At 52.2% G+C, this 57,155-nt stretch carries 57 protein-coding genes (2 of these 57 cut by a window edge); 48 read left to right on the plus strand and 9 right to left on the minus strand.

Annotation, left to right across the window (positions count from 1 at the left end; translation table 11 throughout):
• From ACFSX3_RS11835 to ACFSX3_RS11865, 7 genes are all read left to right on the plus strand, one after another.
• Positions 1–656: the 3' portion of an SDR family oxidoreductase gene (locus ACFSX3_RS11835; RefSeq protein ID WP_209986084.1), read on the plus strand. Its footprint begins 154 nt before the window's first position; only the last 656 of its 810 coding nucleotides appear in the window; the start codon falls outside the window, past its left edge; the stop codon is at positions 654–656.
• A gap of 27 nt (positions 657–683) precedes the next feature.
• Positions 684–1,028, plus strand: a complete 345-nt coding sequence (locus ACFSX3_RS11840) for a DUF1801 domain-containing protein (RefSeq protein WP_209986086.1) — start codon at positions 684–686, stop codon at positions 1,026–1,028.
• 177 nt (positions 1,029–1,205) lie between these two features.
• The gene (locus tag ACFSX3_RS11845) at positions 1,206–1,973 is read left to right on the plus strand and encodes a DUF2087 domain-containing protein (protein ID WP_209986089.1); all 768 of its coding nucleotides are present in this window, start codon (positions 1,206–1,208) and stop codon (positions 1,971–1,973) included.
• A gap of 25 nt (positions 1,974–1,998) precedes the next feature.
• Positions 1,999–2,379 (plus strand): GIY-YIG nuclease family protein, encoded by a 381-nt coding sequence (locus ACFSX3_RS11850; protein WP_209986092.1) that lies wholly within the window; start codon positions 1,999–2,001, stop codon positions 2,377–2,379.
• A 19-nt stretch (positions 2,380–2,398) separates the two neighbouring features.
• Positions 2,399–2,797 (plus strand): DnaJ family domain-containing protein, encoded by a 399-nt coding sequence (locus tag ACFSX3_RS11855; RefSeq protein WP_209986095.1) that lies wholly within the window; start codon positions 2,399–2,401, stop codon positions 2,795–2,797.
• Between the two features lie 240 nt (positions 2,798–3,037).
• A complete protein-coding gene (gene hrpB / locus ACFSX3_RS11860; RefSeq protein WP_209986097.1) occupies positions 3,038–5,539 on the plus strand; it encodes an ATP-dependent helicase HrpB in 2,502 nt (833 codons plus the stop codon).
• Positions 5,540–5,646: 107 nt separating this feature from the next.
• On the plus strand, positions 5,647–6,243 hold the full coding sequence (locus ACFSX3_RS11865) for a general stress protein (protein WP_209986099.1): 597 nt from the start codon (positions 5,647–5,649) through the stop codon (positions 6,241–6,243).
• 479 nt (positions 6,244–6,722) lie between these two features.
• On the opposite strand, the gene ACFSX3_RS11870 is transcribed toward ACFSX3_RS11865, so the two are convergent.
• Positions 6,723–7,241, minus strand: a complete 519-nt coding sequence (locus ACFSX3_RS11870) for a GNAT family N-acetyltransferase (RefSeq protein ID WP_209986102.1) — start codon at positions 7,239–7,241, stop codon at positions 6,723–6,725.
• Positions 7,242–7,282: 41 nt separating this feature from the next.
• Entirely contained in the window at positions 7,283–7,735 is a 453-nt protein-coding gene (locus tag ACFSX3_RS11875; protein ID WP_209986104.1) for a MarR family winged helix-turn-helix transcriptional regulator, read from the minus strand.
• An 899-nt stretch (positions 7,736–8,634) separates the two neighbouring features.
• On the opposite strand from ACFSX3_RS11875, the gene ACFSX3_RS11880 reads away from it, so the two are divergent.
• Positions 8,635–8,994 (plus strand): helix-turn-helix transcriptional regulator, encoded by a 360-nt coding sequence (locus ACFSX3_RS11880; protein ID WP_209986106.1) that lies wholly within the window; start codon positions 8,635–8,637, stop codon positions 8,992–8,994.
• A gap of 106 nt (positions 8,995–9,100) precedes the next feature.
• On the opposite strand, the gene ACFSX3_RS11885 is transcribed toward ACFSX3_RS11880, so the two are convergent.
• Entirely contained in the window at positions 9,101–9,664 is a 564-nt protein-coding gene (locus ACFSX3_RS11885) for a TraR/DksA C4-type zinc finger protein (protein WP_209986108.1), read from the minus strand.
• 189 nt (positions 9,665–9,853) lie between these two features.
• Between ACFSX3_RS11885 and ACFSX3_RS11890 the strand changes: the two genes are divergently transcribed.
• The 10 genes from ACFSX3_RS11890 to ACFSX3_RS11935 all read left to right on the plus strand — a co-directional run bounded on the left by ACFSX3_RS11890 (position 9,854) and on the right by ACFSX3_RS11935 (position 21,348).
• On the plus strand, positions 9,854–10,249 hold the full coding sequence (locus ACFSX3_RS11890) for a DivIVA domain-containing protein (protein ID WP_209986111.1): 396 nt from the start codon (positions 9,854–9,856) through the stop codon (positions 10,247–10,249).
• A 69-nt stretch (positions 10,250–10,318) separates the two neighbouring features.
• Positions 10,319–13,057 carry a CHASE3 domain-containing protein gene (locus ACFSX3_RS11895; RefSeq protein ID WP_209986114.1) on the plus strand — a complete coding sequence of 913 codons (2,739 nt, stop codon included), beginning with the start codon at positions 10,319–10,321 and terminating at the stop codon, positions 13,055–13,057.
• A 186-nt stretch (positions 13,058–13,243) separates the two neighbouring features.
• The gene (locus tag ACFSX3_RS11900) at positions 13,244–14,110 is read left to right on the plus strand and encodes a PRD domain-containing protein (protein WP_036728836.1); all 867 of its coding nucleotides are present in this window, start codon (positions 13,244–13,246) and stop codon (positions 14,108–14,110) included.
• Between the two features lie 21 nt (positions 14,111–14,131).
• Positions 14,132–14,647 carry a PTS sugar transporter subunit IIA gene (locus tag ACFSX3_RS11905; RefSeq protein ID WP_209986117.1) on the plus strand — a complete coding sequence of 172 codons (516 nt, stop codon included), beginning with the start codon at positions 14,132–14,134 and terminating at the stop codon, positions 14,645–14,647.
• Positions 14,648–14,690: 43 nt separating this feature from the next.
• A complete protein-coding gene (locus tag ACFSX3_RS11910; protein WP_209986119.1) occupies positions 14,691–16,145 on the plus strand; it encodes a PTS transporter subunit EIIC in 1,455 nt (484 codons plus the stop codon).
• Between the two features lie 156 nt (positions 16,146–16,301).
• On the plus strand, positions 16,302–17,582 hold the full coding sequence (locus ACFSX3_RS11915) for a stalk domain-containing protein (protein WP_209986122.1): 1,281 nt from the start codon (positions 16,302–16,304) through the stop codon (positions 17,580–17,582).
• A 232-nt stretch (positions 17,583–17,814) separates the two neighbouring features.
• Positions 17,815–18,330: a sigma-70 family RNA polymerase sigma factor gene (locus tag ACFSX3_RS11920; protein ID WP_036728818.1), complete on the plus strand. Its 516-nt coding sequence runs from the start codon at positions 17,815–17,817 to the stop codon at positions 18,328–18,330.
• A gap of 23 nt (positions 18,331–18,353) precedes the next feature.
• Positions 18,354–19,481, plus strand: coding sequence for a hypothetical protein (locus ACFSX3_RS11925; RefSeq protein WP_209986125.1), 1,128 nt, complete (start codon positions 18,354–18,356; stop codon positions 19,479–19,481).
• Positions 19,478–20,470, plus strand: a complete 993-nt coding sequence (locus ACFSX3_RS11930; protein ID WP_209986128.1) for an ABC transporter ATP-binding protein — start codon at positions 19,478–19,480, stop codon at positions 20,468–20,470. Before ACFSX3_RS11925 ends, ACFSX3_RS11930 begins: the two co-directional genes overlap by 4 nt.
• Positions 20,467–21,348, plus strand: coding sequence for an ABC transporter permease subunit (locus ACFSX3_RS11935; RefSeq protein ID WP_209986131.1), 882 nt, complete (start codon positions 20,467–20,469; stop codon positions 21,346–21,348). Before ACFSX3_RS11930 ends, ACFSX3_RS11935 begins: the two co-directional genes overlap by 4 nt.
• A 103-nt stretch (positions 21,349–21,451) precedes the next feature.
• Here the strand turns inward: ACFSX3_RS11935 and ACFSX3_RS11940 are convergent, their stop codons facing one another.
• Positions 21,452–21,778, minus strand: a complete 327-nt coding sequence (locus ACFSX3_RS11940; protein ID WP_209986135.1) for a winged helix-turn-helix transcriptional regulator — start codon at positions 21,776–21,778, stop codon at positions 21,452–21,454.
• A 188-nt stretch (positions 21,779–21,966) separates the two neighbouring features.
• On the opposite strand from ACFSX3_RS11940, the gene ACFSX3_RS11945 reads away from it, so the two are divergent.
• From ACFSX3_RS11945 to ACFSX3_RS11980, 8 genes are all read left to right on the plus strand, one after another.
• Entirely contained in the window at positions 21,967–22,749 is a 783-nt protein-coding gene (locus ACFSX3_RS11945) for a GTP cyclohydrolase II (protein WP_209986140.1), read from the plus strand.
• Positions 22,750–22,824: 75 nt separating this feature from the next.
• Positions 22,825–23,880: an ABC transporter ATP-binding protein gene (locus ACFSX3_RS11950; RefSeq protein WP_209986143.1), complete on the plus strand. Its 1,056-nt coding sequence runs from the start codon at positions 22,825–22,827 to the stop codon at positions 23,878–23,880.
• A 70-nt stretch (positions 23,881–23,950) separates the two neighbouring features.
• Positions 23,951–24,745 (plus strand): ABC transporter permease, encoded by a 795-nt coding sequence (locus tag ACFSX3_RS11955; RefSeq protein WP_209986419.1) that lies wholly within the window; start codon positions 23,951–23,953, stop codon positions 24,743–24,745.
• 7 nt (positions 24,746–24,752) lie between these two features.
• Positions 24,753–25,538, plus strand: coding sequence for an ABC transporter permease (locus tag ACFSX3_RS11960; protein WP_209986147.1), 786 nt, complete (start codon positions 24,753–24,755; stop codon positions 25,536–25,538).
• Between the two features lie 235 nt (positions 25,539–25,773).
• Complete coding sequence (locus ACFSX3_RS11965) at positions 25,774–26,763, plus strand: ROK family protein (protein WP_209986150.1); 990 nt, start codon at positions 25,774–25,776, stop codon at positions 26,761–26,763.
• Positions 26,764–27,060: 297 nt separating this feature from the next.
• The gene (locus ACFSX3_RS11970) at positions 27,061–27,993 is read left to right on the plus strand and encodes an NAD-dependent epimerase/dehydratase family protein (RefSeq protein WP_209986153.1); all 933 of its coding nucleotides are present in this window, start codon (positions 27,061–27,063) and stop codon (positions 27,991–27,993) included.
• A gap of 114 nt (positions 27,994–28,107) precedes the next feature.
• On the plus strand, positions 28,108–28,638 hold the full coding sequence (locus ACFSX3_RS11975) for a hypothetical protein (protein ID WP_209986154.1): 531 nt from the start codon (positions 28,108–28,110) through the stop codon (positions 28,636–28,638).
• Positions 28,639–28,686: 48 nt separating this feature from the next.
• Entirely contained in the window at positions 28,687–29,028 is a 342-nt protein-coding gene (locus tag ACFSX3_RS11980) for a DUF6054 family protein (protein ID WP_209986157.1), read from the plus strand.
• Positions 29,029–29,153: 125 nt separating this feature from the next.
• Here ACFSX3_RS11980 and ACFSX3_RS11985 read toward each other — a convergent pair whose 3' ends face one another.
• Positions 29,154–29,597 carry a DUF4395 domain-containing protein gene (locus ACFSX3_RS11985; RefSeq protein ID WP_209986160.1) on the minus strand — a complete coding sequence of 148 codons (444 nt, stop codon included), beginning with the start codon at positions 29,595–29,597 and terminating at the stop codon, positions 29,154–29,156.
• A gap of 208 nt (positions 29,598–29,805) precedes the next feature.
• On the opposite strand from ACFSX3_RS11985, the gene ACFSX3_RS11990 reads away from it, so the two are divergent.
• The 8 genes from ACFSX3_RS11990 (at position 29,806) to ACFSX3_RS12025 (ending at position 37,820) form a co-directional block, all read left to right on the plus strand.
• Positions 29,806–30,375 (plus strand): TetR/AcrR family transcriptional regulator, encoded by a 570-nt coding sequence (locus ACFSX3_RS11990; protein WP_209986164.1) that lies wholly within the window; start codon positions 29,806–29,808, stop codon positions 30,373–30,375.
• A 67-nt stretch (positions 30,376–30,442) separates the two neighbouring features.
• The gene (locus ACFSX3_RS11995; protein ID WP_209986421.1) at positions 30,443–31,897 is read left to right on the plus strand and encodes a DHA2 family efflux MFS transporter permease subunit; all 1,455 of its coding nucleotides are present in this window, start codon (positions 30,443–30,445) and stop codon (positions 31,895–31,897) included.
• 184 nt (positions 31,898–32,081) lie between these two features.
• Positions 32,082–32,414 (plus strand): PadR family transcriptional regulator, encoded by a 333-nt coding sequence (locus ACFSX3_RS12000; protein WP_209986167.1) that lies wholly within the window; start codon positions 32,082–32,084, stop codon positions 32,412–32,414.
• 68 nt (positions 32,415–32,482) lie between these two features.
• Positions 32,483–33,739, plus strand: a complete 1,257-nt coding sequence (locus ACFSX3_RS12005; protein WP_379312893.1) for an FtsW/RodA/SpoVE family cell cycle protein — start codon at positions 32,483–32,485, stop codon at positions 33,737–33,739.
• A gap of 70 nt (positions 33,740–33,809) precedes the next feature.
• Entirely contained in the window at positions 33,810–34,589 is a 780-nt protein-coding gene (locus ACFSX3_RS12010; protein ID WP_209986173.1) for a M15 family metallopeptidase, read from the plus strand.
• A 99-nt stretch (positions 34,590–34,688) separates the two neighbouring features.
• Positions 34,689–35,465, plus strand: a complete 777-nt coding sequence (locus ACFSX3_RS12015) for a stalk domain-containing protein (RefSeq protein ID WP_209986176.1) — start codon at positions 34,689–34,691, stop codon at positions 35,463–35,465.
• A 195-nt stretch (positions 35,466–35,660) separates the two neighbouring features.
• Entirely contained in the window at positions 35,661–36,290 is a 630-nt protein-coding gene (locus ACFSX3_RS12020; RefSeq protein WP_379256645.1) for a TetR/AcrR family transcriptional regulator, read from the plus strand.
• 42 nt (positions 36,291–36,332) lie between these two features.
• The gene (locus ACFSX3_RS12025; RefSeq protein ID WP_209986182.1) at positions 36,333–37,820 is read left to right on the plus strand and encodes a DHA2 family efflux MFS transporter permease subunit; all 1,488 of its coding nucleotides are present in this window, start codon (positions 36,333–36,335) and stop codon (positions 37,818–37,820) included.
• A gap of 198 nt (positions 37,821–38,018) precedes the next feature.
• Here the strand turns inward: ACFSX3_RS12025 and ACFSX3_RS12030 are convergent, their stop codons facing one another.
• Positions 38,019–38,918, minus strand: coding sequence for a DMT family transporter (locus tag ACFSX3_RS12030; protein ID WP_209986185.1), 900 nt, complete (start codon positions 38,916–38,918; stop codon positions 38,019–38,021).
• Between the two features lie 120 nt (positions 38,919–39,038).
• Here ACFSX3_RS12030 and ACFSX3_RS12035 point away from each other — a divergent pair, with 120 nt between their 5' ends.
• The gene (locus ACFSX3_RS12035) at positions 39,039–39,920 is read left to right on the plus strand and encodes a LysR family transcriptional regulator (protein ID WP_209986188.1); all 882 of its coding nucleotides are present in this window, start codon (positions 39,039–39,041) and stop codon (positions 39,918–39,920) included.
• A 418-nt stretch (positions 39,921–40,338) separates the two neighbouring features.
• Here the strand turns inward: ACFSX3_RS12035 and ACFSX3_RS12040 are convergent, their stop codons facing one another.
• Positions 40,339–41,652, minus strand: coding sequence for a transcriptional regulator (locus tag ACFSX3_RS12040; RefSeq protein ID WP_209986191.1), 1,314 nt, complete (start codon positions 41,650–41,652; stop codon positions 40,339–40,341).
• A 235-nt stretch (positions 41,653–41,887) separates the two neighbouring features.
• Between ACFSX3_RS12040 and ACFSX3_RS12045 the strand changes: the two genes are divergently transcribed.
• The 5 genes from ACFSX3_RS12045 (at position 41,888) to ACFSX3_RS12065 (ending at position 47,377) form a co-directional block, all read left to right on the plus strand.
• Positions 41,888–43,105 carry a M20 metallopeptidase family protein gene (locus ACFSX3_RS12045; RefSeq protein ID WP_209986194.1) on the plus strand — a complete coding sequence of 406 codons (1,218 nt, stop codon included), beginning with the start codon at positions 41,888–41,890 and terminating at the stop codon, positions 43,103–43,105.
• A gap of 29 nt (positions 43,106–43,134) precedes the next feature.
• Positions 43,135–43,974 (plus strand): enoyl-CoA hydratase/isomerase family protein, encoded by an 840-nt coding sequence (locus ACFSX3_RS12050; protein ID WP_209986197.1) that lies wholly within the window; start codon positions 43,135–43,137, stop codon positions 43,972–43,974.
• On the plus strand, positions 43,964–44,800 hold the full coding sequence (locus ACFSX3_RS12055) for an enoyl-CoA hydratase/isomerase family protein (RefSeq protein WP_209986200.1): 837 nt from the start codon (positions 43,964–43,966) through the stop codon (positions 44,798–44,800). The genes ACFSX3_RS12050 and ACFSX3_RS12055 overlap by 11 nt, the downstream gene beginning before the upstream one ends.
• 17 nt (positions 44,801–44,817) lie before the next feature.
• Positions 44,818–46,026, plus strand: coding sequence for an L-serine ammonia-lyase, iron-sulfur-dependent, subunit alpha (locus ACFSX3_RS12060; protein ID WP_209986203.1), 1,209 nt, complete (start codon positions 44,818–44,820; stop codon positions 46,024–46,026).
• A 190-nt stretch (positions 46,027–46,216) separates the two neighbouring features.
• On the plus strand, positions 46,217–47,377 hold the full coding sequence (locus ACFSX3_RS12065; protein ID WP_209986206.1) for a Gfo/Idh/MocA family protein: 1,161 nt from the start codon (positions 46,217–46,219) through the stop codon (positions 47,375–47,377).
• 311 nt (positions 47,378–47,688) lie between these two features.
• On the opposite strand, the gene ACFSX3_RS12070 is transcribed toward ACFSX3_RS12065, so the two are convergent.
• Positions 47,689–48,582 (minus strand): helix-turn-helix transcriptional regulator, encoded by an 894-nt coding sequence (locus ACFSX3_RS12070; RefSeq protein ID WP_209986209.1) that lies wholly within the window; start codon positions 48,580–48,582, stop codon positions 47,689–47,691.
• Between the two features lie 124 nt (positions 48,583–48,706).
• Here ACFSX3_RS12070 and ACFSX3_RS12075 point away from each other — a divergent pair, with 124 nt between their 5' ends.
• From ACFSX3_RS12075 to ACFSX3_RS12085, 3 genes are all read left to right on the plus strand, one after another.
• Positions 48,707–49,594, plus strand: coding sequence for a sugar phosphate isomerase/epimerase family protein (locus ACFSX3_RS12075; RefSeq protein WP_209986214.1), 888 nt, complete (start codon positions 48,707–48,709; stop codon positions 49,592–49,594).
• A gap of 15 nt (positions 49,595–49,609) precedes the next feature.
• Positions 49,610–50,680, plus strand: a complete 1,071-nt coding sequence (locus ACFSX3_RS12080; RefSeq protein ID WP_209986217.1) for a Gfo/Idh/MocA family protein — start codon at positions 49,610–49,612, stop codon at positions 50,678–50,680.
• A gap of 356 nt (positions 50,681–51,036) precedes the next feature.
• Positions 51,037–51,588, plus strand: a complete 552-nt coding sequence (locus ACFSX3_RS12085) for a class I SAM-dependent methyltransferase (RefSeq protein WP_209986219.1) — start codon at positions 51,037–51,039, stop codon at positions 51,586–51,588.
• 92 nt (positions 51,589–51,680) lie between these two features.
• On the opposite strand, the gene ACFSX3_RS12090 is transcribed toward ACFSX3_RS12085, so the two are convergent.
• Complete coding sequence (locus tag ACFSX3_RS12090) at positions 51,681–51,887, minus strand: DUF1657 domain-containing protein (protein ID WP_209986222.1); 207 nt, start codon at positions 51,885–51,887, stop codon at positions 51,681–51,683.
• 219 nt (positions 51,888–52,106) lie between these two features.
• Here ACFSX3_RS12090 and ACFSX3_RS12095 point away from each other — a divergent pair, with 219 nt between their 5' ends.
• The 5 genes from ACFSX3_RS12095 to ACFSX3_RS12115 form a co-directional block, all read left to right on the plus strand.
• Positions 52,107–52,967: a DUF421 domain-containing protein gene (locus tag ACFSX3_RS12095; RefSeq protein WP_209986225.1), complete on the plus strand. Its 861-nt coding sequence runs from the start codon at positions 52,107–52,109 to the stop codon at positions 52,965–52,967.
• A gap of 112 nt (positions 52,968–53,079) precedes the next feature.
• Positions 53,080–54,057: an aldo/keto reductase gene (locus ACFSX3_RS12100; RefSeq protein ID WP_209986228.1), complete on the plus strand. Its 978-nt coding sequence runs from the start codon at positions 53,080–53,082 to the stop codon at positions 54,055–54,057.
• Positions 54,058–54,431: 374 nt separating this feature from the next.
• Positions 54,432–55,409, plus strand: coding sequence for an AAA family ATPase (locus ACFSX3_RS12105; RefSeq protein ID WP_209986231.1), 978 nt, complete (start codon positions 54,432–54,434; stop codon positions 55,407–55,409).
• 3 nt (positions 55,410–55,412) lie between these two features.
• Complete coding sequence (locus ACFSX3_RS12110) at positions 55,413–56,501, plus strand: DUF58 domain-containing protein (RefSeq protein WP_209986234.1); 1,089 nt, start codon at positions 55,413–55,415, stop codon at positions 56,499–56,501.
• Positions 56,498–57,155: the 5' end (the start) of a hypothetical protein gene (locus ACFSX3_RS12115; protein WP_209986237.1), read on the plus strand. It continues 674 nt past the right edge of the window; the window shows 658 of its 1,332 coding nt (coding positions 1–658); its start codon is at positions 56,498–56,500; its stop codon lies off the right edge, out of view. The genes ACFSX3_RS12110 and ACFSX3_RS12115 overlap by 4 nt, the downstream gene beginning before the upstream one ends.

Consider the following 57,155-nt stretch of genomic DNA (forward strand, 5'->3'; position numbering starts at 1 on the left):
TCCTGGAACAGAAGCTGAACAAGCTCCGCAAGGACTGTGCATTAGCAATTGATGTGGATACTTCGGATGCCGGCCGGATGGAGGAAGCGGTGCGCAGAACCGTGGAGCATTTCGGAGGTCTGGACATTGTGTTCGCCAATGCAGGGATTAACGGAGTGGTCGGGCCGATTGAGGAGCTGAGCGTAAATGATTGGGAGAAGACCCTGTCGGTCAACCTCACAGGTACCTTCCTGACGCTGAAATACAGCATTCCTCACCTGAAGGAGAAGGGCAAAGGCAGCATTATTATTACCAGCTCAATCAACGGCAACAGCAGATTTACCAGCTTCGGCTGGTCACCATATAGTACTACTAAGGCCGGGCAGGTTGCTTTTGCCAAGATGGCTGCACTAGAACTGGCCAAGTTCAAAATTCGTGTCAATGTCATTTGTCCGGGAGCCATCGCCACGAATATCGACGAGAGCACGGAGTGGAACGAGGATGTGGAGTCGATTGTTATTCCAATTGAATTCCCTGAAGGAGCGCAGCCGCTTGCAGACGGACCGGGCAAACCGGAGAATGTAGCCGATCTGGTCGCCTTCCTGGCCTCGGATGAATCTATTCATATTACAGGCTCGCAGATTGTGATTGACGGTGCGGAGTCTTTGTTGTCTTAGGTATATCCTTAAGGAAAAGGTGATTTCATGAATCCAGAAGTGACTGATTACATTGCTCAGATCAAGCTGCCCTGGCAATCGGAGATATGCTCCAAGCTGCGTGAGATCATTCATGGGGCAATCCCGGAGGTAGCGGAACGAATTCAGTATGGCAAACCGCATTTTCTCAAAAACGGGAAATATGCCGCTGTCCTCTCTACCGCCAAAGGCTGGGTGAGCTTCTCCATCTTCAACGCAGCAGCGCTGGAAGTGCCTGAAGGCCAATTCGAAGCGGGGAGTGGGGATCGCCTCACAACCAAGCTGACGGAGGGCAAGGCTGTGGATTATGAACTGCTGTCTTCCTTGCTGAAGCAGGCTTCTGCTGCATTATAAGAACTGACAAATAGCGATCCTCCGGGATATAGAGACACTGCCATGATTGGCGGTGTTTTTCTGTATGCGACAAACAGTCTAATTAGATAGTTGTAAAATAACAAACGAAATGATAATATGTCTATATAAAAGTGAACAAAGGGTGTGGTGGTCCAGTTGGCAGGAGAGAATGAGGCAGTGCAGATATCGGAGAAATTCTGGAATGCTTCCATTGCAGAATTGAAGCAGGGCTATAATGTGGAGACGGAAGCGCGTAAGGAAAGGTATCATTGTCTGGTCTGCGGGATGCCCTTCGAGAAGGGTTTAATCTATAAGGATGGCGAGCAGTATTACGAAGCGGAGAAGTTCGCAGCTCTGCATGTGGACCGGATTCATGGCGGGATGTTCAACTGGCTGCTGACGCTGGACAAGAAGCTGAGCGGGTTAACCGAATTGCAAAAGGGGCTGCTCCAGGCTTTCCGCCAAAGTCTTAGCGATGCAGAGGCGGCCAAGGAGCTGGGAATCGGCAGCACCTCCACGGTGCGCAACCACCGGTTCACGCTTCGCGAGAAGGTGAAGCAGGCCAAGCTGTTTTTGGCGGTCATGGAGCTGGTTGAGGAGAAGCCGGGAGCTTCATCGCCTTTTGTGAGTATTCCGCGTACGGCTGTGATGGTCGATGAACGGTTTGCGATTACCGAGCAGGAGAACGCCGAGATTCTAGGCGCCTATTTCAAACAAGGGCCGGACGGCCCGTTGTCAGAGTTCCCTAAGCGGCAGAAGCGTAAGGCGGCTATTCTGCGCCATCTGATTCAGCGGTTCGAAACGGGACGCAAATATAGCGAGAAAGAGATTAATGCTGTGCTGGAAGCGGCTTATCCCGATTATGTGACGCTGCGGCGTTACCTGATTGATTACGGGCTGCTGGACCGCGAGGATGACGGCAGCAGATACTGGGTGAAATTATAACGGAGAGAAGAAGGGGAGAGAAGAAATGACGGATAAAGCCAGACGCAAGGAACTGGGATATAATTACGCGCATTCGCACAGGCCGATGGGGGTCTACAGAATTGTAAATACCGGCAATGAGAAAATGTATATTGGCAGCAGCCTGAATCTCGACGGGGTCTGGAACAAGCATAAATTCATGCTGGATATCAAAGCCCATGACAACAAGGAGCTGCAGAGCGACTGGAATGAACGCGGGGAAGCGGGCTTCCGCTTCGAGGTGCTGGAGCAGATTAAGCCGGAAGAGGATTTCGTGGCCGATGTGCTGGAGCTGAAGAAATACCGCAAGCAGCTGCCGGATATGGAGAGTAAATGGCTGGAGCAGCTGTCTCCTTACGGAGAGCGCGGATATCATAAGCAGAAATAGAATGAAAGGTACGGTGGATATGGCTATACTATCTTGGCTTGCAGAACAGAGAATTCAGGAAGCGATGCGCAGCGGAGAGTTCGCCAATCTGCCGGGGCACGGCAAGCCGCTGGAGCTGGAGGATCTCTCCGGCGTACCCGAGGAATTACGGATGTCCTACAAGATTATGAAGAACGCCGGGCTGCTGCCGGAGGAATTGACGCTGCGGGCTGAGTGCGTAACGCTCGAAGAGCTGCTGGTGGCTTGCCACCGCAGCGGCAACAACGACACTGGCGAACGTAAGGAGCTGGAAACCAAGCTCTCGCTCAAGCGTCTTCGTCTCCAACAGCTTCTTCAGGAACGCGGGCTGGAGGGCAATGCTGCATATGCGGATTACGGGGACGCGATCCGGCAGCGGCTGACGGGAATAGAAGAGTAAGCAGGAAACCTCCGGTTCTATGAACTGGAGGTTTTGTGCTGGGTAGGGGAATGGGGGAAGTGCGTTTCTAAAACCACCGCCAGTAGATGCTGTTTTTCCACGTGCTTGCCTACAATCCGCCGAAACCCTGAATGTTCACCGTAAGGGCGACTAAGCTTCTACTTGATATCCGGGGCGGTTTCACCCATGATAATGAAATGGATATGAAACTTAACTTTTAGCGGATGATGGAGAGATGAAATGAATCAGCTTCCGATTATGCAGGTGCTCCCTGACCTGAAGAGGATTTTAACTGACCGTACAGCGGCTATTCTGATCGCCGAACCCGGAGCGGGGAAGACAACGGCTGTGCCGCCTGCTTTTTTGGAGGAGCCCTGGCTGGCCGGTAAAACCATTCTGATGCTGGAGCCCAGACGTCTGGCAGCCCGTTCGGCCGCAGGCTACATGGCTTCCTGTATGGGGGAGAGTGTCGGTCAGACCGTAGGCTACCGTATGCGGATGGATACCAAGGTGGGGCGGAATACACGGATTGTTGTTGTGACGGAAGGCGTGCTGACGAGAATGCTCCAGAGCGATCCTTCACTGGGGGATGTGGGGCTTGTGATCTTCGATGAGTTCCATGAGCGCAGCCTGCATGCGGATCTTGGATTGGCGCTGGCGCTTGAAGCGCAGAGTGTGCTGCGCGAGGATCTGCGTATTCTGGTGATGTCTGCGACCCTGGATGGAGACCGTGTGGCTTCTCTGTTGAACGAAGCGCCAGTCGTCCGTTGTCCGGGCCGTACCTATCCGGTGGATACGATCTATATGCCGGAGGCAGGCAATGCTACCCTTACTACCCCCGAGAAATCCGCAGCCGCCGCTGTCCGCCGGGCGCTCGCTGAGCAGCCGGGGGATGTGCTTGTCTTTCTGCCCGGCGAGCGGGAGATCCGCCGGACGGAGCAGGAGCTGGCATTAGGGAGTCTGCCACCGGGGACAGTGCTGCGTCCGTTATATGGCCAATTGCCGCAGCCGCAGCAGGATGCAGCGGTGGCTCCTGCTGTAGATGGCGAGCGGAAGGTCGTGCTGGCGACCTCCATTGCCGAGACGAGTCTTACGATAGAAGGGGTTCGCACGGTGATTGACACGGGGCTTCGCCGGACGCAGGTATTCTCTGCACGTACCGGCATGCCGCGCTTGACGACGGTGCCGGTCTCGAAGGCATCGGCCGATCAGCGGCGCGGCCGGGCAGGCCGCACTGCGCCGGGCGTCTGCTACAGGCTGTGGAGCCGGGAGGCGCATGATCATCTGCCGGACGACAACGTGCCGGAGATCATGGAGACCGACCTGGCGCAGCTCGCCCTGGAGCTGGCGCTATGGGGCGTGCGCGATCCTGGAGCGCTCGCCTGGCTGGACGCGCCGCCTGCCGCGCCTTACGCGCAGGCCACGGCGCTGCTGCGCCAGCTCGGCGCGCTGGACGCCGGCGGCGCCATTACGCCGCACGGCCGCAGCATGGCCGTGCTTGGCGCGCACCCGCGCATCGCGCATATGCTGCTGCGCGCGGCAGACCTTGCAGCCGCGCCGCTCGCCGCCAGGCTCGCAGCGCTGCTGCAGGAGCGGGACCTCTTCCGGGGTCCCGCGGCTCTAGATAGCGACCTCACGCTGCGCGTGGAGGCGCTATTCGGGTTCGAGCGCTCCGCCAGCAGCGGCGGAGCGGACCCGGCGGCCTTGCGCGCGGTGCAGCGCGAGAGCCGGGTCTTCCTGGCGCAGCTGCAGGCAGCGCCGGGCGAAGGGCCGGGCGACATCAGCCGCAGCGGCCTGCTGCTGTCGTTCGCCTATCCCGACCGCATAGGGCAGAAACGCGGCGACGGCGCGTTTCTGCTCTCGGGCGGCCGGGGGGCGGCCATGCGCGAGGGGCAGCCGCTGGCGCGCTCGCCCTATATCGTGGCGCCCGGCGTGGATGACCGTGCCGGGCAGAGCAGGATTATGCTTGCCGCAGCGCTCTCCGAGCAGGACCTGCTGAAGCATCATGCGGACAGCCTTCTGGAGGAGCGCGAAGTCTACTGGGACAGCGAGAGCGGAAGCGTGAAGGCGCGTAGAGTGACCCGTTTGGGGACGCTCATTCTGAAGCAAACGACCCATGAGCGGGCTACTCCCGAGGAGACAGAGAGCGTATTGCTGAAGGTAATCGCTGCAGAAGGGCTACAACTGCTGCCTTGGGAGAAAGGGACCACCCAGCTGCGGCAGCGGATGGAATTCATGCACTCGCTGCGGGCCGAGTGGCCCGATATGTCGGATGAGGCGTTGACGGATACATTGGAGGAATGGCTGGCACCTTTTATACAAGGGATGCGGAATCTCCGTGATTTACAGCGGGTGAAGCTGACGCAGGCGCTGGAGGGGATGCTGGACTGGAATAGCCGCCAATTGCTGAACAAGGAGGCGCCGACGCATATTACGGTGCCGAGCGGTTCGCGTGTCCCCTTGGATTACAGCAATCCGGGAGCGCCGGTACTGGCGGTAAGGCTGCAGGAGATGTTCGGGCAGATCAATACCCCACGGATAGGGGGAGGGAAGGTTCCGGTGCTGCTGCACCTGCTGTCTCCGGCGAGAAGGCCGATGCAGATTACTTCAGATCTGGCGAGCTTCTGGCAGAACACCTATTTTGAGGTGAAAAAAGATCTGAAAGGCCGTTATCCCAAGCACTACTGGCCGGATAATCCGCTGGAGGCAGTGCCGACCAACCGCACCCGTTCTTCCAAATAGATTGAGTGATGATTAGGAATTAATGCAGCCGGTGAAGTTTTTCCTGTTTGGGCACCGTGTGAACGGGTAATACAATAGCGAACAACAATTACGAAGGAGGGCTTCAAGTGACAGAGAAAATTATTGGCGTATTCGATACGGAACAAGAAGCAACCAGAGCGATTGAAAGTTTGCAGAGTCAAGGGTTCACGAACGATGAGATTTCAGTAATTACGAAGGATCGAGATGACCTGAAACACATCTCCGAAGATACAGGAACGATGGCGCCGGAAGGCGTTGCTACAGGTGCAGCCACCGGCGGTGTAGTTGGCGGAATTACCGGCTTGCTGGCCGGGATCGGTGCACTGGCTATTCCGGGGATCGGTCCAATTCTTGCGGCGGGTCCAATCGTAGCTACACTGACAGGGGCTGCCATCGGAGTAGGAGCAGGCGGACTGGTGGGCGGATTAATCGGACTCGGTATTCCCGAGGATGAGGCCAGAGATTATGAAGGCTATATCGACAGCGGCAAAATCCTCGTCCTCGTCGATGACAACGGCCGTGGAAGAGATATCCATACCGTATTCCGGGGTAACCGTTCACTCAACTCCAACCGGTACGACAGTCTGTACCCGGAGGATACCAGAGTCGGCAACTCTTTGGGCAACAGGGGCGCGATGAACGCAGACCGTGATCCGGACCTCTACAACCGCGACAAAATCTAAAAATTAGAGCAAGCTTATGCTTGCCCATATAGCTTAACAAAGAACTGCCTGCGGCGAACAAGCCCGGGCAGTTCTTTGTGCTTGTTTAGGATATTATAATATCCGTCTGCTATGGATAAGGGAGGAACAGAGACCGCATGAGTGAATAAGGAACCACAATGTATGCGAAAAACCGAACACAATTGGACTGGGAGTGCTACGTAGGCTACATGTAATCGAAAAACCGAGCACCATCGGACTGGGGGCGCTACGTAGGCTGTGCATTTATCGCAGGTTGTACCAGAAGTATTTTCACAGAAAAACCGAATACAATAGATGCCGCTGCGCGGAGGGAAGGGCCCCATGCATCACAGCCAGTAAAATTTTAAGAGAAATCCTGCAAAAATTGCAACATTACTGCTCCTTAAAAGCGGCCAGTGAGAGAGGCATTAGCATCATTCACCCGGCAGAGTGATTTTGTGCTGATTAACCTAATTGTGCTAAAGGATGATTCTGGTTAGGATCAGATCCGTCTGCTCCTCTTCACCCATATAGAAGGAGTGAGTGCCTGTTTGTACAAAATTTAATTTATTGTAAAAAGAAATCGCGTTTCCGTTTTGTTCCCAAACCCCCAGCCAGAGCTTCCTCTTATTCTTTTCGGCCGCGATTTTCACCGCTTTCTCAATCAGCTGTTTCCCTAGCCCCAGCCTATGAAAGGGACTTCTAATATAGATCCGTTCCACTTCAAGCGAGTCCTTGTCCATATGTTCAGTTTGGGCGTCATCGGCATTAACCTTCAGGTACCCGGCAATTTCTTCATTAAAATAGATAAAATAAAATTCAGAATGGCGGTTGGCGCATTCTTTTTTTAATTGCTCTGGATGAAAGGCTCTTTTCAAATAAGCTTCCATAGCTTCTGGTGAATTTTGATTTTTGAAGGTGTCCGTAAACGTTTCAATACTGATTTTTTGCAAGGTCTCCAGATCGCCGGAAGAGCATCTCTTTATCAATATAGTCATCAATAATTCTCCTTTTGTAAAATTAGTAGTCACTTGTACAATCAATAGTCCCGTTTGTTTCCCTTTTTTACATACTCCCAGTCTTTTTCCACATTGGATCTGACTCTTTGCAGCAGGTTCACCAGGGTTTCTGCCTCACTTTTGGAGAAGCCGGACAGCGCTACGCTATTGGAATAATCATTTTCCCTTTTGATCAGAGGGTAGACGGCCTGCCCTTTCTCTGTAGGGATCAGCCGCTTGATTTTTTTGTTATGCTGATCTTCATTTTTTTCAATAAAACCGTTAATCTCAAGTTTCTGTATAGCACGGGCAGCCGTTGTCCGGTCCACCTTAATCATTTCAGCCAGCTTCTCCTGGATGATCCCCGGATGCTCACAGATCCGCACCAGATACAAATATTGCCCCCTGGTAAGGTCGTACTGCTTAAATTCAATATTGCTGATAGAATCCAAGGACCGGGCAATCATTCCCACCTCGCGCAGAATCTCCTTCATAATCACAGCTCCATTAACCATGTATTTTCTAAGCTTATAGTTTTTAAAATAATACAGGTTTTTTGTTGTAATTACAACAAAAAAACCATAATGAGAGTGAAGGTGGTATTTTATTTCATCATATGAAAAATTCATAATAGAACAACAAAAAATTGCCTCTATCTACAGCACAGAAGCGGAGACGATTATAGTTTCTGATATCCAAGCAGCATTGCTTGCAAAGAGAAAAATGAGCAGTATGGCGTCAGATTTAAAAGGGTGGAGTTAAAGCGCCACTAAGCCGAAGATTCGGTGTAACGGACTGAGCCCTTATTCCGGAAGAAAGTCCCCACTAGAGCAAGTAGTGGACCCCATGGCCCTTAATCCGGGAAATCTCGCTTCTAAACTTGTATTAGCAGGACCATAAGGCCACTCGGTCCGTCAACTCACAAAAAGTGTTGTTTTCTTACATCTAACGTCTCTTCGGTCCGTTAAGGGCTTATCGGTTGCTGTGGTAATAAGCAGCGAAAAGCCAATACAAACCACTGACAACCTAATTTCATCATATGAAAAATTCACAATAGAAGGACCAAATAAACAACCTCTTCTATCCAAAACACCACACAACCAAACTACATACGTACCTATCCCCTTAAAACAGGAAAAAGTGATTATTAACATCTTTACCCGGCAACGTAAATACCACAAATCCCCGAAATTTCACATTATCCGAACTCAAGCTTTATTACTAGCAGAGCTAGCAGACTATAATACTGTCGTAGAATTTTATTCTCAAATTACTTGTTGTGAAGGCTGGGAAATAGAGTTTATACTAGAGACATAGTTTAAATTTGCAATTCTCAAATAAACAAACATATAACTTCTTATATTTTAAATAAAACACCCCGGGAGGTGTCTTAATGGCGTTTATGATTGCCCAGCGGGCGTTTATAAAGGTATACCTGATTACGATGGTGGAGCAGCACAAAGGGTACGGGTATCAGATGCTTGAGGATTTGCGGAAAGATTTCAAGCCCTATGGTTATGCTCCTCCCCAAAGTGAAATTTACCGCGCCCTGCATGAGCTGGTGCAGCAAGGGATACTTTACCGCACCAAGCAGCTCAAGGGGAGCGACCCGAAGGTAGATTTTCAGGAGATTGTCCTGTATCATTTCACTTCGGATGGAGAGGAGAAGGCCAAGCTGTATAAGAAGCAGGTGAAGGCTGACCTGGACCGTTGTCTTGGAATCCTTAATAAGGCGGTAGCGGACAACTTCTGATGGGAGATCCACGAGCTGGCGGGCTCATGCCTATCGATCTAGCTACGAGCCGGCGGACTCATCTATATCAGTCTATCCGCGAACCTCGCAAGCTATGACTTGCCGCTCAGGAATCCTCTTCTTCAACATCCTGCCCTGGAGGGGTCACCGGCGAGCTTGCGCTGCCATAATCCTCCACGGCTTCCCAGGCACCGGCGTCATCGAACCTTCCGCTATGCTCCTGGCGTCCTTCGCCTGCACCGGCTGGTGGTGGCGTCATGACCTCTTCTTCCACAGGGCGTGCGCCGGTGTCACGGCTGGTTGGGGCATGCTCCACGGTATAGCGGGTGAAGGGGATCGCTTCAAGCCGCTCATAAGGAATCTCTTGCTTGCTGGCTTCGCAGATACCGTACGTTCCGTCCTCCACCCGCGCCAGAGCAGCCTCAATCTCCTTTAATTCTTCGGATAGTGAGGTATTGATGGACAGGTCGCGGCTCCGTTCGAAGGTCTCGGTTCCTGTATCGGCAGGATGGTTATCGACAGAAGAGAGCTCGCCCGTAGAGAGAATAAGGGAATCGCCAAGCAAGCTGTCCTCAGCCCCGTTGCTGGAGAAATGCTGCTCCAGTTCTGCCTTGCGCTCTTCCAAGGCTGCTCGGAGTGTATTCAATTGGTCTTTGGTTAAGTGGCTCATGTGGTCATCTTCCTTTCAGCTTAATTAGTAGTTATACTGTCGTAATCTTTCCTTACCCTATTGTTATAAAAGGCAATCAGTAGTCAATTCTATTGCTGAATTGTAACTTTAGTGATATTTTCAGGTTGCTTTCACCCTGTTATAATGAGTACTGCCGGATGAATGCAGTACACACTTGGAGGTTATGAAATGGACGAACATATGAAACGGCGGCTGGATAAGCAAAGAAAGCTGTTCAGCCAGCTCGGCATTACCCTTGATGCACTTACAATTCATGAGAAGGAATTCGGTATGAAGCTTCGCGGATATGACGCCGAAGAGGTGGATACTTTTCTGGACAGCGTAATTAAGGATTATGAACGGTTCTATGCTACCATAGCGGATCTGATGGATAAGTGGCAGGAGCAGCAGATTGAGATGAAAGAGCTGAAGGCAGAGGTCAAGACAGCAGCCACTCCGGCCCCGGTTCCGATTATTAAGGGGATTGATCCGCATGACCTGGAGGATATTATCATCAAGCTGGAAGCCAATGTGCGTCAGCTCAAGGACAGATTGCCATTGTCCCGCACGGAGGGGTATTTGTAAGACATGTACAGCTACAGCATAAGAGAACAATATGCAGCGTAAGAATAACTCTGGACGGGGGTTGGACCATTGCCGGAGAAGCATGCGTGGAGCTTGAAGATCCGCGGCAAAATCGCACTTGGCTATGTCATCATATTATTAATGTTAGGTCTATTTCTGATTATAGTCTCTGGCCGGATTAACAGCCTGGAGAAAGAAACCGTGTTCTTGAGCGATCATGATATAGAAGTTCATGAACTTACATATCAAATTGAGAAAAATGTACTTGATATGGAGACCGGACAGCGGGGGTACGTCCTTACCGATGATGAGTCCTATCTGGTACCGTATAATGACGGGCTGGTGCAGTGGAGGATTAATGCAGCGAAGCTGAATAATCTCATTGCCGATAACCCGAAGCAGGTACGGAATCTGGACACGATTACGGATAATATCGAGAAGTGGGTCGATGTAGCCGGGCAGCATGTGGTTGAGCTGAAGAAGAATGGCAATACGGAGGCAGTCAACGCTTTTTTTCGCAATGATACGGGGAAAAATCTCGTCGACACGATCCGCTCCCAATCCGACTACTTCCGTGACATCGAACGTACGCTCACGAACGACCGGATCAGCAATCTGAAGGATAGCAATCATAAGCTGCTGATCACCATGTACATATTGTGGGGATTGGTGGTCATACTTGCGCTGCTCATCACTTATCTGCTCTCGGCCAGCATTGTGAATCCTCTGCACAGCGTCATACAGGCCATTAACAGTATTGCCTCCGGCGGTAACCGCTCGGAGCGGATCAAGGTGAAGACTCTGGATGAAATCTATGATTTGGGTGAAGCGACGAACGGGCTGCTGGATAATGTGCAGCGGGAGCAGTGGATGAGCGAACAGCTCACCTCGATGTCGATAGCCCTGCAAGAGACCATTGATATGCCTTCACTATGCAGAATTTTTGTCAGCCGTTTGTCGGTCATGCTGGAAATGCAGTATGCCACTATCTACGTACTGAATAAAGAGGAACTGTTCGAGCGCATCTACTCCTATGCAGGAGCAGAGAATAAGGAAGAACGCATCGGGCCGGAGTTGATTCTGCCGGGAGTAGGCCTGGCAGGTCAATGTGCGCTGGATCAGCGGATGAATGTGATCGAGCAATTACCCGAGGATTATATCTATATAAGCTCTGCTCTGGGCAGAACGGCGCCGAGGTTCGCTGTGATCGCTCCGATTATTTTTGAGAACAAGACCGTTGCTGTACTGGAGATTGCTGCGCTGACCCGTTGGGCGCCTTACCATTTCGAGCTGTTGAAGGAATTGCTGGACATGATGGGTGTTACCGTGAATTCGGTGAAGACCCGGATGGAGATCCAGAGGCTTCTGCATGAATCGCAGGTGATGAACGAAGAGCTTCAGGTTCAATCCGAAGAGCTGCAGACCCAGTCCGAGGAGATGCAGATGCAGACGGAGGAGCTTCAGAGCCAGACCAGCGAGCTGCTAACCGTGAACAAGGAGCTTGAGAACCAGAAATATGTAGCCGAGAATGCAGCGATCGAGCTGGAGCGGTACAATGAACAGCTGGAGCAGAGCTCGCGCTACAAGTCTGAATTCCTGGCCAATATGTCGCATGAGCTGCGGACACCACTGAACAGTATGCTGATTCTCTCACAGCTGCTGACGGAGAACCGCAATCATACGTTAACCGAGGAAGAACTGGGCTATGCCTCTGTCATTTACAATTCCGGCAGTGATCTGCTTAGTATGATTAACGATATCCTGGATCTTTCCAAGGTAGAAGCGGGAAAAATGCTGGTGGAAATGGATGCCGTCAATCTCACCGAGCTGCCCTCGCTGCTGCAGGGTTATTTCGGCAAGCTTGCAGAAGCGCAGAATGTGGAGTTTAACGTGACCCTGAACCCCGAGGTTCCGGATCTGTTCTTCACCGATGAGATGCGCCTGCATCAGATTCTACGGAATCTGCTGTCCAATGCCTTCAAATTCACTGAGCAGGGCGCTGTAACCGTGAAGATTACCAAGCTGGCGGCATATTCGGATCAGAGTTACATAACAGAAGGGCCGGTGCTGGCCTTTGCTGTCCAGGATACCGGAATCGGCATCTCTGAAGAGAACCGTGAGCTGATCTTCGAGGCCTTCCGCCAGGTGGACGGAACGACTGCCCGCAAATTCGGGGGAACCGGTCTGGGCTTGTCCATCTCCCAGCAATTGGCTCAGCTACTGGGCGGGCATATCAGCCTGGAGAGCGAAGAGGGGATGGGCAGTACATTCACCTTGTATCTCCCATGCCGTGAACTGGACAGTGAAGAAGAACCGTTCCATCCGGATCCGGCGGAGCTGGCTCAGACTGCAGCCGGGTCGGAGCACTCCAGAACCGTTCATGACACAGGGCAACCGGGTAATAGCGGGGACTCCCTGTTCGAGAAAGAATACGCCATGCTGCAAGGCAGAACTGTCCTGATTGTGGATGATGATATGCGCAATATTTATGCCTTGCAGAAGGGTCTGGAGCCTTACGGAATGATCATCATGACCGCTCAGACGGGTTATGAATGTCTTCAAGTGGTTAGAGAGCAGCCGGAGGTGGATATCGTACTCCTGGATATTATGATGCCGGTTCTGGATGGCTACGATACCCTGTCCATTATCCGTGAGGAAATGCATCTTATCGACCTTCCAATCATAGCGATCTCCGCCAGGACGATGAAGGAAGACCGTGAACGGTGCTTGTCCGCCGGGGCCACTGATTTCATCAGCAAGCCGGTATTGATGCAGGACGTCATTACACGAATGTGCAGGTACATTTGACTTTTTCAAAAACCCATTGACGAGTATACAAGGTATGATTTATGATGGGTTCATAAATGATCATTTATATGTAGTGGCGTGTTACCTTAACAGGGCATGAGCCAAGATTCGTACTCAATACATTGAGTCCAGTCTTGGCTCTTTTTTGTGCAAAAAATCAGGCAATGGGCGGAAAGGAGGGGGAACTTGGCGAGGGACACTGAACAATTTCAGGTGCTGCGGGTGATTGGGAATAATGTCGTCATGGTAGAGGGCGGAAAAAAGAGCAAGGAATATGTAATTATCGGCAAGGGCATCGGATTTGCGCTTAAGGACACAGGTGTTATTGATTCGGATGATCCCCGGATTGAAAAGCTGTTTCGGCTGGAGGACCGGGAGGAATGGAGTCAGTATCAGATTCTGCTGGAGGACATTGATCCCAAAGTCATGAGAATCACGGATGAGATTATTTCAGATATCGCCCGTGAGTTTCCCGGCAAGCTAAACGACAAGATCTATTTGGCGCTCCCCAGCCACATCCAATTCACCATTTTCCGCTTACGCAGCGGGATGGACATTGTGAATCCATTCCTGGAAGAGACCCGGATGACATTTCCTAAGGAATTTGAGATCGCTTCCAAGGCGGCCGGGAAGATCAGCGAAGGCTTCGAGGTGCAGATTCCAGAAGACGAGGTCGGATTCCTTACTTATCATGTATATTCTGCAGTCAGCAATGTGCCGGTGGGCCAGCTTGTGAAGGCCTCCAACATTGTCAGCGAGCTGATGGAGATGATCCGCAGTGAACGCAAGATCCGCTTTGAGCAAGGCAGTATGAATCATGTCCGGCTGATGGTCCATTTGAGATTCTCGATTGAACGGATTCTGCAGGGTTCGCTCATCGACAATCCTTTTGTGAAGCATATCAAGAAGGAATACAAGGATGAATACAAGCTCGCTCAGAGAATGGGCAAAGTCATGCAGGGCAAGCTCAGTGTAGACGTTCCCGAAGAAGAAATCTGCTTCCTGGCTATGCATCTGCACCGGCTGTTCCAGACGATAGAGAAGAATAAATAGCAGCGGCAAGGAGTGACTTTTATGTTTTCGAGATGGAAAGCTAAAAAAGAAGAGAAACCTACTGAGGCGGTAACCCGCCTGGAGATATACGCTCCGGTCAGCGGACAGTCCGTACCGTTAACGGAAGTGCCGGATGAGACCTTTGCCGGTGGGCATATGGGCCAGGGCATCGCCATAGAACCTATAGAAGGACGTTTAACGGCCCCTTTTGACGGGAAGATCGCCCATGTGGTCAAAACCAGTCACGCTCTAATCCTGGAGCATCCCTCCGGTCTGCAGCTGCTGATGCACATTGGAATTGATACGGTCAGCCTTAAGGGGAACGGGTTCATCAGCCATATCGCTTCTGGAGATGAAGTCAAAGCAGGCCAGACGCTGATCGAGTTCGACCTGGAGATGATCCGGAGCGCGGGTTACCGGACGATCACCCCGGTTATTGTAACCGGCAGCGGGGAGGACCTCCCGGAAGTGAATTGCCATTACGGGGCGGTTAGCGCCGGGCAGAGCAGTATTCTTACGGTGGCTTTACAGCAATAAAGCATACATGTACTTAATATGAAACCAGGGGGATGATTTCATTATGTTGGCTTTTCTACAGAAGTTAGGGAAATCTCTGATGCTTCCAGTCGCAACTTTACCGGCGGCAGCGATTCTGCAAGGGTTCGGGCTGCTCAATTATGAAAAGGACTTGCATCTAGGCAGCACGGTAGGCGGATTCCTCAACCAGTATGTGGCTCCTTTTCTGAATGCGGGGGCCGGAGCGATCTTCGGGAATTTGGCCTTGATCTTCGCAATAGGGGTGGCGATCGGGTTTGCCGGAGATGCTGTAGCCGCTCTCTCCGCACTGATTGCATATCTGGTTCTCGGCAAAGTTCTGCTGATTGTTCCAGGAACCTTTGGCTTTATCAATGACGATGTAGTGCTTGATATGGGCGTGCTTGGCGGTATCTTTGCCGGAGCCTGGGCCGCTTTCCTGTACCAGAAATATCACAATGTTAAAATGCCGGATTGGTTGGGTTTCTTCGCCGGTAAGCGGTTTGTTCCGATTGTGACGGCAGCTTCGACGATGGTCCTGGCTATCTTCATCGGGATGATCTGGAGTCCTGTGCAGGATGTGATCAGCGATTTCGGCAACTGGGTAGTCAGCCTTGGTGCAGTGGGCGCGTTCGTCTTTGGTACGGCGAACCGGCTGCTGGTTCCTATTGGTCTTCACCATGTTATAAATACCATTGCCTGGTTCCAACTCGGTGACTTCACCAATGCAGCGGGCGAGGTCGTCCATGGTGACGTTTGGCGCTTCCTGGCCGGGGACAAAAGTGCAGGGATGTTCACCACGGGCTTCTTCCCGATCATGATGTTTGCGTTGCCGGGTGCGGCGCTGGCCTTCATTCATACTGCCAAGCCGGAAAAGAAAAAGCTGGTAGCCTCCATCTTCATTGGATCTGCGATTGCCTCTATCCTTACCGGGATTACCGAGCCGCTGGAATTCTCCTTCATGTTCTTGGCACCGGTGCTGTATCTAGTTCATGCCCTGCTGACAGGTGTATCTATGGCTCTGATGTATATTCTGGATGTAAGATTAGGCTTCAGCTTCTCTGCCGGGCTGATTGACTACCTGACGAACCTGAAGATTTCAACGAATGCATGGGTATTGTTCCCGGTGGGTCTGGCATTCTTCTTACTATATTATGTATTGTTCCGTTTTGTTATCGTCAAGTTCAACCTCAAAACCCCGGGCCGCGAGGATGACACTGAAGACGAAGTTATTGATCTGTCCAAAGGCGGAGCGACCGTGTCATCCTCTTCCAGAGCCGCCAAGATCCTGGAGAACATCGGTGGTTCTGCGAACATCCGCAGCATCGATGCCTGTATCACCCGCTTGCGCCTTAACGTGAATGATGATAAGGCGGTTAAGGATTCCGCACTCAAGCAGCTGGGTGCATCGGGAGTTATGCGGCTTGGGCAGGGTGCCGTACAGATTGTGTTCGGACCACAGTCCGAGCAGCTTAAGGATGATATTAAGAAGCTGATGTAGCTTGAAGCTGGTCAGCACAGCAGAATAGCTTTTCCTGGCAGGCATCCTTCATGGGATGTCTGTTTTTTTGGAATTTTACTGGTTTGCGGTTTGAACGGGGGCCCTAAGGGTTAAAAAACTAAAAATCCGTTTGTTTTGCGAAAGGATGGGGTATAGGTGAGAAAAAGGCGAATGTCCGGACTTGCGATCCGGCGGATATGGACGGCTGTTATCTGGCTGGGAATAGCTGTAGCACTGAGCGTAACAGCGGGCCAGGCGCAAGCTTCGCCAGCAACGGGCAAAACGATTGAGGTTAATCTGGATGATAAACCGTTGACTTTTGAGAAAGCTCCCTTGCTGGATAAAGGGACAACATTGGTTCCATTCCGTCCGCTGTTCGAAGCGATGGGCCTCAAGGTAGGCTGGAATCCCGCACAGCAGACAGTAACCGGTACGAAGGAAGGCCTAACCATCATCATGAAGATAGGCAGCAAGACGGCTACTGTCAATGGCATCAGTGTTCAACTTCTGCAAGCGCCAACAATTATAGACAGCTACACAATGGTCCCGCTTCGCTTCATCGGGGAGTCCACTCAGGCACTGGTGGCATGGAACCCGTATAAGCCGCAGATTCTTGTCTACACCGACCCTTATCTGGCGGCGAACGGTCTGACCAAAGCAACGGCGAAGACGGCGGTTGACAAGCAAATTGCCGAATTCAAAAAAGTATATGACGAGCAGATCGCCAGCCAGCCGCCGCAGCCCAAACCGCCAGCTCCGGGGACTGTCCCGAATGCTCCTGCCGGAGACGGCTCCTATAAGCCAGCCGCTTCAGACCAAGTGAACCTGAGCAATCTGCAGGGAATGTATTACGGCTTCAGCCCGGACTACGACGGGTATGCGTGCGGCGGGATGTGCTGGAATATCATCACCTTCCTGCCCGGTAATAAAGTGGTTGTGGATGCTCCAAAGCAAGGTGGACCGGAGACGATCAACTGCTCGCTTGACGGCTGCCAGACCTATACGGTACAGAACGGGAAGATCAAGTTAAGTAATGGAAAGACTTATGACATTGCAGTCAAATCCGGCAAGCTGCATATTGATGATGTTGAGCTGAGCCGGGTCAAAACAGTCAAGAGCGGGCTGACCCTAAGTGGTACTTATGTCCACCGCGGCTTCCAGGGGCTGGCTGGGATATCTGCCGGATCAACTTCATGGACACGGACGCTGGTGCTGAACAGCAATGGAACCTTCACCAGCGACAACCTGATGCTGGGTACCGTCCAGGGCGGGGCGCCCACAACAGGCGGGGCCGGAGGTTCAGATACCGGTTCCTATAAGATAAGCGGGAATACCATCGTATTCGCTTTTGGCAACGGCAAGGTATCCAGTTCCCTATTCTTCCAGCATGATGACGGCAGCATCCAGGTTGGGGACGAGAATTACAGCAAGCAATAGTCAGGAATGGAATAGCAAGACGCAAACGGTCCCCGGGATTTAACCGGTGGACCGTTTTTTTGTGGATGTAGATGCTTAGGGCAGCGCCTGGAGTGGATGTATGCGGGCCAACGAGCCTGCCGTATAATTAGAAGATCAGAATTGCTGGAGAGAAATCTTGAGGCAAGGTGATACAAATTAGCCCCAGCCTTCGTCTTACTTATAGCTGCAGCGGATAAGGAGGATTTACCTAATGAATATTCCGGAATCAGACCCATACAAATTAATCTTTTATGAGCATTACCCTAGTGTGCGCCGCAAGCTGGCGGCACTTGTGAGGGACGAGAGTGCTGCCGATGATCTGGCGCAAGAGGTTTTTATCAGACTCTACAGAAATCCGCCGGATGATCCCGCGGCTCTGGGGGCGTGGCTGCATAGAGTGCTTACGCGGATCGGATATGATTATCTGAACCAGCGGGTGAGAGAGCGGCGTCTGATCAACAAGCAGGAGCTGTTATATGATGCGGGGGCTTCTGCTCCTACAGGGGAAGAAGTAGTCCTTAGCAAGCTGGATCAGGAAGATGTGCGGAGCTGGCTGGAGGATCTTCCCGAACGGGACCGGCAGGCTCTGCTGCTTAAGTATTCGGGCTACAGCTATGCAGAGATCGCCGGGGAGCTGGGAGTGAAGCCGCCAGTAGTCGGAACCCTGTTAAGCCGGGCGACAGCCAAACTGAAACACCATGCGGTGAAATCCATTCCGCAAGAATAACGAGATCCGGGAGGAAAGAAACCATGAATAGAGTAAACGGGCAGATACAGCCACAGAACACAGATGAAGCCTGGGCTAAATTACAGGAGAAGCTGGGAGACGAGCCGGTCAATCCGGTGTGGGCTACATGGGGTAAGCAAGAGACCCTTCTGGAGGAACAGACTGTCAAGGCGGATAGATCAGATAGAACAGAACCGGAAGCAGATGTTGTGCTTCAGGCATCTCAGGCGGATGATCATGCAGCAGCGAAGCCAGTGCAAAATACAGGGCGGAAGTCACGCCGGCCTATGATGAGCCGCACCCGCAAGTGGGCAGCAGCAGCGGCAGGCGTAGCGATTTTCGCAGCAATACTAGCTACTCCGGTAGGAAATACAGCCATGGCAGCCTTGCTGAACCAGTTCAAGATGCAGGAGGCCACTGTTGTTGAAGAAGGCGATCTGCGGGATATGTTCTATCAGATAACAGAGAATGGTAATGGCAATATCGCGCAATCCCTTGAGGCCTTCGGTGACGTCTCAATCAGTAATGGTGAGATGAAGGAGAATGTTCCGCTCAAGGATATCCAAGGCTTGCTGGGCTACGCGCCGCTGAAGGGGTCCATTATGGATTCAGTCAAATTTGTTCAGGTAAGCGGGTCCCATGATATCACACTGAACCTGAAGGTGGAGGAAGTGAACAAGGCACTGAAACGCCTGGGCTCGAACAATCTGCTGCCGACCTCTGTAGATGGCAAGCCGATTACGCTTCATATTCCCGAGCAGGTGAATTACGATCTGGGCAGCGATCAGCACTGGGGTGCCTTGTCACAGATGAACACACCTGTCGTTACTGTAGATCCTTCTGTGGATCTGGACGAAGCGGTTGATGCCGTTGTGAACTTCCCGCTCATTCCAGATAATCTGAGAAACAGCCTGCAGAAGAGCCGGATCTTGTCCGGAGATCTGCCGATGCCGCTGATTAAGGGCAGTCATGATGAACAGATTACGGTGGCTGGTACGCCGGTGATTCTTACTGAAATGAAGTACAGTAACGGCAACAGCTATACGGCTGTCTGGGTACAGAAGGGGCAGTTTCTGCAGCTTAGCGGCGGAGACCTCTATCCTGAACGTGAGCAGTTCATTCAGAAGGTACAGGAGTTGATCACACAATGAGCAGTATCCCTGCGATTGATGCGAACGCCTTGACCAAAGCTTATCCGAACGGGCGCGGTTGCCGGGATGTTACTTTGACTGTGGGGAAAGGGGAAGCCTTCGGCTTCCTCGGCCCCAACGGTGCCGGTAAGAGTACCTTTGTTAAAATGCTGGTCGGACTCATCTCGCCAACAGGCGGCCATGCTTCCATCCTGGGCTATCCACTGGGCTCTATGGAAGCCAAAATGAAGATCGGCTATCTGCCGGAGCTGTACCGCTACCAGGATTGGCTGACCGGTGAAGAGGTGGTCAGGCTTCATGCCAAGCTGTGCCGGATTCCGACATCTGTAATGAATCAGAGAATTCCTCAGCTCCTGCAGGAGGTAGGTATCGGGCTGCGCGGAAGGGACCGGGTCAAGCATTATTCCAAGGGAATGCAGCAGCGGCTGGGTCTTGCGTGTGCGCTGGTGAATGACCCGGAGATTCTGTTCCTGGATGAACCCTCCTCAGCCCTTGATCCTATCGGGAGAATGGAAGTTCGGAAAATTCTGCAGCGGCTGAAGGAACGGGGAATAACTATTTTTCTCAACTCTCATTTACTTGAGGATGTTGAAGTGCTGTGCGACCGGATGGCTTTGCTGAGTAACGGAGCGGTCCTGCGGCACGGCAAAGTAGCGGAGATGCTGAACAAACGGACAAGCTGGTACTTCAAAGTGGGCGGATACACGCCTTTTTTGCTGTCCTGGCTTAATGAACATACAGGATTAGCTATCCAGCAATCCGTGCCTGCTGCGGGTAAATCAGGCTATGATCCGGCACAGGAAGAGTCAGATTCGAGTGTTGTGTGGCTTGCGGCGGAGCTGAATCATGAGGAGCAGGCGGGCTGGCTGAACGGGCTGATGGTCCAGCAGGGGATGACACTGTATCAGGTGATCCGCCAGACGGAGCGGCTGGAGGACTGGTTCATGGATGCGGTCGCCGGGCTCAGTCATAGGGGGGAGAAGGAATGAGAACCATACTGGCAATGACCTGGAAGGAAATGCTGCGTAAAAAAGTGATGCTGCTAACCCTGCTGCTGACTGTTGTGTTCCTGATTGCCTTCTGGTTCGTGGCGGATACCGTGGGGACGAACGATCCGGGGGCCGGAACGCTGGGGAATGGTAGCGGGTTATTCATGCAGTTCATGAACGGCGCTTTTATTCTAAGTCTGGGCTTCTTCTTCGGCGCATTCGTTATAGCCTTTCTGGCGATCTTCAGCTCTTTCTCGGTGATAGCAGGTGAAGCGGAACAGGGGGTCATGCAGGCCCTGTTGCCCCGGCCGCTGCCGCGCTGGAAATGGTATCTTGGCCGCTGGCTGGGCTTCGTTACGCTGGGAACGATCTATGCCCTCATTTTGTTCACTGCGATTCTGCTGATTACAAGTGCCCACGCGAATGTTCCCAGAGATGCGGTCGTGCTGGCGAAGTCATTCCTACTGTTCGCCTCTGTAGTTCCCTTGTTAATCTCCGTCTCCATGCTGGGTTCAGGACTATTCTCGGCCCTTGGCAACGGTGTGTTCATGACGATGCTCTATGGGGCAGGTTTTCTCGGAGGGATGGTAGATAAGCTTAGCGGATCGCTGAGTCTGGAGGAGGATGGACTGAAGGTGCTGAATAATCTGACCGGAATGATCTCGATGATTATGCCCGCAGATACCCTGCAGCGCAGAATGACTGTCGAGCTGTTCAGCTTGAAGGATATGAATGGTCTGGTGTCCATGAATAGCGGGGCGCTTAGTCTGATGAATTTCAATTCATTTCCGTCTAATACCTTTGTCGTATACGCTGTAATCTACACTGTGGTTATCTTTGGGCTGGGGCTTTTGCGCTTTCAGCGTAAGGATCTGTAGGAATCAACCCGTGCATACTTTAAAAAACAAACAAACAAAGCAGCGCCCCCGAAGGTTCCTGTTCAGGAGCTTCAAGGGCGCTGTTTCGCGTGCCGGGCAGCAATCATTTGGTCACGCCAATCTCGATCCAATCCGTAGACCAGTTACCGATCTCTCCAAGAATGGGAGCCAGTGCCGTACCTTTATCGGTTAGCGAATACTCAATTCGTACGGGCATCTCAGGATATACAGAACGCTGAATGATCCCTTCAGCCTCCATTTCCTTCAATCGGTCAGATAAGACCTTGCCGCTAAGATTGGACAAGCAATGCTCGATTTCTCCGAACCGCCGCGGACCCTCCATCAGGACGAACACGATCAGGGCTACCCACCGCTTGCTAAGCACATCTACCGCTTTCTCGAACCGGGGGCACATTTCAAAATCATTCATAAGGATCACCTCAGCATTCATTATATCATAAACTTACAATAAGTAATTATAAATATTTATATATATATTATAACTTGACGAAGTTATATTACAATGATAAACTAACTTACAAATAGTTACTGTGACAAAACTTAAATATCAAAATTTAAAAGAAGCTTATGCTATCAAACTTTTAGGACGGTGCTCTTATGATCAACCCAGATATCCTATCTATACTACAGAACAAAATCAACCGGATTCCTATGGGAAACTCCACGAATATATTAGTCGGACCTATTACCCTGCCTGTCAATCTGGACGGGGAGACGATTACTTTCAAATGGTATAGCTGGCTGAACGTGACGGACGAAGAGCTTCAGCGCGCTGAAGGTAAGGAAGCTACCGAGCTGCTCATTAGCCGGTTGTCATCGATGAAGCTTGCGGATGGACAGCAGTCCAGTGTCCTGGTCTACGGAGATTTCGAGCATTCCGAGGAAGCGCTGATCCGGATGCACAGTATTTGCCATACCGGGGATATCTTCGGCAGCAAGCGCTGCGATTGCGGCTTCCAGCTGCACCAGTCGATGAAGATGATTGCGCAGCATGGCGCCGGGGCACTCTTTTATCTGGCGAATCATGAAGGAAGAGGTATTGGTCTGTTCAGCAAAGCGATGGCATATCTTCTTCAGGAAGAAGGGTATGATACCGTAGAGGCCAATCTGGAGCTTGGGTTCGCCGATGATTCCAGAGATTACACGGATGCAATTAGCGTACTTCAGCATCTGCGCAGCCATCCGGTGACCTTGATCACCAACAATCCGAAGAAGATGGAAGCACTTCGGGCTGCCGGAATGAACACGGTGAAGCGGGTGCCGTTATGGGGCGACGTATCGGTCTTCAATGAAAAGTATCTGCGGACCAAAGTGGCCCGTTCCGGACATCTGGAGGCTGTGCCGAACACGGATTTTTTTGAAGAAAGAGTGGCTAAATAAGCAGGCTGGACGGATATACATCCGTTCCATTATAATGGGGTACTGAACCCAATACTTAGCTTAGTGAGGTAACCTATGAATGCTATTCAAGTGCAGGACTTGCGCAAGACCTTCAAAGTCCAAAAAAACCGCGAGGGCCTCAAAGGGGCCTTCGCTGATTTGTTTAAGCGGCAATATTCCGAAGTAACGGCAGTGAAGGACATCTCGTTCAGCATTCCCGAAGGCGAAATCTGCGGGTACATCGGAGAGAACGGGGCCGGGAAGTCCACAACGATTAAGATGCTTACCGGGATTCTTGTGCCAACCGCCGGCAGTCTGACTGTCGGCGGCTTCGTGCCGTATGAGGAGCGCGAGAAGTTCGTGCAGAACATCGGCGTTGTCTTCGGCCAGCGCAGCCAGCTCTGGTGGGACATCGGTGTGATTGAGTCGTTCCAGCTGCTGCGCAAGGTATACCGCGTGTCCGAGCAGGATTTCAAAAAACGGCTGGATGAGCTGGTAGAACGCCTGGAGCTTCAGGATTTGCTGAACCGTCCAGTCCGCAAACTGAGTCTGGGCCAGCGGATGCGCTGCGAGCTGGTGGCGGCACTGCTGCACAATCCGTCCATTCTGTTCCTGGATGAGCCGACGATCGGTCTCGATATTGTCGTGAAGTCGGAGATCCGTGAATTCCTGAAGGACATGAACCGGGAGCATGGCACAACCATTCTGTTGACGACACATGATCTGCAGGATATCGAAGCGCTCTGTTCGCGGGTGATTATGCTTGATGACGGGCGGATTATCTACGACGGGGGTCTGGATGAGCTGAAGCAGCGCTGGGGAACCGGGCGTGAGGTGCAGTTCCAGTTCGGAACGGCCACGAAGCTGCAGCAGCTGATCGACTGGACGGAAGGCATGCCGGTTACCTGGACCGCAGAGAATGAGCTGGCGGCCAAGGTCTGGATTCCGCTGGAGCTGAATGTATCGGATGTGCTGGGCCGGGTCGTCGGACAGGCAGATATCACAGACATCAAAATCATCGAAACAAATACGGATGACATCGTCCGCAGTATTTACCAGTCAGGCTCAGCAGAGAAGCCGGAGGAGCGGATCGCCGCACTCAGCGATGAGAAAGAGGTTATCCATGTCTGAGAAGCTGGCAACGGCAGTTCCCTCCTCCGGTGGTTCTCCGGGCGGCTCCCGGGAGAATGGGCGGAGGCTGCTGCTTGGCGCTTATTTTGACTTTATTCGTATCCGGTTCCTGACGATGCTTGCTTACCGGGTGAATTACTATTCAGGAATTCTGATCTACACGCTCAATATCGGGGTGAACTATTTCACCTGGAAAGCAATATATGGAAATGGCGAGTCGCTCGGCGGCTTCACCGGGGCGCAGATGACCACGTATGTGGCGGTATCCTGGATGGCGCGGGCCTTCTACTTCAACAATCTGGACCGGGAGATTTCCACCGATATCCGTGACGGAAGCATCGCCATTCAGTTCATCCGTCCTTATAATTATGTTCTGGTTAAAATGATGCAGGGCCTCGGCGAAGGCCTGTTCCGCTTCATGATGCTGATGATCCCGGGCATGGTGATTGCCGTTCTGCTGTTTCCGGTACAGCTGCCTACTGAGCCTTCGGCTTGGGCCGGGTTCCTGGTCATGCTGTTCTTCAGCTTCCTGATCAGCTCGCAGATTAACATTATTACAGGTCTGTCTGCCTTCTTCGTGGAGAACAATGAGGGGATGATGCGCATGAAGCGTGTGGTCGTGGATCTGTTCTCGGGGCTGATTGTGCCGATTACCTTATTCCCGGACTGGTTGTCCTCCGTGCTTAAGGTGCTTCCCTTCCAAGCGATTACCTATCTGCCGGGTTCTGTATTTACAGGCCGGGTGCAGGGGGTAGGCATCTGGAATGTGCTGGGTATCCAGGTCTTCTGGTTCCTGCTTCTGCTCATTCCGATTGTCTGGATAAATCACGCAGCGCGTAAGCGGCTGTTCGTGCAGGGGGGTTAAGCTAAGCATGTACTACCTGGATTTATTGATTGAATATCTGAAGAACTATATGAAGACACGGTTGACCTACCGCGCGGATTTCTGGGTGGAGGTTATCTCCGACCTATTGTTCCAGGCCACAAACTTCATCTTCATTCTGGTCATCTTCATGCATACCGACAGCCTGGGGGGCTGGAATCAGAACGAAGTGGTGTTCGTCTACGGCTTCTTCATGGTCCCGTTCGGCGTGTTCAGCTGCTTCGTTAATATGTGGGGCTTCAGTGAACGTTATATCGTCAAAGGCGAGATGGACCGCATTCTGACCCGGCCGGCGCATAACCTGTTCCAGATCTTCCTGGAGAATGTGGACCCGCCGTCACTGGTCGGCTCCTTCATCGGGCTGATCGTTATGGCAATCAGCGGCAGCAATCTGGGCCTGCCGTTTGAATGGTGGACCGTGCCGATGCTGATTCTTCTGACTCTCAGCGCAGTAGCCATTTATACGGGGATCTATACTACACTGACCTCGTTGTCGTTCTATTCGGATGCCCCGACTGGCATTCTGCCGCTGATGTATAACATCCAGACGTACGGACGTTATCCGGTAACGATCTACAACCGGGCGATTCAGGTGCTGCTTACCTGGATCATCCCGTTTGCTTTTGTCGGGATCTATCCGGCAGCCTTGTTCCTGCACCGCGATGAGATGCGGACGATGGCTCTGCTGACCCCGCTGGTCGGGGTGGTCTTCCTCAGCATCGGCCTGATGGCTTGGAGCTTCGGCGTCAAGCAGTACAAGGGCGCCGGTTCTTAAGAAGCTTGAATGAAATAGTTATACAGTGAGGGTTGTCCAGCAGCTTGAGAAATGGCTGCCGGGGCAGCCCTCTATGTCAATAAAATAACAGCAATCGCTATCGGCAGGATGTTCGCTTTCAAGTGAAACGTACTATCCATATGCTTGGAAAATGCTACTTATCTAAAAGTTGAAAGCGCATAATAAGAGAAGAGAGGCTAGAGCATTCTAATGGGAGAAAGAAGGACGGGGCAGAATGGAAAAATACATAGTCGGTATTGACCTGGGCGGAACCAATATAAAGGCAGGCCTATTCGATGAGCATTTCACAGCGCTAGAGGAGCTATCTATACCCACAGAAGCGCAGCTTGGTCCGGCGCATGTGCTGGAGCGGATCAGGCTTGCCGTTACGCAGCTATGTGCAGGAAGCGGGACTTACGAGTCGCAGATTGCCTGTATGGGCATGGGAATTCCTGGCCTGCTCGACCCGGAGGAAGGACTGTCGGTCTTTTCACCGAATTTTCCCGGCTGGGAGCAGGTCCATGTGGTCAACGAAATGAAGCCGTACTACAGCTTCGATGTCTACATAGATAACGATGTGCGGGTTAATCTCTACGGGGAATGGCAACGGGGGGCCGGACAAGGGCATAACCATCTGATCCTGCTTACACTCGGCACAGGCCTCGGCTCAGGGATGGTTCATGACGGCAAGGTGCTCTACGGGACAACCTTCAGCGCTGGTGAAATCGGGCATATGAATATGTTCCGGCAGGGACGGCCCTGCCGCTGCGGAAGCTCTGGATGCCTGGGGCGGTATGTGTCTGCGGTGGGGATGGTGAATACTTTTAAGGAGAAGCTGGGGGCAGGTAGGGTCAGCCTGATTCAGACCTGGACCAAGCAAGACCAGGAGCAGATTACGGCGAAGATGATTTCTGAGGCTTATGATCTGGGAGACCTGCTGGCAGTTGAGGTTATGCATGAGACGGGGGAGCTGCTGGGATTTGGGCTGGCAAATGTGATCAATCTGTTGAACCCGGAGCTGATTATTATCGGGGGCGGCATGGCCGCAGCAGGAGACCGCCTCCTGAATAGTGTCCGCGATACCGTAAATGCCCATGCGCTGAAGCTGTCCGCTAGCCGGTGCCGGATTGTTCAGGCTGAGCTGGGCAGCCGAGCGGGTACGCTGGGTGCGGCTGTGTATGCTTATCAGAAACAGAAGCATGTTCAACTAATCCATTCTAATTGAGCGAAAATTCGAGTGCGGCTGGCCGCATTCACCTGATGCAAAACTATTGAAATGCAATAATTCACCATATGTCCATATAAAAGCCCGGAATCGACATGAATCGTCAAATTAACCCAATGAATATAGTAACTTACAGGCGATATACTGATAACAGCGCAGATTACTGGAATATATATCCTTCTCTTTTAAGGAAGCAGCATGGATGATACTGCGAATTATAATCACGGGCAGATTGAATGAACCGTCATGCAGCTTGCTGAAGGTATTCATGCGTTCGTTTAAGGAGCCGTTAATGTTATGAATCTCGTAATTGGGGGCAATGGCGGTCTGGGCCATTCCATCACACAAGAATTACTGTCACGGGGCAAGCTTGTGACGGCTACATACCACCGTTCCAGTCAGGCTCTGCGCAGGCTGAAGGGGCCGCTGCTGACCCTGGCGGCAGTAGATGTAATGAATGAGAAGGTGCTTGCTGAAGTACTTTATGGGAAGACAACTGTCTATTTCTGCCTTAATGTGCCGTATCAGGATTGGTACTCAGTCATGCCAGAGGCGCTTGAGCGGGTGACGCGCCTGCTTAAAACTGGTCAGACGCTGGTATTTCCGGGCAATATCTACGGTTACGGCAAGCTCCAATATCTTCCGGCGGATGAACGCCATCCGAAGGAGGCGCGAACCCGCAAGGGGAAGCTGCGGAATCAACTGGAGAAGCTACTTGAGACAGAGGCTGCGCAGCGCGGTTTCCGTTTCGTGATTCCGCGATATCCAAATTGTTTCGGTCCCAATGTCACGAACCGATTATTCGGACCGATCTTCAGCGGAGCCCTTCAGGCCAGAACGATTAAGTGGCCGGTGAAGCTGGATGTCCCGCATGATCTGGTCTATATCCGCGATGCGGCCAGAGCTGCCGTGCTGCTGGCGGAGAGCGGAGAACAGGGGGAGTGGCATGTGTCCGGCTCCGGCGCTATTGAGGGGCGGCAATTCCTGATGAACATCCAGCATGCGGCAGGCAGTCCGGGGAAGTACTGTGCGGTGCCGGGCTGGGCAGTCGGATTAGCCGGTATGTTCAATAAGGAAGCTAATGAATTCCATGAGCTTCTGTATGAATTCGAGTATCCTCTGCTGCTTAATGATAATAAATTCATGAAACGGTTTCCTGAATATAATCCCACATCGTATAAAAATGCCATTAAGGAAACCATAGAATGGTTCCGTGAAGAACTGGGATAGCGGATTAAGCCAAGGGAAATGAGCAGCGGTGCTTTTATAACAAGCTTGCAGAATTATACGCCGTCCCGGGTTGCATGATATGCTATAGGCAGTAATCACACGGGAGGTAATAGGATGACACGCGATATACAGCATGTGCCTTATGGTTATGAACCGCCAGCGAATGAACGTAAGGGAACACTGATCTTCTATGATTCCTTCGAGCATATATCGGATATGGAGCTGCTTAAAGCGGCGGAGACGGCAGTGGAGCGCAAGTTCACGAAGCTGGTGCTCTACCCGCTGCATGAAGAAACCGTCCGGCGGATGACGAAGGAGCCGGTGAAAGCCTGGTATAAGCGGGACGACCGGCTGCATGAGTGGAAAAAAGAGCAGGGACAATCCTTCATCACCGTGGAGAGCCTCGAAGGTAAGCGGAAGAAGTATACCCCGCTGGATTCGGCGCTGCGCCATATCAGCGATATCTATCCCGCACCGTATTTTCTCTATCTGACTCCAGAGATGGCGAATCTGTTCGCTTCCTTCTCCTCCTTCGAGGAGTGGATCGTCAAGCTGCGCCTGCTGCTCTCCGAAGAGCCGGAAGAGGTCCATCCGCGCCTGGAGAAGTTCCGTCACCGCTGGGATGTGGCAGGCAGGGAACGCTGAACGGGTTACACCTTGGATTCTGAGTATAATTCCATGAGGAGGATAAGCATGGGAGAGTCTTATCAACTGAATGTCGAATTGCAGCCGAGTGAAGTAATCATGCGGATCAAAGAGGGGATGACACAGCGGTCGGAGCTTCTGTATGAGGAGCTTAACGACCTGGGGAATGGCCGGATGATCGGGACGCTGATCTATGAACGCTTCTACTTCCGGTCCAGAAATCAGGCGGCGCTGGTAATCATCGTGGATAATCTGCGGGGAACGGCCAGTAATGTCCGCCTCATTCCGGCAGGCGCCTCCCAAGGCCTGGTTCTTAAGATGGATTGGGGCGCAGGCCAGAGTTTCGCATCTACAGTGGAAGAGATCCTTGAAGATTACGTAGTCAAGTAAGCCGGGAAGAAAATGAGTGAACTCAGGCCAGCCAAGCCTTGACAGTAGTGTTCTACTGCTGCAAGGATTGGCTGGCCTGTTCTGTGACAAGGTGTAGAAGTGCGCAGCAGGAAGGAAATCCAGGATTATTTGTGAAGCTCGGCCTGCTTGCGTCTGTATGTGTACATTCTCCACTGATAATGAATGAAGCAGCCGATGCAGAAGCCGAGTATGGCAACCGTTGCTGCGATTCCAACCATAATGGTGAAGATATATCCGGCGATCGTCCAGCCAGCCAGAAAGCTGACCAGTCCGGCCGCCAGACAGAGGACGGCAATCTTCTGGTTGAACTGCTGCTGCTCCGGATCTTCCAGCACATAAGCAGAGCGTTCCTTGGTCAGCAATGGGCTGCTCAGCCTGATGACGGGATTATATCCGAAGATTAGACCCGATAATCCTGCGGCAAGCGGAAGGGCGAGAAACCAGTGGAGGCCTGTGAGCAAGGCCAGTAATACAGATATGACAATGAAGGCCTGATTGAGCTTTACTAACGGCCGGGGAATTCCTTGCACTGTAGGCTTTTGATTCATTTAAATCACACCTTTCGTATTGGAATAATTAAATTTAATTAGATTATAGCCGCAGAACCGGTACGTGGCAATCCTAAAGAACTATCATTTAAAGGCTGAATTTAAAATTTGAAATTATTATCCATTGACATATGGAGTTTTTTTATGGTTTTATTATATAGACCAATTGTTATAATCGTTGGATCGTCAAGATAAGGAAGTGTAGAGCTTGTCGAACAAGCCTAATGCACGCGAAGCCATTGTGGATACGGCTTCGAGGTTGTTTTTTACACAGGGCTATCATGCTACCGGACTGAATCAGATCATCAGAGACAGCGAATCGCCTAAGGGTTCCTTATATTATTATTTCCCCCATGGCAAAGAAGAGCTGGCCCTGACCTGCATTAACCGGACTAGCGAAGAGGTAGCCCGTTTATTGCGCCATTATATGGAGAGTGAAGTGGCACCGGCTCAGGCTGTGCAGAATTTCATTCTGTCCATGGCTGATGAAGCGGAGAAATCCTCTTTTGAAGGACTGGTTCCGTTCAGCTTCTGGGTAGCCGTGGAGACTTCCTGTGTCAGCCATGAGCTGCGCACCGCTTGCCAGTGTGTCTTCAAGGATTGGCAGGATATCATTGCGAAGCGTCTGATCCGGGAGGGGGTACAGGAGGAAGCGGCAGAGTGCAAAGCTTCGGTGGTGGTCTCCTTGTTCGAGGGAGCGCTGCTGCAGGCGTTGACCTGCAGAAATATTCAACCGCTGGAAGCAGCGGCAAAGTGCATTCCGGCAATACTGGCTTAACCGTAATACGCAAGACCATAGAGAGAGATTACACAGATACCAGGAGGATACGAGAGTGAACGCAACTATGACTGACAAGGGGTCAAGCGAACCCCGGCAATTCAAGACTTTACCCATTCTGATCTCCCTGCTGATCGCCGGCTTCATCGGCATGTTCAGTGAGACCGCCCTAAATGTAGCTTTAAGTGATCTTATGAATGTCCTGCAAATTACACCATCGACGGCGCAGTGGCTGACTACCGCCTATCTTCTGACGCTAGGCATTCTGGTTCCGATCTCCGGGATGCTTCTGCAGTGGTTCACCACAAGACAGTTGTTCGTCGCTGCCCTATGCTTCTCCATTCTTGGCACGTTTCTTGCGGCGATAGCGCCGAATTTCGAGTTTCTGCTCACCGCAAGAGTGGTGCAGGCCATGGGAACCGCGCTGCTCCTGCCGCTGATGTTCAATACGATTCTGATCATCATTCCCGCTGAGAAAAGAGGGGCGGCGATGGGACTTATCGGCTTGGTCATCATGGTAGCTCCAGCGATTGGACCTACAATTGCTGGTCTGCTGATTGAGAGCCTGAGCTGGCACTGGATCTTCTGGCTGTCGCTGCCGTTCCTGGTGATCGCTCTGCTCAGCGGAATCTTCTTCATGCAGAACGTTACGGAAGTGACGAAGCCGAAGATCGATGTTCTGTCGATTATTCTGTCCTCCTTGGGCTTCGGCGGTATTGTCTACGGATTCAGCAGCGCCGGTGAAGCGGAAGGCTGGGGAAGTCCGAAGGTTATAATCGCCATCGTGATCGGTGCGATTGCCCTTATTCTGTTCTGTATCCGCCAGTTGACGATGAAGCAGCCGATGATTGATCTGCGCGCCTTCAAGTTCCCGATGTTCGTGGTTGGGGTACTAATGGTGTTCATCTGTATGATGGTCATTCTCTCCTCGATGCTGATTCTTCCGATGTATCTGCAGCAGGGACAAGGGTATTCAGCCTTCAAGGCAGGATTACTGCTGCTGCCGGGCGGAATTATCAACGGGCTGATGTCGCCGGTCATGGGGCGTCTATTTGATAAATATGGTCCGAAATGGCTGGTTATCCCAGGACTGGTGCTTGTCGCCGTCTCCTTGTGGTTCTTCTCGGGGATTACAGCTACTTCGACCGTTGTTTTCGTGATAGTGCTTCACAGTGTGCTGATGATCGGAATCTCCATGATTATGATGCCTGCACAGACGAATGGCATCAATCAGCTTCCGCTGGAATACTATCCGCATGGTACAGCCATTATGAATACACTCCAGCAGGTGGCGGGTGCGATTGGTACAGCGCTGGCAGTAAGCATCATGACCTCCGGCTCCAAAAGCTACATGCAGACCGTTACTAATCCGGCTGATCCGCTGAACATCGGCGCTGCCTTCACTCATGGGGTGCAGAACGCCTTTATCTTCGGGATGGTCATGGCTATTATAGGTCTGGTAATTGCATTCTTCCTTAAGCGTGTCATCATTTCGCACAAGACTCAGGCTTCTATGCACTAATTAATCTGCAATTGAATAAGAACCTCTCCTTGGTAAAATGGGCAACCATTTTGCTAAGGAGAGGTTTATTTGTGTTTGCTAATGTAGGTATGGGGATGTGAGGCGGCTGGACTTCGTTTGGATAATACTGTATATTAAGCATAGATTAACGATGCATAGGCGAAACAAACAGGAGGGAATGCCGATGAAGGTCAGCAAGGAAATGCTGAAGGGGAGCACAGGTACGATGATCCTCACTCTGCTGCTGGACAGGCCGCTGTATGGGTACGAGCTGATTAAGGAGCTGGAGCAGCGCTCGCAGGGAGTTTTTGCCCTGAAGGAGGGTACGCTCTACCCGATTCTCCATGCGATGGAGAGTGAACGCTGGGTGGAAGCTTATTGGATGGAGGTAGACGGACGCAGACGCAAGTATTACCGGCTACTGGATGAGGGCAAGCACAAGCTTAAGGAGAAGAAGGCGGAGTGGGCGCTGTTCAAGGGCGCCATGGATACCGTTCTGGGGGAGGGCAGCGGCTGATGGAGCAGAGTAAGAAGGATCTGGAGCATTACCTGGATACAGTATGCGCCGAGGTCAGGGCGAAAGGGATGCACAATGAAATCCGGGACGAGCTCAGCGGACACTTCACAGACCTGGTGACGGAGCGTCAGGAGCTTGGTGCCTCCGAAGAAGAGGCTCAGCGTTATGCCATCGCGCAAATGGGAGACCCGCAGGCCGTAGGCAGAGAGCTGCACCAGATTCATAAACCGCGCATTCCCTGGGGGCTGCTTGCAGGTGTAATGTTGTTGTCGGCGGTAAGTCTGCTGGGGATGGGATCTATTGAAGCAGGAGGTTACTTGGAACGCTATCATTTCGTGCCTATGCAGCGCCAACTGATATTAATTATTCTCGGGGTGTGCCTAATGACAGGAATACACTTTATTAACTTTAAGAGGATGCAAAAAGCATCAGGGAGTATATATATCGCTGCACTAATAACTGTCGCAGTCAGCATTTTGCTGGTTCCTGATATGAACAGTGGGACCAGGCGCTATATTGGGGTTGCGGGATTTTATTTTGACCTTATTGGTTATAGTCCTTATGTGTTTATCGTTGCGCTGGCAGGGATATGGACCCGTCCAGGTTTCCTGCGAAGCTATAACGTTCGGATCAGAGAGTTAATGAAGCTCTTGCTCCTGCTGTTGCCTGCGGTAATTTATGCTTCAGTTTCTTCCTTTCCAGAGTTAATCTTATACTTGGCTGTTTCCCTGATCATGTATATCTGGATCTCCCGGCGCTGGGTGAGAGGCATATTAATTGCCGTTGTATCCTTATTTTCAGGAGGAATCTATGTTTGGAATGATCACATTCTTCGGGAACGGCTGATTGGAGCAATTAATTTTAATCTAAGACCGGACACAACTGGTTATATGAATCGTGAAATTATAGATGCTATCCAATCAGCAGGCTGGAGAGGACAGGGGTTTGGCTATTTGGGAGATGCCCTTCCTTATCCTTATACGGATTTGTTTCCGGCGTATCTCATTCAATGCTTCGGTTGGGCGGGTGGTCTTCTGCTACTTGCTTTAACCTGCTGGTTTGTTCTCAAAATGATCTCCTATGCCCGCGCAGTAAGCGATACCTATGGGCGGATGCTGATTATTGGCCTGGGACTGATGATCTCCATCCGCTTAGTGTACGGCCTCTCCATTCTCAGCGGTAGAATGCCGCTTACATCCATACCGTTTCCCTTCCTAAGCTACGGCCAGCATGTCCTGATTGAATTCGCCGCTGTCGGATTGCTAATGGGGGTATACCGGCGGAAGGATATGCTCCCTGCGGCAAAAGTTCCGTCTGGACTATAGACGGCCTCTGCGGCTACACTTATACTGGAAGGGTAAAATATGGGATACTTCAAGAGGAGGGGATCGACAAGTGAAGAAGCTGCACATGGCAGGCAGAAGGCTGGCTCTCATCTCATGTGCGCTGATCTTGGGCGGAACGGTGCTACTTGTACCCAAAGCCGGAGCAAAGTTTACGGCAGTACCACAGATTCAGAATACCTCAGCAGCTCCGGCACAGAGTCCGGTTGTGAAGAAAAACAGTCTCCCCGGCGGGTTTGTCTATCTGGATGAGGTTATTCCTTCGGCGCAATATGAGATCCGTTATTATAGTGAGAATAATTTTACCGGCACCAGAGTGGACGGGTATAAGGCACCGCTCGCGATCTTCTCGCGGACTGCCGCTGCTGCGCTGAAGAAGGTTAGCGAAGATCTGGAACAGAAGGGCTATATCCTGAGAATCTATGACGCTTACCGTCCGCAGCAAGCCGTCAACCACTTTGTGCGCTGGTCGCAGGATGCCGCCGATCTGAAGATGAAGCCACAGTATTATCCGAAGTTGGACAAGCGCAATCTGTTCAAGCTGGGCTTCATCGCCAAGAAATCCGGTCATTCCCGGGGCAGCACGATCGACCTGACCCTGGCTCAGAAGAGCACAGGCAAGCTGGTGGATATGGGCAGTCCTTATGATTTTTTCGGTGAAATCTCTTACTATAATACGACGCTCATCAGCAGCACCCAGCATGCTAACCGCAAAATTCTGAAGGATGCGATGACGAAGCATGGCTTCAAGCCGTACGCTAAGGAATGGTGGCATTTCACACTGATTAAGGAGCCTTACCCGAAGCAATATTTCAACTTCAAAGTGGAGTAGGGCTGTTCCAGAGCTGTACAGAACGGTTAATGGATAATGTAAGGTTAATCTCTGAAGCATGCGTGCATAATATTCGAATACAGGAGAGGTGGGATCGATTTGTTCAAAAGAATCGTAGCCGTATTCCTTAGTGTAATGTTATTTGCAGCAGGAGCAGGTGTATTGACCAGTCATAACGTTAGTGCAGCCGGAAGCTTGAGGATTATCGTGAATGGTCAGGAATTGCAGCTAGGCGGGGCATTGGCCTATACCGACGGACCGGACATCATGCTCCCGCTGCGGGAAACGGCCCAAGCCCTCAAATATAAGGTCAGCTTCAATGGAGCTACCGGCACATTCCTGCTGGAACGGTTCCAGGAGAGCGTTCAGTTCAGATTATCTGGTAAGGAGCTTATGCTGGACGGCAAGAACAAAGTACCGTTTACAGGCGGCTTTGAGTTAAAACAAAAAAAGGCGTACGCGCCGCTGTCTTTTTTTGCAGCGATCGGGTTAGTCACTTCCTATAATCCGGAAACAGGCCAGGTTGACGTATATACACCGGAGGTAATGGCAGGTGCCGTAGCAGGTCTGCTTGTAACTGGTAACTATCCGGCGCTGAAGGAGCGGTATTACGCCAAGGATGCAGAACCCGCTGCTCTTCCGGTGCTCCAGCAGAGCTTGGAAGGGATTAACACGCTGGCGGGCAGCTACTTCGGAGTGAAAACCACCACCAGCACACAGCAGGATGGAGTAATGACGATTGTGAGTGTATTGTCATTCACCAAAGCTGAGGCCGTATTGACTCTGGAACTGGGCGCTTCAGGTAAGCTCACCAAGCTAACTCTAACGCCGGTCCAGGCAGCCAGTGAAGTATGGGCCAGCCCGGCTCAACCCTAGATTCGCATAAGACATAACTCTACTCCCAAGGGAGAATTCCACGGCTTAAGTCTAGCTGAAGGAATTCTCCCTTTAACTTTCTGTTGACAGAATGCCGGAAAGAGAGTAATTTTAAATTCGAATTAAACAATGTTTAAATCGTTGATTAGATCAATGATTAAGATTCTGTGACAGAGGAGGGCGACAAGCTGCATTATGGTTAAATTTAAATTGGGCAACAAAGCTGATGCTTCAGATAAAGATACCAAGCAACTTATCCTCGATGCCACGGTTGCGCTGATCCATGAGGACGGATTCCAATGCATTACTCTGCGCAGTATCGCGGCAAGAGCTGAGACCAATCTGGCCCTGGTGAACTACCACTATGGCTCCAAGGAGAAGCTGTTTGGCGATGCTGTGAAGCAGCTTATGGCTACCTTTGACGATGCTTTCAAGGTGCTGGAGGATACATCTTTACCGCCAAAAGAGCGCTTGAAGCTGTTCTTCACGCGGTACATTGCCAATCTCAGCCGTTATCCCGGGATGGCCCGGCAGATGCTGGATCAGAGACACCATATTATGGGCTCGCATGATGAATATGCGAAATATTCCAAGCTGATGCGGATTGAACGGATTCTGGATGCTCTCGGGGAGATTACCGGCGAACAGGACCGCGATAAGCTCATGATGATGAACATGCAGATCTACGGGGCGATTGTCTTCCCGGTCATTATGGTCAGCAGTTTGCCGAAGGAACGGGAGGATCTCCATCAGATCTTCAAGCTGGCCCCGCTGGAGGAGCAGATTGACGGATTGTTTGAGCAGTATTTTCACAAGTATAACTAATCATGAATAGAGAAAAGAGTGGACAAAAGAATGTCAAAACCTATGAATCCAAATAGCACCGCCGCCGCAGAGGCGCCGTTCTCGCTAAGAGCTATACTTCCATCGTTGCTGGCGATTATTGTCGGCATGATCATGGTTATTCTGGACAGCACCGCAGTCAATGTGGCCGTTCCGAATCTGGTGCAATATTTCGATACGGATCTGAAGACTGTTCAATGGGCCATTACCGGCTACACGCTTGCGCTCGCCGCTGTAATTCCGCTGGCAGGCTATATGACGGACCGCTTTGGCTCCAAGCAGGTGTTCCTAACGACCATTGCGATGTTCGTCCTCGGCTCTGTATTATGCTCCGTAGCCCAGACCTCGGGACAGCTGGTCCTCTTCCGTGTCATTCAAGGTCTTGGCGGCGGCATGGTCGCTCCTATCGGGATGGCGATGGTCTTCCGACTGGCTCCGGTAGAGCGTAGAGGTTCTATCATGGGGATGCTCGGTATTCCAATGCTGCTTGCTCCGGCTCTTGGACCGATCCTCGCAGGCTATCTGGTGGAGTATGTAAGCTGGCACTGGATTTTCCTGATTAACCTGCCTATTGGTATCGTGGGTATTATTCTTGGTCTTAAATATTTGCCGGTCATCGAGAAAAAGGGAAGAGCTCACCTCGATATCTTCGGGATCATGTTGGCCCCGATCGCATTCTCTATGCTGGCTTACGGCGTTAATCAAGGCGGCGGTGAGAGCTGGACTTCAACCGGAGCGCTTGTAGGATTATCAGTCGGCGGCGTTGCACTGGTGCTGTTCGTCATCGTTGAACTGCTGCAAAAGCATCCGCTGCTGGAGCTGCGCGTCTTTCGTTCCTCGGACTTCACACGCGGGATTATTCTGTCCTGGGTTACACAGGCGGCGTTGTTCGGCTCCATGCTGTTCGTTCCGCTGTATCTCCAGCAGATCCGCAATTACACGCCGCTGGAGACCGGGCTTATCCTGCTTCCCCAGGCGCTGGCTTCCGGAGTAGGGATGCCGCTGGGCGGCCGCCTGTTTGACAAAATCGGTGCCCGTCCGCTGGTATTCGTAGGTCTCAGTATTATATCGACGGCCCTGTTCCTTCTATCTGGAGTTACAGTAGACACCAGTCTTCCTCTTATTATACTGTCTCTGGTCATGATGGGCCTCGGTATGGGTCTGTCGATGATGCCGGTCAATACCCATGTCCTGAACTCTGCGCCGCGTGAATGGGTGAACCGGGTTACCCCGCTTACTGCCGCTGCCCAGCAGGTTGTGGTATCGTTCGCTGTTGCCGGCATGACCGGGTACCTCACCAGCCAGATTACCGTGCATATGGGTAAAATGACGGCCGGAAGCAATCCGCTTGCCGCTGCTGTACAGGGCTTCGGGGATGTCTTCTTCCTCTCGGGCTGCATCGCCGTGGCCGGAGTGGTCCTCAGTCTGATTCTGCGCCGTCCCAAGACAGCGGGCGCTGCACCTTCTCCTGAAGAACAGCAGAAGGATGCTGCAATGATGATGGGGCATTAATCAGCTTCAACTATTGCTACAGCCATTATAGAAGACAAATGTTATAGACATACAAAGAACGTCCCTGACTGCCGGTTGGCAGGGGGCGTTTTTTGTGCTTTTTGAACGATCCGGAGGGAGCAGGTGCAAAAGAGGGAGCATGGGTGCGAGCCGGATGTATGTGGAAAACCGAGTACAATGGGCGGGGGCCATTAAAACCTATAAGTGCGCCCGCCGCTTCCTGAGCAGCCTTGCCGGCGACACAATATGCAGCTTGCCCAGCAGCTCGGAGGCCAGAATGCCCAGCAGGACAAGGGTGGCACCGGTGTAGCCCTGGAGGGAAAGCTGTTCCTGTGCGAACAAGTAGCCGAAGAAGGCAGCGAATATCGGCTCAAGTGCGAAGATCAGACCGGTGCGGGTCGGTGTAGTGTACTTCTGGGCAACCGGCTGGATGATGAACCCGCAGGCGCTGCAAAAGATCCCCAGAGCCAGAATCGCGATCCAGCCCGGGAGGGTGGACGGCAGCGAAGGCGTCTCGAAGATGGCGGATAGAATCAGGGCATAGCCCCCGGCGAAGCCGAGCTGCAGAATGCCGATATTCAGCGAGTCGCAGGTCTTGACCGCCCGGCCCGTCACGAGAATCTGCACCGCATAGAATACTGCGGACAGAATGCAGAGCAGATCACCGGGCTGAACTTGCAGCGATCCGTTCAGCGTAAGCAGCCCGATGCCGCTAATGGCCAGGATCGTGCCGAAGATTTGCGGGGGAGCGACTTTTTTTCGGAAGATCAGCACCTCCAGCATAGGGACAAAGACAACAGTCAATGCAACCAGGAATCCGGCGTTAGAGGTCGTGGTGGTCTTCAGCCCGAAGGTGATGCAGGTGAATACGCTAAGCAGCAGGAAGCCGAGCAAGGCTCCGTATTTCAAGGTTCTGGCATCCATACTGCGCAGCCGTCTGCGGAACAACAGCCCCGCCAGAATGAATGCAAGCCCGAAACGCAGTGCAATCAGATTGAATTCTCCCAGTGTACCCAGTCCCAGCTTCATGAACAGGTAGGAGGAGCCCCAGAATAGTGTTACTACAATGAGCATTAGCTCGGCCTTTAGCGGCTTCATTCAGTCATCATCCTTCTTTATTTCAAGTGAGTATAGTATAATACGCTCGAATACATAAGGTAACTGAATGTTTATCATAAGATACATGAGAGAATGTCATGCTAAGTGAGGGGGCTGGACATGAGTCTGATTAAGTATGAAGTGTTTCTAAAAGTGGTGGAGCTGGGCAGTCTGACCAAGGCAGCGGAGATGCTGGGCTTCACCCAATCCGGCATCAGCCACACGCTGAGCAGTCTGGAGCAGGAATTCGGCTTCCCGCTGCTCGTACGTAGCCGTTCGGGTGTGAAGCTGACGGTGAACGGGGAGCAGGTGCTTCAGCCGATCCGGGAGATTCTGAATTGGAATGAGCAGCTTAAGCAGCAGGTAGCGGATATTCATGGTCTGGAGACGGGGACGATCACAATCGGCACCTTCACCAGTGTCTCTGTCCATTGGCTGCCGGACATCATCAAGCAGTTCCGTGAGGAATATCCGTACATTGAGTTCAAACTGATGGAGGGTGGTTATCTGGAGATTGAGCAGTGGATCGAGGCTGGGGTGGTTGATTGCGGCTTCCTCTCATTGCCGACCCGCGAGAAATTCGAGGTGATCCCGCTGATGCAGGACCGGATGCTGGCGATTCTCCCGCTCGGCCATCCGCTGAGTAAGGCGCCTCACATGCCGCTGGCTCAGATCGCCTACGAGGACTTCATCATTCCGAAGCCCGGTTCGGACTATGATGTGCAGCGGGTGCTGGAGAAGGCCGGAATTAAGCCGAACATCAAATTCTCGGCCGGGGACGATTACGCCATTATTGCCATGGTGGAAAAAGGTCTGGGCATCAGCATCCTCCCGGAGCTGGTCACCCGGTTCCAGTATGAGCGTGTAGCCATGCTTGAGCTGGAGGAGCAGAGCTTCCGTTCTCTGGGCATTGCGGTCAGCTCAATGAAATATGCTTCTCCTGCAACAAGGCGTTTCCTGCAGCATGTGCAGAACTGGTTGCCCGGCCAGGGAGCCGTTTAAGTTGGTGGAAAAGTAGAACAAAATCACCCTACGGGTGAATAAGATGACCTTAGCGCGAACATAATGTATGCTGTTTTTCACATACGTTTGGACCATACGTCTGCTTGCGAACACAATGTATACTGTTTTCCACATATATTTGGTCCATATGTCTGCATGGGAGCACAATGTATGCTGTTTTTCACATACATTCAGGCCGTGTGCCTGCTTGCGAACACAATGTATGTTGTTTTTCACATACATTCAGCCTTCAGTCACATTCAGCATCAAAGCCACTATTCGAATCTTTCCATGAACTCTTATTCACAAATGTACGCCACCTTTCCCACAGCAGGAAGAAACTATAATTTCCTATACAACAAAAAAGGCATGTTTTCAATTTTGAAAACATGCCTTTTTGCCAATGTGCATCCGTGCCTCACCCGCTTAATTTACGCCCCTCATTGTCGAGAAACAACAACTCGTAGTATTTTTTTGGCCGCCCCTTACTGTTGTTCCTTTTTTCAAATACCGCTTGTACTTGTTTACTTTCTTCGATTTTGTTAAGGATGCGGTTTGCACCTTTGACGGTCATAGACAGGCACTCCGCAACATCCTCAGAGGATAGCTTATTGGTTCGCATGATTTCTGCGTAGGACATGATTTTTTGCAAATTGATGTTGTTGATTCCGATGGTTTTGGCTAACGCAAGGATTTCCGGGTCCCCCTGTTCGGAGAAATGGATGATATTCATGCTCCGCATGGGGCCGGCAACCTTCTGATTCTCGTCTATAAAAAAGCTGCTGCTGCCCGTATAGGCTTCTGCCTGTCTGTGAGCCTTGGTGGCGTTGACGTTCGCTTGAAAATATTCATGCCCCGAGCCCCAGCCGATCTTTACCTTGCCCTGTATGCGCTCCTCCAGATACTCCAGCAGGGAACAGTTATGAGCGTTAGAGGTGATTCTCATGAAATTGCCGAAGGTGGTGTACAGTCTGACATAGCCTTCTGAGATTTGGGCCGTGTCAGCCAGATTCACGCTATGCAGAAACCTGCCAACCAGGGCTTTCAGCTCTTGAAGCTGCTCCTCAGATGGTGGCTGCTCATTGTGGACCGATAAGTATGCGACAACGGCCCGCTGGTTCTTAAGCTTACGGATGGTAATCTCGTTGATGATCTCGCTGATGGTCTCTTTAACGCTCTCCAAAGTGGGCCGGATTAAGATATATTTGACGCCGTGCTTCTGGAGTTCCGGAACAAAGTGGCCGAACGCCGTGATGGACAGATCTATTTTCTTGTCTTCCCACAGACTGATATGGTTCTCCAGCATGGTCTCCACCCGTTCGGACAGATCTCCGCAGTCAACGGGCTTTCCCTCATGAGTCAGGTATTGCTGGAATTCGCTGAAAGATTCGATGATATATGCATAATCCACATAGATCCGGGAGATATCAAGTCCAGGTTCTGTAACCAGCAGCCGGAAAAGCTCCCTGTACAGCAGGTTCTCATCATCCTGCAAAATGTGAACAGGGACTTTATCATCCAGGTATTCCTTATCGATGGACTCGTAGAGCATCCTGCCGCTGATCACAAATCCATCCACCGAATCTAAGTTTTTGAGATAGATGTCCGTTGTTTCCCGGAAATTGCTGATGGTAAGGAAGCGGAACTGGCATAAGGGACGCAGTTCTTCTTCAATGGCGCGGAAATAGTCCATATGCGTCTCAGGCGTGATAATACCCAGCTTGATTTTCATGGTAGATTCCTTTCATAAAACAGTTCAATCAAAAGAGTTATATCACAATAAATGTGATATTACAATGTTCCGGCAGCCTCTGAAATAATGTTCTTAAAAAGTCTTAATATCTCTTGACAGCGAATGAAAATGCCAGTACGATAAAATTGTTCTTAAAAAGTCTTAAATTAAGAAGGGGGTAATGGTCACTCTAATCTAACGTTCATTTAATTTATGTTTTGGGAGATGTTCATTTGTGATTGAAAAAGCTGGAGACTTAATGAGTATGGCTCATCAGCTGCAGGACAAATTGGTCATGTACAGGCATCATCTTCATGCGATTCCGGAGCTTGATTTAAGTTTGCCCAGGACAACTGCTTACGTAAAAGAGGTGTTGGAGTCGATGGGGCTTAAGCCCGCTCCCGTAGGGGAATCAGGGCTAACGGTTACCATTGGCGGACAGCATGACGGGAAGGTGGTTCTGCTCCGTGCGGATATGGACGGGCTGCCCATTCAGGAAGAAACGGAGTTGTCTTACGCATCGTTGAGCGGAAACATGCATGCTTGCGGTCATGACATGCATACTTCCATGCTGCTGGGAGCTGCGGAGATTCTGAAGGCTAACGAAGGGCAGCTTCGCGGGACGGTTAAGCTTATGTTTCAGCCGGGTGAAGAGACGCTGCACGGGGCAAAAATGATGCTTGAGAGCGGGATTCTCGACAATCCTAAAGTGGATGCAGCCACGATGCTTCACGTGTTGACCGGAATGCCACTTCCTCTCGGACAATTTGTAGTGCCTGAGGAAGGTGGAGCGATTTCTGCTTCTTCGGATTGGTTCGAAATCATCATCCGCGGAAGGGGGTCACATGGCGCAATGCCCGAGGCCGCAGTGGACCCTTTGAATGTGGCAGCTCATCTTCATCTGGCGCTGCAGGGTATTCTTAGCCGGGAAATTTCGCCGACTGATAATGCAGTCCTTACCATCGGCGTGATGGAAGGCGGAACCACGAACAACGTGATTCCCGATACGGCCAGAATGAAAGGCAGTGTACGCACATTTAACACCGCATTGCGGGATAAAGTGGAGACCCGTATCCGCGAAATTACCGCAGGGATCGGAGAAACTTTTCAGGCAAAGCTGGAAGTGATCTATACAAGAGGCTGTCCTGAAGTGAAAACGGATGGCGGGCTTAATGAGCAAATGAGGGTTTCGATTGCAAATACCTTTGGTGATGGCTCCTATATTGGTATAACTGAGCTGGTACCCGGTGGTAAATTAATGGGCTCGGAAGATTTCGCCTTTGTCTCACAGGCGGTGCCAAGTACCACAGTGTTTCTTAACGCAGGCAATATCGAAGATGGTTATCGTTACCCTGTACACCATCCTAAGACGATGTTCTCGGATGAGGTGCTTTATAGAGGGGCTGCGGCTTACGCAGCTTTTGCCAGAGACTGGCTTGAAAGTAACAGTTAAGCTCTAAACCAAACTTAGGAGGAATTACAATGACAGAGAGACGTATGATTGGACCCACCAAATTTGAAGAGTACTCGGAGAAATACAAGGAATTCCTGTTAATGACCCGCCGTGACGGAATCCTTGAAGTGCGTCTTCACACGGGCGGAGGATCGTACACGCACAATTGGGAAGCTCATACCGCCTGGTCTCATGCCTGGTCAGATATTGGCCGTGACCCTGAGAACGAAGTCATGATTATAACGGGAACCGGGGATAAATGGTTGATTGGCGACCCTGAGGTCTGGAATACGAAATTCATGGACTGGCCGAAGCAAAAGAAGCTCGAACAGTATCATGAATCGCTGAGACTGCTTGAGAATCTGATCTTCTGCATTGACATCCCGACAATCGGGGCAGTCAACGGCCCGGGAACGCACTGTGAACTCGCTACGCTCTGCGATATTACCATTTGTACGGAAGACGCGGACTTTTTCGATCCGCATTATCTGGGAGGCACGCCTCCAGGAGATGGAATGCTGCTCACACTGCAGAGCATGATCGGTTTCAAAAAAGCAGCCTACTACGCATACACCGGCAAGAATATCAACGGTCAGACCGCGTTAGATCTGGGTATCGTCAGTGAAGTGCTGCCCCGTGAGCAGCTTCTTCCACGCGCTTGGGAGCTCGCGGAGATGATCATGCAGGCACCGCGTTCAACGAGACATCTGTCTCACTCCATTATCTCCCGGCCATGGAAGCAGGCTCTGGTCGCTGATCAGGGATTCCAGCTTGCCCACCAGATGTACGACATGGCCATTGATGAAGAAGGAGCGCTGGAGCGGCTGAAGAAAATGCAGGGACGCCTGATGGGCAACGATGTTCAATAGAAAGATGACGGGACCTACTCGGCTCGAAGAATACTCGGAGAAGTACAAGGACTTATTCCTCATGACCCGCCGCGGCGGCATCCTCGAAGTGCGTATGCACACTGACGGGGGACCTTTACAATTCGACTGGCCGGTCCAAGCCGCTTATGGTCACGTATGGTCAGATATTGGCCGTGATCCTGAGAATGAGGTCATGATTCTTACAGGGACAGGAGAGTTATGGCAGACCGGCAATCCTGAAGTCTGGAATACGAAATTCATGGATTGGCCGAACCGCCGGAAGCTGGAAATGTACCATGAATCACTTAGAATGATTGAAAATATGGTTCAGTGCATCGACATCCCCACGATTGGGGCGGTTAATGGCACTGGCGCACACTGGCAGCTGGGAACGCTTTGTGATATTACGATCTGTGCGGAAGACACGGCGTTCTTCGATGCCCATTATCTGGGCGGTGTTCCGCCCGGAGATGGAATCGTCCTGGCACTTCAAAGGATACTGGGAACCAAGAAAGCGGCATACTATGCATACACGGGGATGAATATTACTGCCCAAGAGGCACTAGACCTTGGTCTGGTCAGTGAGGTATTGCCTCGTGAACAGCTTATTCCACGGGCATGGGAGCTGGCAGAGCTGATCATGCAGGCGCCCCGCTCGGTGAGGCATCTTACGCATTCGATTGTGGCGCACCCGTGGAAACAAGCTTTGGCAGAGAATCAAGGTCTTCAGCTTACTCACCAATTGGTTGACATGGCGATTGATGAAGAGGGGATTCATGAGCGGCTGATGAAGCTCAAGGAACGTTTTCAGAGGAATGACAACTGAGAAGGGATAAGGGTGCTATGAGATCGTTGACTGAGCTATTTAAGATTGGCAGCGGACCGTCCAGCTCCCATACCATGGGACCGGAGAAAGCGGCCGGAATCTTCAAAGCAGAAAATGAAGACGCAGACCAGTTCAAGGCGTTGATCTATGGTTCCCTTGCCAAAACAGGTAAAGGCCATATGACGGACAAGGCTATTATTCGGGCACTCTATCCCGTCCGGACGGAGGTTCAATTTGTTCCGCAGCCTGACTTTGATTTGCCTCATCCCAATACAATGGACTTGTTCGCTTACAAAGACGGTCAGCAAACAGCCTCCATGCGTGTTGCCAGTATCGGTGGCGGGGAGATCGTGATTGATGGGCGGGAGGAGACGCGGGGACCTGATGTCTACCCGGAGAAAAGCTTTGCCGAGATCAGTGCCTATTGTAAAGCGAATCATATCCGCTTAAGCGATTACGTCGAGCAGCATGAAGGCCTGCAGATCTGGGAGTTCCTCCAAGGCATCTGGGAAGCGATGAAGCGGTCGATCGACGAAGGACTGTCTGTCACAGGTATTCTGGAGGGCGGCCTGAATGTCGAGCGCAAGGCGAAATATCTGTATCATCAGGGGACTGTGGATGAGAGCCCGGAGACGCGGGAGAACCGGATCGTCAGCGCGTACGCTTTTGCCGTCAATGAACAGAATGCGGCTGCCGGTACAGTCGTAACGGCTCCAACCTGCGGGGCCTGCGGTGTTGTACCCGCCTCGCTCCGTTATATGCAGGAGAAGCTGCAGGTCCCGGACGAACGAATTCTCCGGGCGCTGGCCGTCGGCGGGCTCATTGGCAATCTGGTCAAGCATAACGCCTCGATCAGCGGCGCTCAGTGCGGCTGCCAGGCGGAGGTGGGCACGGCTTGCTCTATGGCAGCGGCAGCGCTGGCTGAGCTGTCCGGGATGGAGATCGGCCAGATTGAGTATGCGGCGGAGGTTGCCATGGAGCATCACTTAGGGTTAACCTGTGATCCGATTAACGGATTGGTTCAGATTCCTTGCATCGAGCGGAATGCGGTCGGTGCGATGCGGGCGATCAATGCGCTGAGTCTGGCTAAGTTCTTGTCAGGTACCCGTAAAATATCCTTTGATCTGGTTGTACAGACCATGTACGAAACTGGCCTGGATATGAACAGCAGGTACCGTGAAACTTCAGAGGGCGGGCTCGCTAAGTTCTACAACATGGGCAGTTAACTGATAATGATATCGCTATATACGAGGAACGTCCTTGCTGCCGGTTGGCAGAAGGGGCGTTCTTTCGTTTTGCGGGAGGATCTGTAGGACGGAGCCTGCTGTAAGAAAAGAAGTGATTTGACGGAGGGCGGCCGGGATGAGAAAATGTATGCGTGTACATCGAGTAGTCTATTCAGTGAGGAGGCACCAAATGAAACAGCTACGCATTGGAATGATAGGTTATAAATTCATGGGCAAGGCCCACAGCAATGCTTACCGCAGCCTGCCGATGTTCTTCCCCAAGGCAGTTAAGCCGCAAATGTCCGTCATCTGCGGACGCAATGAGCAAGCGGTTACAGAGGCGGCCGCACAGCTTGGCTGGTCGGAGAGTGTAACCGACTGGAAAGAGCTGATCGGGCGTGACGATATTGATCTGGTTGATATCAACGCGCCGAGCAATGCCCATAAAGAGATCGCCCTTGCAGCCGCAGCGGCAGGCAAGCATATTTTTTGTGAGAAGCCGCTGGCCCTGAATCTGGAGGATTCCCGCGAAATGCTGGAGGCTGCCGAAGAAGCGGGGATCGCTCATATGATCGGCTTCAACTACCGGTTCTCCCCGGCTGTCAGACTGGCCAAACGGCTGATTGAGAGCGGCCGGCTGGGTACAATCTATCATTTCCGTGCCTGGTTCCTGCAGGACTGGATTCTCGACCCGGAATTCCCGCTGGTCTGGCGGCTTCAGAAGGAGATTGCCGGCTCGGGATCGCATGGTGATCTGGGGGCGCATCTGATCGATCTGGCTCATTTCCTGGTCGGAGATGTGCAGGAGGTGATCGGCATGAGCGAGACCTTCGTCAAGGAACGGCCGCTGGCAACGGAGATGACAGGGCTAAGTGCCAAGGCAGGCAAGGATGCCCCGCGCGGTCCGGTAACCGTAGATGATGCCACGTTGTTCCTGGCCCGTTTTGCAAACGGTGCCCTGGGCAGCTTTGAGGCTACACGTTTTGCTGCCGGACACCGGTCTACTAATTCTTTTGAGATTAACGGCAGTCTGGGCAGTGTGAAATTTGACTTCGAGCGGATGAATGAGCTGGAGGTCTATCTGACCTCGGATGACGAGGATGTGCAGGGCTTCCGCCGGGTGCTTGCGACCGATCCGTCCCATGACTATGCGGAGGCCTGGTGGCCGCCGGGTCATACCATCGGGTTCGAGCATACGTTCATTCATGAGATGCTGGAGCTGTCGAATGCCATTGAGGAGGGACGTCAGCCGGAGCCGAACTTCAAGGACGGCGTGAAATGTCAGGCGGTACTTGAAGCTGTAGAACGTTCGATTGAGCAGCGGCGCTGGGTTCCGATATCTGAAATGTAAAGCAAGACAGGGAAACACCGCCGGCTGCTATGTGGCTGGCGGTGTTTTTTTGAATGTCAGGGGCGAGGGGGCGTTAGCCGGATGTGTGTGAAAAACCGATCACAATTGGACCGGGAGCGGTATGCGGGCCAAATGTAGTCGGAAAACCGACCACAATTGGACTGTGAGTGGCGTGCGGGCCAAATGTAGTCGGAAAACCGACCACAATTGGACGTGAGTGGCGTGCGGGCCAAATGTAGTCGGAAAACCGACCATAATTGGACTGTGCGCGCCACGTAAGCCTGATGGTCGGCCGGAGCACACACTTGGATTTACTCCTGTTTTCGTGCCTGGGAAGGGGTTAGACCCTTGTACTGCTTGTACAGCTTGGTAAAGTAATTCGGATTGTCGCAGCCGACACGGCCTGAGATCTCGGTAATTGTCAGGTCAGTCTCCAGCAGCAGCCGCTGCGCCTCATCCATTCTGCAGAAATTCACATAATCGATGAACGTCCGCCCGGTGAGCTTCTTGAAGGTTTTGCAGAAATGAAAAGGGTTCAGATTCACGAATTTGGCAGCAGCCTCAATCGACATCTTCTGATCGGCGTGGTTCTCCAGGTGTTCCAGCAGCGGCTTGAAGCGCTCCCGGTGGATGGAATGGCGTTCGCTGTGCTCCCGCTCGCTGCGCTGCCGGGCCGGGAAGGCCCGGGACATCAGGGTGAAGAACAGGTGCAGCTGATTCTTGACCACGAGTTGAAAAGCCGGCTGTTTCGCCTCCACTTCGGCAATCACCCGCTCCAGTAAATGATAATAAGCGGCGCATTCAGGCTGCTGGGCGGCGGGCATCACAGGGAACTGATTCAGATTATTGAGGTATGGAGCTACGAATTGCTCATGCTGGGAATCCTGGTTCCGGTCCTTGAACAGCGTGGCATGGAAGACAATCGAGACATACGACAGATCACCGCTGCACTGGCTATAGCCGACATGAAGCCCGCCGGATGGCACCATAAGGACATCTCCCGGACCGGCCTCATAAGGCTTACTGTCCACATGGAAAATAGCCTGACCTTCGCGCATAATGATGATCTCGAAATGCTCATGCCAGTGCAGAAACAGGATGTTCTGTTCAGGCGCTACCTCCCGGCAGGTGTTGAAGAACAGACGGAACGGATACGTTTTCTCTTCCAGCCTGGGATATTCCTTAAGTTCCTTCGGATAGGTCATGCTTGGTTCAACTCCCGCAAGATTCAGCTAGTTTAGCACAAGATAAGTAGAGATTTTGCCCAAAATGAGCGATATACTAGGAATGTTGCATTAACTATAAACCAATATTGGAGTGGCATACAAGATGCAGGATACATTAAGAATCGGAACACTGGTTGGAGGTGGGGATGCGCTCAGAGTCATTCCTCAGATTATAGGGCATGGATTCGAATCCTTCAGCTTAACCTTCTGGCAGACTACGGGAACTACCGATCTGGCGGAAACAGCGGCACGGTTGCGTGAACTGGCTGCGGAGCATGATTTCACGATTTCTTCAGTCGGCATATTTGGGAATCCGCTTACAGGGACAGGCGACAATTCAGATACGCTTGCCAGCTGGGAACGGCTGATCGATCATGCCCATTTGTTCGGGACGGACCTGGTCTCCGGCTTCACCGGACGTCTGCCCGGCGTATCTATAGATGAGTCGATTCCGAAGTTCGCTGAGGTGTTCGGTGAGTTGTCGAAGCGGGCGGCGGAGCGCGGGGTCAAGATCGCTTTTGAGAATTGCTCGATGGACGGGAACTGGCGGGCAGGGGACTGGAATATTGCGCATAACCCTACAGCCTGGGAGAAAATGTTCAACGCGGTCAATGCCGATAATCTCGGCCTGGAATGGGAGCCTTGTCACCAGATGGTGCAGCTGATTGACCCGATTCCGCAGCTGCGCAAATGGACGGATAAGATCTTCCATGTCCACGGCAAGGACGCAACCATCGCCTGGGATATTATTAAGGAATACGGAATCCACGGGCCTAAGCCTTATGTGTGGCACCGGACGCCGGGCTTCGGGGATACGAACTGGACAGATGTGATCTCGATTCTTCGTCAGGCCGGGTATAAGGGAACGATCGATATCGAAGGCTGGCATGATCCTGTCTACCGTGACGATCTGGAGATGACCGGTCAGGTTCATGCACTGAATTATCTCAAAACCTGCCGGGGCGGCAGCTTCATCCCGAACCCGGTGTAACTGGAGGAAAGAGTGATGACAGCAGGACATCGTGTGGTTGTGGCGGGTTGCGGGGCTATGGCTAATGAGTGGATCACCTATGCACTGAAGCATGTTGATGGAATAGAGATTGTAGCGCTCGTGGATATCCGGCCGGAGTCCGCTCAGGCCATGGCAGAAAGGCACGGGCTTACTTGCCCGGTATTTACTGAATTGGAGCAGGCGATTGCGGATACAGCAGCTAATCTGGTATTCGATGTGACGGTGCCGTCCAGCCATTACAGTATTGCTAGTACGGCGCTTGAGGCAGGTTGCCATGTGTTCGCGGAAAAGCCGCTGGCGGAGACGATGGAGCAGTGCAACTCAATCGTCAGCATCGCTGAACGTACCGGCAGGAGCCACGCGGTGATGCAGAACCGCCGGTATGATCCGCGCATCCGCTCATTGCGGGAGCTGATAACTTCAGGGGGTATAGGGCGGACAGGCTCTATCAGCGCGAATTTCTTTCTGGCTCCGCATTTCGGCGGCTTCCGGGATGCGATGGACAGCCCGCTGCTGCTGGATATGGCGATTCATACCTTCGATCAGGCCCGCTATATAAGTGGTGCTGATCCGGTAAGCGTGTATTGCCAGGAGTTCAATCCGCCGGGATCGTGGTATGCAGGGAATGCGGCGGCTGTCTGTATTTTTGAAATGTCGGACGGCTCCGTGTTCTGTTATCAAGGCTCCTGGTGTGCGGAAGGCGCGCCTACGTCCTGGGAAGCTTCATGGCGGGTTCAAGGTGAAAAGGGCGCTGCTATCTGGGATGGCCGGGATCTGCCTTATGCCGAGGTGATTAGTGCCGGGAGTGAACACTCCGGCCAGTTCCTCCATGAATTCGAGCAGGTCGAAGCGCCGGAGGTACAGATGGAGGAGACCTTCCATCAGGGCTGTCTCGATGAAATGTTCCGTTCGCTGGCAGAAGGCCGTCCGGCCGAGACGGATTGCCGCGATAACCGCTACAGCATGGCCATGGTGCTGGGCGCTCTGGAGAGTGCGCGGACAGGCCGCAAGCTGAGTATTGGAGAATTCATAGAGGGCGCTAAGCTGACGGGGAGTAAGGAGTAGGAGATTTTAGAGTAAGGGTTAAGGATCAAGTAAGGGATTACGGTAAAGGATCTACAGGGATATTATTAGGGCAGCCGCGAGGCTGCTTTTTTTCTCGTTGGCGTGTCAACGAGAAAAACCAAACACAATTGGACTTGGACGCGCCGCGTAGGCCAAATGTAATCGGAAAACCGAACACAATTGGACTAAGCGCGCCGCGAAATTAAGACGCGTTTTTCCACTTGTTGGGTGAAGTTTCAAACTGTCTTGAAGTCACATAATTCCATATTCTCCTCACATCACTGTATTCCAGATCTGTGCAATGAAGATTAGAATAAATACCAGATAGTGGATGTAAATTACAAGGAGTGATTCCGATGGATGAGCAGTTAAAAGTGGTGATTGGGAGCGGCGGAAGTCGGCATAATCAGGGGTGGCTGCATACGGAGGAGAGGGAGCTTAATCTTTTGCAGGATGAACAGTGGGCCAACAGGTTCAAGAAAAGCTCTATAAAAGCTATCCTTACGGAGCATGTCTGGGAGCATCTGACGTATGAAGAGGGGGTGCAGGCGGCAAGAATCTGCTATCCTTATCTGGCATCTGGCGGGTATATCCGCTGTGCTGTGCCGGACGGGTATTTTCCGGATGAAGCTTATCAGAAAATTGTACAGGTCGGGGGACCGGGTCCCCTGGATCATCCCGCGGCGTCTCACCGCATCGTACATACTTACAATACCCTGCGAGGCATGTTCACGGCTGGCGGCTTCGAGGTCAAACTGCTGGAATATTGCGATGAATCCGGGCAGTTCCATTATAACCACTGGGATGAGAGCGGAGGTTTTATCTACCGTTCCAAGCGCTTTGACCACCGCAATACAGAGGGAAGGTTAGGTTTTGTCTCGCTAATAGTAGATGCCGTTAAGAGATGACACACAGCATCCGCTCCTAACAAAAAAGGCTGATCCCCGCAGCACTACTCGCTACGCTAAGATCAGCCTGTCCTTCATTCAACCCGCCCGCGCTAGAAGCCCCGGTATTGCGGTTCTTCCTTTTCCAGCTCAGTTACGCGTCCTTCTACTTGCTGGACAACCTGCTGGGTCTGCTCGGCCGCTTGGGTGAACAGGGTCTTGGCTTCTTCATTCTGCGTTTCCATGGCGAATTGCTCCAGGCTGGCCTGGGCGCTTTTCAGCGAAGCTACGCAGGTCTTGACTTGTGAGGCGACTGTCATCGGTATACCCTCCTCCATATCATCGAAATGGATCATAATCCACGAATTCTAGTATCTGCATTCCCGCAGCACATATTCTGGAAAATCACTCCAGCCCCACGAGAGCATGATCAACCGGCAAGAAATCTTTTGGTTAAATCACCCCTGGTTTGACAAATACTGAAGCTGAATGTCTGACTGCACAGAGCATGAAATATCACAATACAGGGGGTTATTCGAATGCCTGAAGTGCTGGAGATTGTTGTGCGGACCTTGTTCGCTGTGGTTGTTTTGTTTTTTCTTACTAAAATTCTGGGGAAGCGGCAGGCTTCTCAGCTGTCGTTTTTTGAGTACATCACCGGAATCACAATAGGTAGTATTGCGGCCTATATCTCACTGGATACGGACAAAACCTGGCATCTTGGCTTAATTGCTCTAGGCGTCTGGGTCGGCTGCTCCCTGCTGATTGAATTTCTGCAGATCAAGAGCAAGAAAGCCCGGGATTTCATAGACTTCAAAGCGACCGTGCTCATCAAGGACGGCAAAATTTTGGAGGAGAATATGAAAAAAGAGCGTGTCAGTACGGACGAGCTGCTGGAGGAGCTGCGCAAGAAAGACGTCTTCAAATTAGCCGATGTCGAGTTTGCCATTATGGAGTCGGATGGGGCCATTAATGTACTACAGAAACGGGAGAATATGCCCCTGACCCCCAAGGATCTGGGGATAAAGGTCGCGCCGGAGAAGGAGACACTCGCTGTGATCATGGACGGTGAGATCATGGACGAGCCTCTGGATACGCTGAATCTCTCCCGGAAATGGCTGCAGACCGAGCTGGAAAAGCTGAATCTGACCGTGAAGGAGGTCTTCCTCGGGCAGGTAGACTCTTATGGTGAGCTTACTGTGGATCTTTATGCCGACAATGTGAAGGTACCTCAGCCGCAGGATAAGCCTCAGCTGTATGCGCTGCTGAAGAAATGCGAAGCCGATCTGGAGCTGTTCGGTCTGTCCACCAAGAACAAAGCGGCGAAGCAGATGTACGGAAATTGTTCAGAGCAATTGCAGGAGCTGCTGCAGAAGCTGAAGCCTTTTATCCAGAACTAACAGCAGTTGCCCGTGTGGACAACAGGTGGGATTTTCCATTCGGGCGCTGTAGAGGTATACTATAATCGATTTCATAGGATCTACTTCAAGTATAGGGAGGATGCTATCGATTATGGATTATGTGAAGCTGGGGACGACCGGACTGGAAGTATCACGGATCTGCTTAGGGTGTATGAGCTATGGGGTGCCGGAGCGCGGAACCCATCCCTGGTCGCTGAATGAGCAGGAGAGCCGGCCGTTTATCCGTAAGGCGCTGGAGCTGGGCATTAATTTCTTCGACACAGCAAATATCTATTCGGATGGGACCAGTGAAGAGATTGTCGGACGGGCCCTCAAGGAGTTCGCCTCCCGTGACGAGATCGTGCTGGCCACCAAGGTGCATGGACGCATGCGTCCCGGCCCCAATGGCGGAGGACTGTCGCGCAAAGCCATCCTGAGCGAAATCGATCATAGCCTGAAGCGGCTGGGCACAGATTATGTGGACCTGTATCAGATTCACCGCTGGGACCCGTCCACGCCGGTTGAGGAGACGATGGAAGCCCTGCATGATGTGGTCAAAGCGGGCAAAGCCCGCTATATCGGCGCTTCCTCCATGCCTGCATGGCAATTCCTTAAGGCGCTGCATACCGCTGAGCGCCATGGCTGGACCCGGTTCGTATCGATGCAGAACTATGTGAATCTGCTGTACCGGGAGGAGGAGCGGGAGATGCTGCCGCTGTGCGAGGCGGAAGGGATTGGTGTGATTCCCTGGAGTCCGCTGGCCCGCGGCCGTCTGACCCGGGACTGGCAGGAGACGAGCGCCCGCTCGGAGAGTGATCAGTTCGGCAAGCTGCTGTATTCACAGACGGAGGAAGCAGACCGGCTGGTGGCCCTGCGGCTGAAGGAGATTGCGGAGCAGCGGGGGATTCCCCGCGCACAGGTGGCACTGGCTTGGGTTCTGCAGAAGAAGCCTGTCACGGCGCCGATTGTTGGAGCAACCCGGATGAGCCATCTGGAGGATGCCGCCGCAGCGGTATCGGTTACCCTCACCGATGAGGAAATCCGCCGGCTTGAGGAGCCTTACGTGCCTCATCCGGTGATGGGCTTTTAGCACAGGCATTCTATTATAATGTGATTTGAACAGGAGCCGGATTACGGCTCCTTATTTGTTCGTTCTATATAAGGCGCACTAAAGAAATGGACAAAAAAGCAAAAGAAGTGGAGGGGAAATTTGGAACTGTAGGAGCGATAGCGTCCGCCTTTGTGTTTGGATTTCTACCGCGAGGAGCGGTTCCAATGAGGAAATCCAAACACAACAGCGGCCGGAGGGCCAAATGTTCACCGCAGCGACGACCATGCTTCAAGTTATAATTTTAAGTACATCTTATAGCTTGGAATACTCACTATTATATAATGTAGACGCTTTCTGGTATGATTAGCTTATAAGTACATACCTTTTTTTGGAATAGGATGGTGTTATTATTCATGAATCTTCAAGAAGCAACCGCTCTAATTGAATCGATCCGAAGTAATCTGGCGCAAGTTATTGTCGGCAAAGAGTGCGGCGTGAATCTGCTGCTGACCGCCTTGCTGGCGAATGGTCATGTGCTGCTGGAGGATGTGCCCGGCACCGGAAAGACACTGCTCGCCAAAACACTGGCCCGTTCCCTGGACTGCACGTTCAAGCGGATTCAGTTCACGCCCGACCTGCTGCCGTCCGACTTAAGCGGCATCAACTACTATAATCAGAAGAGCGGCGAATTTCAATTCCGCCCAGGTCCGGTATTTGCCAGCATTCTGCTCGCGGATGAGATCAACCGGGCCACGCCCCGTACCCAGTCTAGCCTGCTGGAGTGTATGGAGGAGCGGCAGATTACGATTGACGGCGTGACGCATGAGCTGGAGCGGCCGTTCCTGGTCATTGCTACCCAGAATCCGGTGGACAGCCAGGGGACCTTTCCGCTGCCGGAAGCGCAGCTGGACCGGTTCCTGATGCGGATTACCAGCGGGTATCCGACTTTTGAGGAAGGGGTACATATCCTCCAGAGATTCCGCCAAAATAACCCCCTGGAGGATACCGCTGCGGTGGCTACGGCCCGGCAGATTCAGGACATTCAACGTCTGGCTGCGGAGGTTGCCGTCAGTGACGAGCTGCTCGCTTATATGATGCGCGTAGTCGAGGCCACCCGCACCTCCCCGGCGGTCCGGCTGGGAGCAAGCCCCCGGGCTGCATTTGCCCTGCTGCGCGCTTCGCAGGGATACGCACTGATCCAGGGCAGAAGCTACTGTATTCCAGATGATATCAAAGAAGTTGCTGTTGCCGTGCTGGCGCACCGGCTGATTCTTCAGCGCGGCCCCGGAGTCCGTGAAGGCCAGTCGGCAGAGGTAGTGCTTCAGGTGCTGCGTGAAATTGAAGTGCCTGCTGAGCCTGCGGTCCTGTCCAGAGGCGGAAGGGTGGAGTGATCCATGTCGCTGCCGTGGTTCATTGCAAGTACGTTCATCCTGCTGGTCCTGATCTCGCTGGTCTATGACCGGAATGCTCTGAAGAAGGTCAGTTATACCCGTTACTTCTCTGCCAAAGCGGTGTACGCCGGTGAACAGGTAGAGATGGTTGAGGAGATTATGAACAAGAAGCTGCTGCCGCTGCCGTGGCTGCGGCTGGAATCCAGCATAGCCAAGGGGCTTGAATTCGGCAACCAGGAGAATCTGGGCATCAGCAGCGGAGAGATTTCCCAGAATCATGTCAGCCTGTTCTTCCTGAGGTCTTTCCGCCAGATCAAACGGCGGCACAATATCACTTGCAAGGAGCGGGGCTTGTTCGTCCTGGAGACGGCAACCATGACTACCGGTGATCTGTTCGGACTGAGCCGCAGCGCCAAGACCTTCCCGCTCCATCTGGAGCTGCTGGTCTACCCCGGACTGCTGCGTTTCCATGACCTTCCGTTGCCGGTTCACAGCTGGCTTGGAGAACTGCCGGTAAAACGCTGGATTGTTGAAGATCCGTTCCTGACCGCCGGTACAAGAGAATACAGCGCCGGGGATTCCCTGGCGAGCATTAACTGGAAAGCGACAGCCCGGACGGGAAGTATGCAGGTGCATCGGAAGGATTACACCGCCGATTCCCGGCTGGTCATCTGCTTGAACGTGGAGACCAGTGAGTCCATGTGGAGAACGGTTACCGATGTGCAGCGCATAGAGCTGGGTATCCGCTATGCGGCGACTGTAGCCGAGTATGCGATCAGCCACGGTATTGAGGTCCGGCTGCTCAGCAATGGAAGACTGGACGGGAGCGGGGCGAGAGATTCGGTGGACAACTGGTCCATTGCCCATACCGAGGAGTTCCTTGGTCTGCTGGCCAGATTGAATCTGGACCGGACCGTACCTATGAGCAGGCTGATGGAGATCGAAGCGGACAAGGGTGAGGGAGATATGGATTATCTGATCATTACCTGTCACCGGGGAGCGGAGCTGCAGCTGGCAGCATCGGGATTAAGCTTCCTCGGAAACGGTGTAGAGTGGCTGGATATTCCTTCTGAAGGGGGCGGTGAGCTATGACTTCCCGAATTCCGGATGCCTTCAAAGAAAACTTCGCCATATGGATGTCAGCCTTCATCGAATGGCTGCTGCTGCTCCCGGTATGGCTTGTGCTCCAGACTTATTTCCAGCCGGAGGCCCAAGCAATGCGCTGGATCTATCTGCTGCCGGTACTGGCCGCAGCCGGTGTGCTGCTACGGGAGATATGCAACCGCCGCTGGAAGCAGCTGCTCGCGGCGCTGGTTCTCGGAGCAATATCAGCTGCGTTAACCGGTACGATGACACTTATAGGTCTTCCGCTGGCAGCCGGAGCGGCAGTGTCCGCCTTCCTTGGCATGACAGCAGCCACACGGGTGAACCGGCTGTGGCTGTATATCAGCGGGATCATGCTGTATTTTGTCGCTTCGATTGCCTTCTCGCGCATCCCCGGTCTCCAGCCGAGCGCCCCGGTGCTCACCTGGAGCGGCAGCTTGTGCCTGATCCTGGCACTGCTGGCTACGAACAGCACCCACCTGCGTTATAGCTCCTTAAACGGAGGTGCTGGGAATTTGCCTCAAGGACTGCGGCGGCATAACCGGATGTTCGTGGTCGGCTTCATTATCCTGGCAGCACTGCTTGCAGCGGGGGGCGGCAGGGCGGTTGGGATGCTGCTGTGGAATATGACGCGGGCATTCT

It is taken from the genome of Paenibacillus rhizoplanae (genome assembly GCF_042684125.1).
In the GTDB taxonomy this organism is placed as follows: domain Bacteria; phylum Bacillota; class Bacilli; order Paenibacillales; family Paenibacillaceae; genus Paenibacillus_AQ; species Paenibacillus_AQ rhizoplanae.

Bases quoted from the DNA above. Each gene is read 5' to 3' on its own strand.
- ACFSX3_RS11840 (WP_209986086.1), top strand. From the start codon at position 684: ATGAATCCAGAAGTGACTGATTACATTGCTCAGATCAAGCTGCCCTGG.
- ACFSX3_RS11850 (WP_209986092.1), top strand. From the start codon at position 1,999: ATGACGGATAAAGCCAGACGCAAGGAACTGGGATATAATTACGCGCAT.
- ACFSX3_RS11855 (WP_209986095.1), top strand. From the start codon at position 2,399: ATGGCTATACTATCTTGGCTTGCAGAACAGAGAATTCAGGAAGCGATG.
- hrpB (WP_209986097.1), top strand. From the start codon at position 3,038: ATGAATCAGCTTCCGATTATGCAGGTGCTCCCTGACCTGAAGAGGATT.
- ACFSX3_RS11870 (WP_209986102.1), bottom strand. From the start codon at position 7,241: ATGACTATATTGATAAAGAGATGCTCTTCCGGCGATCTGGAGACCTTG.
- ACFSX3_RS11875 (WP_209986104.1), bottom strand. From the start codon at position 7,735: ATGAAGGAGATTCTGCGCGAGGTGGGAATGATTGCCCGGTCCTTGGAT.
- ACFSX3_RS11880 (WP_209986106.1), top strand. From the start codon at position 8,635: ATGGCGTTTATGATTGCCCAGCGGGCGTTTATAAAGGTATACCTGATT.
- ACFSX3_RS11885 (WP_209986108.1), bottom strand. From the start codon at position 9,664: ATGAGCCACTTAACCAAAGACCAATTGAATACACTCCGAGCAGCCTTG.
- ACFSX3_RS11890 (WP_209986111.1), top strand. From the start codon at position 9,854: ATGGACGAACATATGAAACGGCGGCTGGATAAGCAAAGAAAGCTGTTC.
- ACFSX3_RS11905 (WP_209986117.1), top strand. From the start codon at position 14,132: ATGTTTTCGAGATGGAAAGCTAAAAAAGAAGAGAAACCTACTGAGGCG.
- ACFSX3_RS11910 (WP_209986119.1), top strand. From the start codon at position 14,691: ATGTTGGCTTTTCTACAGAAGTTAGGGAAATCTCTGATGCTTCCAGTC.
- ACFSX3_RS11920 (WP_036728818.1), top strand. From the start codon at position 17,815: ATGAATATTCCGGAATCAGACCCATACAAATTAATCTTTTATGAGCAT.
- ACFSX3_RS11925 (WP_209986125.1), top strand. From the start codon at position 18,354: ATGAATAGAGTAAACGGGCAGATACAGCCACAGAACACAGATGAAGCC.
- ACFSX3_RS11930 (WP_209986128.1), top strand. From the start codon at position 19,478: ATGAGCAGTATCCCTGCGATTGATGCGAACGCCTTGACCAAAGCTTAT.
- ACFSX3_RS11935 (WP_209986131.1), top strand. From the start codon at position 20,467: ATGAGAACCATACTGGCAATGACCTGGAAGGAAATGCTGCGTAAAAAA.
- ACFSX3_RS11940 (WP_209986135.1), bottom strand. From the start codon at position 21,778: ATGAATGATTTTGAAATGTGCCCCCGGTTCGAGAAAGCGGTAGATGTG.
- ACFSX3_RS11945 (WP_209986140.1), top strand. From the start codon at position 21,967: ATGATCAACCCAGATATCCTATCTATACTACAGAACAAAATCAACCGG.
- ACFSX3_RS11950 (WP_209986143.1), top strand. From the start codon at position 22,825: ATGAATGCTATTCAAGTGCAGGACTTGCGCAAGACCTTCAAAGTCCAA.
- ACFSX3_RS11960 (WP_209986147.1), top strand. From the start codon at position 24,753: ATGTACTACCTGGATTTATTGATTGAATATCTGAAGAACTATATGAAG.
- ACFSX3_RS11965 (WP_209986150.1), top strand. From the start codon at position 25,774: ATGGAAAAATACATAGTCGGTATTGACCTGGGCGGAACCAATATAAAG.
- ACFSX3_RS11970 (WP_209986153.1), top strand. From the start codon at position 27,061: ATGAATCTCGTAATTGGGGGCAATGGCGGTCTGGGCCATTCCATCACA.
- ACFSX3_RS11975 (WP_209986154.1), top strand. From the start codon at position 28,108: ATGACACGCGATATACAGCATGTGCCTTATGGTTATGAACCGCCAGCG.
- ACFSX3_RS11980 (WP_209986157.1), top strand. From the start codon at position 28,687: ATGGGAGAGTCTTATCAACTGAATGTCGAATTGCAGCCGAGTGAAGTA.
- ACFSX3_RS11985 (WP_209986160.1), bottom strand. From the start codon at position 29,597: ATGAATCAAAAGCCTACAGTGCAAGGAATTCCCCGGCCGTTAGTAAAG.
- ACFSX3_RS11995 (WP_209986421.1), top strand. From the start codon at position 30,443: ATGACTGACAAGGGGTCAAGCGAACCCCGGCAATTCAAGACTTTACCC.
- ACFSX3_RS12000 (WP_209986167.1), top strand. From the start codon at position 32,082: ATGAAGGTCAGCAAGGAAATGCTGAAGGGGAGCACAGGTACGATGATC.
- ACFSX3_RS12005 (WP_379312893.1), top strand. From the start codon at position 32,483: ATGCACAATGAAATCCGGGACGAGCTCAGCGGACACTTCACAGACCTG.
- ACFSX3_RS12020 (WP_379256645.1), top strand. From the start codon at position 35,661: ATGGTTAAATTTAAATTGGGCAACAAAGCTGATGCTTCAGATAAAGAT.
- ACFSX3_RS12025 (WP_209986182.1), top strand. From the start codon at position 36,333: ATGAATCCAAATAGCACCGCCGCCGCAGAGGCGCCGTTCTCGCTAAGA.
- ACFSX3_RS12030 (WP_209986185.1), bottom strand. From the start codon at position 38,918: ATGAAGCCGCTAAAGGCCGAGCTAATGCTCATTGTAGTAACACTATTC.
- ACFSX3_RS12035 (WP_209986188.1), top strand. From the start codon at position 39,039: ATGAGTCTGATTAAGTATGAAGTGTTTCTAAAAGTGGTGGAGCTGGGC.
- ACFSX3_RS12040 (WP_209986191.1), bottom strand. From the start codon at position 41,652: ATGAAAATCAAGCTGGGTATTATCACGCCTGAGACGCATATGGACTAT.
- ACFSX3_RS12050 (WP_209986197.1), top strand. From the start codon at position 43,135: ATGACAGAGAGACGTATGATTGGACCCACCAAATTTGAAGAGTACTCG.
- ACFSX3_RS12055 (WP_209986200.1), top strand. From the start codon at position 43,964: ATGTTCAATAGAAAGATGACGGGACCTACTCGGCTCGAAGAATACTCG.
- ACFSX3_RS12060 (WP_209986203.1), top strand. From the start codon at position 44,818: ATGAGATCGTTGACTGAGCTATTTAAGATTGGCAGCGGACCGTCCAGC.
- ACFSX3_RS12065 (WP_209986206.1), top strand. From the start codon at position 46,217: ATGAAACAGCTACGCATTGGAATGATAGGTTATAAATTCATGGGCAAG.
- ACFSX3_RS12070 (WP_209986209.1), bottom strand. From the start codon at position 48,582: ATGACCTATCCGAAGGAACTTAAGGAATATCCCAGGCTGGAAGAGAAA.
- ACFSX3_RS12075 (WP_209986214.1), top strand. From the start codon at position 48,707: ATGCAGGATACATTAAGAATCGGAACACTGGTTGGAGGTGGGGATGCG.
- ACFSX3_RS12080 (WP_209986217.1), top strand. From the start codon at position 49,610: ATGACAGCAGGACATCGTGTGGTTGTGGCGGGTTGCGGGGCTATGGCT.
- ACFSX3_RS12085 (WP_209986219.1), top strand. From the start codon at position 51,037: ATGGATGAGCAGTTAAAAGTGGTGATTGGGAGCGGCGGAAGTCGGCAT.
- ACFSX3_RS12090 (WP_209986222.1), bottom strand. From the start codon at position 51,887: ATGACAGTCGCCTCACAAGTCAAGACCTGCGTAGCTTCGCTGAAAAGC.
- ACFSX3_RS12095 (WP_209986225.1), top strand. From the start codon at position 52,107: ATGCCTGAAGTGCTGGAGATTGTTGTGCGGACCTTGTTCGCTGTGGTT.
- ACFSX3_RS12100 (WP_209986228.1), top strand. From the start codon at position 53,080: ATGGATTATGTGAAGCTGGGGACGACCGGACTGGAAGTATCACGGATC.
- ACFSX3_RS12105 (WP_209986231.1), top strand. From the start codon at position 54,432: ATGAATCTTCAAGAAGCAACCGCTCTAATTGAATCGATCCGAAGTAAT.
- ACFSX3_RS12110 (WP_209986234.1), top strand. From the start codon at position 55,413: ATGTCGCTGCCGTGGTTCATTGCAAGTACGTTCATCCTGCTGGTCCTG.